The sequence below is a fragment of the Mycolicibacterium austroafricanum genome (genome assembly GCF_000612725.1).
Taxonomy (GTDB): domain Bacteria; phylum Actinomycetota; class Actinomycetes; order Mycobacteriales; family Mycobacteriaceae; genus Mycobacterium; species Mycobacterium austroafricanum.
Window position 1 is genome coordinate 374,636 of sequence record NZ_HG964454.1, and the last position, 55,437, is coordinate 430,072.

Genomic DNA, 55,437 nt, shown 5'->3' on the forward strand with positions numbered 1-55,437 from the left:
CCGGTCCGCGCCTGCGGTGCTGCTCGCCGCAGGCGTGGTGACCTTCGTGGCTTCGGTGTCGGTCGCCGTCGCGCTGGCGCTGACACCCGGACAACCGGCACCGCAGCCCAGGCCTGCGGCGGAATCCGCCGCTGCGCCGCCCGCAGCCGCACCGCCGAGGTCGCAGGTGCCCCCGCCGCCCGTCGCCGCGGTGGAGCCGGCGCCGGAGCCGGTGGCGGCGCTCGTGGCACCCGAGCCCGAAGCCCCGCCGCCCGTCGTCGACGAGGCACAGTCGGTGCCCGCACCGCTTCCCGAGCAGGCGCCGGTCGTCGAGGCCGCATCGCCCGACGCAGGCCTGCCCGCCGCGCCGCCGGTGATCCCGGCGCCCGAGGTGGTGCCGCCTGTTCCACAGGAGCGTCCGGGCATTCTGCAGAGGATCAGGGACCGGCTGTCGAACGTCGGTCCCGACGATCCGCAGCAGGCAGCGGTGCCGCCTCCGCCTGCGCCGGCTCCGCCGCTGCCGTAGCCGCCCGCATATCCTGGCTGGGGTGAGCCAACCCGTCGCCCCGGTGCAACCGACGTACCTGCGCATCGTGCTGCGCTCGGCGGTCATCGCCTGTGTCGTCGCGGCGCTGCTCCTGGTGGAGCTGACCTCCGGCCGCGGCGTGGGATGGCGGCTGATCACCTTCACCTACCAGGCCAATCTGCTGGCCGCGGCGTTCTATCTGTGGACCCTGATCTCGCCGAGGGCCGACGCCAGGGTCGGTCTGCGCGGTGCGGCGGTGTTGTACGTGGTGATGGCCGGGGTGATCTGGAATCTGTTCCTCACCGAGCACAGCATGGGCTACACGCCGGCGAACCTGCTGCTGCACGTCGTGGTCCCGGTGCTGGCGCTGAGCGACTGGCTGCTGGTCGGCCGCGGGGTGTGCCCGGTGGCGTGGTGGCAACCGGTGGCCTGGCTGGCCTACCCGGCGGCATACCTCGCGCTGGCCCTGCTGGTGCTCAACCATGCGGGTCGGCGTGCGCCCTACTACTTCCTCGACCCGGGCAGTGTCGGCGCGGCCACCGTCGCGGTCAACGTCGGCGCACTGTCGGCATGTGTGCTGGCCTTCGGATACACCTTGTTGGCGGTCCACCGGGGCGCAACAGCGGTTCGGGCGGACATTTCGTGAAACGTTCCGCGCCGCGACCCCGATAGCTCAACATGGGCACAACCGCACCACGAATTAGGATGGCAACGTGCTGAGAGCTCGCCTGCAGCAAACCCGATCCGCACGCGGGGGCACCCGCCGGATCGCGGCCGTTCTCGGCTGCGCTGCTGTGGTCACCGGGGTTTCGCTGGCGGGCCCGGTGCCCGTCGGCTCCGCCGGGTCCGCCGTCGGCGCGGCCGTCGCGAGCGTCTCACCCGCGCCCGGCGAGACCGTCGGCGTCGCACATCCAGTTACTGTCACCTTCGCCGGACAGGTGCCCGACAGGGCGGCTGCGGAACGCGCCGTCAACGTCGTCCCGGCAGGTGCATCCGCCCCAGCGGCCGGGTCCTTCACCTGGCTCGACGATCGCGTTGTGGAGTGGACGCCCGCGCAGCCGCTGCCCGCGCACACGGCGATCGGCGTGTCGGTGGGCGCCTTCGCGACCGGCTTCGAGACCGGAGCGTCGGTCGTCAGCGTCGCCGACATCGGCGAGCACACGTTCACGGTGAGCATCGACGGAGTGGTCGCCCGGCAGATGCCGGCATCGATGGGCAAGCCGAGGTACCCGACCCCGACCGGGCAGTTCACCGCGCTGGAGAAGCAGCGCTACGTCACCTTCGACTCCCGCACCATCGGCATCCCGCTCGACGACCCGGAGGGCTATCTCATCAAGGGGGAGTACGGCGTGCGCGTGACGTGGGGCGGCGTGTACGTGCATTCCGCGCCGTGGTCGGTCGGATCCCAGGGCTACGCCAACGTCAGCCACGGCTGCATCAACCTCAGCCCCGACAACGCGGCGTGGTATTTCGACACGGTGGGCGTCGGCGACCCGATCATTGTGCAGGCCTGACGGCCTGCCGCTCAGCAGTTGGCCTGGATCCGGAATTCGGCGGTGACGGCTTCGCTGGGCTTGCCGGCGAAGGTGCCGTCGGCTTTACCCGTGATCGTGTAGCTCCCGTCGCGGCCGGTCACCTCGGCGTCGCCGATGTTGTCGGCCCAGAACGACCCGGTGAACCCGCCGACGCCGCGGAAGTCGACGGATTCGGCGGTGACGTCGCCACCGGTCGACAGCACCGCGGTGAAACCGTTCTCCTTCTCCGGGGTGTCGATGTACCAGGACCAGCCGTTCTGGCGGCACCGCACGGCGTGCGCGCCGCCGGTGTCACTGCCGTCGATCGCGACGGTCGCGGTGGTGCCGCCGAGTGCGGCTTCTGGTGTCGAACAGCCGGCCACGCCGAGTACGGCGCCGCCGCCGATGAGGGCCGCCACGAAGTGCCGGGGCACACGAGTCTTCATGGCGCCAGACTCTATGCGGTGGTGTGTCCCCGTCCGGCCGGAATGCCGGTGTATTCCGGATTGGGCGGCACAGACAGCGCGATTCCGATGCGGTTGGTGGCGCCGATGAACGCGGCGATCGAGATACCTTCGAGGATCTCGTGGTCGTCGAGGCCCAGATCCCGCAGCCGCACGATGTCGCTGTCGCGGATCGACTGGGGGTCGCTGTTGACCGCCACCGCGAGGTCGGCCAGGGCACGTTCGCGTTCGGTCAGTTCGGCGACCTGGTGGTCGATGGCGACGCGCTGGCCGAACGACCAGTCACCTGCCACCTTGCCCAGCTTGTTGGCGTGGTTGGTGTGGCAGTACGCGCACCGGTTCTCGCCCGAGACAACGGTGGCGATCACCTCGCGCTCGCGGGCGCTGAGCCCGCCGCGGCCGTCGGTGCCCAGCAGCGGCAGCAGGTAGGCGTTGAGGCGTTCGAGGTCGCCTTCGTTGAGGGAGAGTGCCCGGAACCAGTTCGAGGTCAACCCCTCGTCGCGGAGCTGTCGGTTGAAGAAGCCCCGCACGCCGGGGGATCTCAGTTCGTCGAGCTCGGGCACGGCCAGCCGTGAGATCGTGGCGCGGGCCTGCACCGGAGCGTCTGCGGTTGCTGTCATGGCCCTGACCTTCCCGCGGATGCCGGTGCGGGCCAAGACTTCTGCACGCCCAGAGGCGAACTCTTGCGCTCCGGCTCGGCACCGTTTCGAGAGTCAGGCAGGGTCCAGCATCTGAAGCTCCCGCTCCGGCAGAGCCGGGTCAGTTTCAGCGGTTTCCCGGCGGATGTAATTCACGAGCGTCTCGTCTGCGTCGACGGGCCGGAATCCGGCGGACTCGATCTTCGTCAGGTCGAGGACACTGTTGCGCGGGCGCGGCGCGACCGGGGCTGTCGCGGTGCCGAAGTACGCGGCGGTGGACACGCCGCTCACCCGGTCCGGGTCGTGGCCTGCCAGGGAGAAGGTGCGTCGCGCAATGTCCGCCCAGGAGCAGACCGCCCCGGACCCGGTCGGCCGGTACCCCGGAAGGTCCTTGGCTCAGGACCGGCGATCTGGGCTTCTTCTCCGATGGACGACTCTTCATCGTCGGTCGCATCAAGGATCTCTTGATCGTGTACGGGCGAAACCACGCCCCCGACGACATCGAGGCGACGATTTCGGAGATCACCGGAGGCCGCGTCGCAGCGATCGCCGTGCCGCGCGACGGCGTGGAGCAGTTGGTCGCCGTCATCGAGTTCAAGAAGCGGGGCGACTCCGATGAAGAGGTGGCGAATCACTACACCGTGGTCAAGCGTGAGGTCACCTCGGCGATCTCGAAGTCGCACGGCCTGGCAATCGCCGATCTGGTTCTGGTAGCCCCGGGCTCGATTCCGATCACCACCAGCGGCAAAGTCCGCAGACAGTCCTGCGCCGAGGAGTATCGGGGAAATAGGTTCGCCCGCTTGGACGCCTGAGAGGGGACGGTGCGCGATCCTCTCACACCCCCGGACGTCGTGGCACCGAAGTTCCGGCGCAGCCTCAACGTAGTGACGCGGCGGTCTCGTCGTCGGCGGGCAGGAAGGCTTCGATGCTGAGCTCGGCCGCGGTCAGGTCCAGTGCGGTGCCGAACGTCGTGACCATGCTGAGGAATCGGAGCAGACGCCCATCCTCGGTCACCAGCTCCAGCGGCACGGCGACACTGCCCAGGTCGGGGGAGTCGTCGAAACCTCCAGGGTAGGAATCTATTTCGGCCAACAGGTCGGCCAGTTCGGCCGACCCGGCCGTGTCGACTTCGCGCCGCAGCCGCTCCACCAGGTGGGTTCGCCACTGTGCGAGGTTGCGGATGCGGGGGGCCAGCCCGTCCGGATGCAGCGCGATACGCAGGGCGTTGGGCCGGCCGAGAAGGTGCGGCGCAACCCCGTCGAGCAGTATCGAGGCACCCGGGTTGGCCTGCAGGATCCACCAGCCCCGATCGACCACCACACACGGATACGGGTCGTAGGCCGCCAGTACCATCTGCACACCGGCGCGCACCGCGGCCATGTCCGGCGCCTGCAGGGACCGTTCGCCGTACACCGGTGCCAGGCCGGCCGCGACGAACAGCCGATTCTGTTCGCGTTGCGGCACATCGAGCACCGTCGCCAGCCGCAGCACCATCGCCCTGCTGGGTGCCGACCGTCCGGTCTCGATGAAACTGACGTGCCGTGCCGACACGCCGGCGGCCAGGGCCAGGTCGAGTTGACTGAGCCTCCGGCGTCGGCGCCAGTCGCGCATCATGGCCCCGAATGTCATCGGTGGTCGTTGCACACTCGTCACCGTCCCAGTCTGACTCGCGCGCCCATGCGGGGCCATTACCTCTGAGGTAATTGCATCGCTTACCTCACGCGGCGCACCGTGGAGTGAGCCACCCGAGAAAGGCGACGACATGTGCCCCCGAGAACCGAGCGTTGACGTTCCGATCCCGAGATGGTTGCGGGTGGTCCTGATCTGCGACCGCGCAGGGTCGTCGTGGTACATCGGCGCCGGATTCTTCTTCGCGCCGGTGCTGGCGCTGGTATCCCCGTGGCCCGCGCTCACCGCGGCACTGTGGGTGTTCATCGCTCTCGCCGGCTTGTGGCTCGGCCTGCTCGGTGTCGCGATGGCCACCGGACTCGCCGTCGTGCTGCGGTCGAATACCGAGATCCCGGAGGACTATTGGCGTTCGATCCTGGAATATCCGCGTCTCACGCGATGAGTAGCTGCGGATGACACTGCTCTGCCACGCCGTGAGCAGCCGCGAGTGCGACCTCGTCGTCGCCGGGGTCTAGTGGGCGACCGGACAGCCCGACGGCCCGGTGTAGTCGACCTGCCAATGCTTGATGCCGTTGAGCCACCCGGAGCGAAGGCGGTCAGGGGTGCCCGCGGAGCTCAGATCGGGCAGGTGGTCGGCGATGGCGTTGAACATCAGGTCGATGGTCATTCTGGCCAGGTTGGCGCCGATGCAGTAGTGCGCACCGGTGCCGCCGAACCCAACGTGGGGGTTGGGGTCACGCATGATGTCGAACGTGAACGGGTCGTCGAACACCTCCTCGTCGAAGTTCGCCGACCGGTACGACATGACCACCCGCTGGCCCTTCTTGATCTGCACGCCGGAGAGTTCGTAATCCCGTAGCGCGGTGCGCTGAAACGACGTGACCGGCGTGGCCCACCGCACGATCTCGTCGACCGCGGTGGCCGGGCGCTCACGCTTGAACAGCTCCCACTGGTCAGGGTGCTCGGTGAACGCGATCATGCCGTGGGTGATGGAGTTGCGGGTGGTTTCGTTGCCTGCGACCGCCAGCAGCACCATGAAGAAGCCGAACTCGTCGTCGGTGAGCTTGTGGCCGTCAACGTCGGCCTCGATCAGCTTGGTGACGATGTCCTCGCCGGGCTGTTCGGCCCGAAGGGCTGCCAGCTGCATCGCGTACATGATGAGTTCGGTTGCCGCATTGCGATTGTCGTAGTGGGCGAACTCGGGATCGTCGTCGCTGACCATCTGGTTGGACCAGTCGAAGAGCTTCTTGCGGTCCTCCAGCGGCACCCCGAGCAGGCCGGCGATGGCCTGCAGCGGCAGTTCGCACGACACCTGTTCGACGAAGTCGCCCGCGCCTGCGGCAGCCGCCGACTTCGCAATGTTGTGAGCGCGTTGGGCGAGGTCCTCGCGCAACCGCTCGACCGCACGGGGGGTGAATCCTCGCGAGATTATCTTGCGCAGGTGGGTGTGCCGCGGTGCGTCCATGTTGAGCAGCACCAGACTTCCCGTCTCGACCTGCTCGGTGGTGGAACCCTCCGGATAGCGCGGCAGCGCGGTCTTCTGCTGACTGGAGAACACTTCGCTGTGTTTGGAGATCTCCTTGACGTCTCTGTGCTTGGTCACCACCCAGTAGCCGCCGTCGCCGAACGGGCCCGCGCCGCCGGAGGTCTGTTCGTTCCACCAGATCGGCGCACAGCGGCGCAGTTCGGCGAGCTCCTCGACCGGCAGACGCTCGAGGTTCAGATCGGGATCGGTGAAGTCGAATCCAGGGGGGAGCGTGGGAGTCGCCATACGTTGGCTCCTAAACGTCGAACGGCCGTATCGCATTGCTACACCACATGACGGTTTCCGGGTGAGAAGTTGGGCGAAGTACGCCGAATCTCTGCAGCCGCTGTAACGAAATCGGCGAGAATGCTGATTCATCCTGTGACCACAAAGGAACCGGGAGGGTGCAACGTGAAGTTCGGTTTCCGCGCAAGGATCGCGTCCGTCGCCGGTGCAGCCGCGTTCGCGACGCTCATCGCCGCCGCGCCGTCGGCATCGGCCGACCCGGCCGCGCCCGCTCCGGCGCCACTGCCTGTGCCCGGCCCGGCGGTGCCCGACTCCGCGCCGCTGCCCGCGCCTGTTGCGGCGCCGATGGCCTCACCGGTTCCGGCGCCGCTGGCCGCGCCCATCGCCGGTCCCGCATCCGTGCAGTCGCTCGCCGCCGGACCTGTCGAGCCGGTGGCCGAGGGGGTGCCGCACCTGGCCAGCCCGGAGAACCTGCCGCCGGGCACCAGCACCACCCCCACCCAGCAGTCGCGTCTGGGATATCTGCGCGACCTCTGGCATGCGATGCAGACCCAGGAGGTCAGCGGGAGCAACGCGCTGCTGCTGCTGACGCAGCGTCCGCTGAGCTCCTCGCCGTCGGCGGGAATGCCTGCGGGTCCGCAACCCGTGGCACCGCCCGCACCGGCGCCCGTGGCGCCTCCCGTCGTTCCCTAGCCGACTGCCCGGAGCCCGTCGTCGGCTGACACCTTCTCGATCCGGGCGGGCACGTGTTTGTGCCACGGCGTTCCGGCGTACGCGTCGCGCCATGCGCTCGACGTCAGCGCGTTCGGCGCGACCCCGGGCACCGCGGCCCCGCCCGCGCCGTCGGCGAAATCGACGCCGTACCCGTTGGGCAGTGAGGCGTGCCCCGGCAGCATCGATGCGCTGATCTCCACGGTGGCCTCGGCGCTGCCCGCCGCGGTGGTGATGCGGGCCCTGCCGCCGTCGCTGAGGCCGAGCGCGGCGGCATCCTCGACGCTGACCCGCAGCGCGCCGTCGCTGTCGCGCTTGCGCCACGCCGGGTCGCGCATGATGTCGTTGGCGGTGTAGGCGCGGCGTTCGCCTGCGGACAACACGATCGGGAAGTCGGCCGTGGTGCGGGCAGCCGGTGCGGCGGACAGCGCCGCGACTTCGGCGAGCATCTCCGGTATGTCCAGCGCGATCTTGCGGTCCGGGTGCGTGATCAGCGTGAAATCGTCCTCGTAATCGTGCACGGTGAACGTCACACCCGACCTGCCGTCGAGGATCGCGGAAAACAGCGCGTTGCCGTCCGCATGTCCGGCCCGCCGCACCGCGTCCGGATACGTCATCGCGGTCTTCTGCGCCAGTCCCCACAACGCTGCGGCGCCGGAGAGCCCCTCGGGCAGGGTCGGGCCCAACGTCTCGTACAACACGAACGGCAGCACCTTGCCGAGTCCGGGGTTGGCCCCGACCGCCGCGAGGAACGCCTCGGTGAACTCAGGTAGCCCCTGCGCTGCGGCTCGGCGCAGCGGCGCGAGCTCCGCACCGTCGACCACGTCGAGCTCTCGCATCAGGCGGGCCCAGATCTCCGGCTCGGGCAGCGTGCCGGGCAGCGGCTCCATCAGGCGGTGGCGCAGGTGGAAGGTGTTGTGCGGGAACTCGAGGTTGAAGAACGTCGCCTCGGCCTTCTCGAACTGGGTGGCGGCGGGGAGCACGTAGTGCGCCAGCCGCGCAGTCTCGGTCATCGCCACGTCGATCACCACCAGCAGCTCGAGGTCGGCGAAGGCGCGCCGGACGGCAGCTGAGTCCGCCAGTGAATGCGCCGGATTGCTGCTTTCGACGATCATGGCGCGGAAACGGTCGGGGTGATCGGTGTGGATCTCCTCGGGGATCACGCTGCTGGGCATCAGCCCGCCGATGATCGGGGCGCCCGTGACCGGGGTGCGCCCCACCCCGCCGGGCCGGAACAGCGGCGCGAACGACGAATGCAGGTGCTGGGCACCGCGTTTGGCGAAGTTGCCGGTCAGGATCCACAGCATCTTGTTCAGATACGAGCACAGCGTGCTGTTCGGCGACTGCTGGACGCCGAGATCCTCGAACACCGCGACACTGCCGGCGGCACCGATCCGGCGCGCGGCTGCCCGCAAAAGCTCCTCGTCGACGCCGCACCGCTGGGCGTAGTCGGCGACGGGCACCTCGGCCAGCACCGTACGCACGGCCTGCACGCCGGTGACGTGGTCAGCGAGAAACGTTTCATCGCACAGCTTCTCCTGTACCAGCACACCAGCCAGAGCGGCCAGACACCAGGCGTCGGTGCCGGGCCGCACCCGCAGGTGATAGTCGGCCATCTTTGCGGTATCGGTGAGGACGGGGTCGATCACGATCATCGACCGGGCCGGGTCCTTGGCGATCTCGTTGAGCACCACGCGGGCCCGCGGGAAGCTCTGCGACATCCACGGGTTCTTGCCGACGAAGACCGACACCTCGGCGTGCTCGAACTCTCCCCGGGTGTGACCGCCGTAGAAGTGGGCGTCGATCCAGTACTCGCCGGTCTTCTCCTGGGCCAGGGCGTTGGAGCGGTAGTGCGAGCCCAGTGCCTTGAGGAAGGCGCCGCTGTAGGCCCCGCCCAGGTGGTTACCCTGACCGCCGCCACCGTAGTAGAGGATCTTGTCGCCGCCGTGCGTGTCGGCGATGCCGCGAAAGCCTGCGGCGATCTCCGATATTGCGGTGTCCCAGTCGATTTCCTCGTAGCTGCCGTCGGGCTTGCGCCGCATCGGCGAGGTCAGGCGGTTGCGGTTGTTCTGATAGTGGTCCAACCGCAGCGCCTTGTTGCAGGTGTATCCGCGTGAGGCCGGGTGCAACTTGTCGCCCCGGATGCGCGCGAGGGCGCGACCTTCCACCTGCACCACGATGCCGCAGTTACATTCGCAGAGGATGCAGGCGGTGGGCTGCCACTGGCCGGTCTGCTCGGTCATCGGGGGGCTCGCTTTCTCGCGGCGGGGGAGGTCTGGCTGCGGATCAGTTCACGAAGCTGTTCCTGGACGAGATCCAGCGCCGCAGGGTTCCGGGATGCGCGGGCGACGACGATCGCGCCCTCGAAGGACGTCAACACCAGCATCGCCAAAGACGTGGCGGCCGGCCGGGCGAGTCCGTCGGCGATCAGCCGCTGCGCGAGCAGGTCGTGCCAGCGGGCGAAGGCGGCGGCAGCGCGCTCGATGACGGCGGCCGACTGCTCGGGCTTGTCCGGATCGCCCGCCTCCACGGTCACCGCCACCACCGGGCAGCCGGCGCGAAAGTCGCTGTCGCGCAGTTGCTTGCGGTATCCGTCGAACAGACCGTCCAGCGCCTCGAGGGTGGTGGACGCCTGCGCCAGCCGATCGGCGATGAACTCGCCGGCAAAATCGACCGCTTCGCAGAGCAACTGCGTCCGGCCGCCGGGAAAGTAGTGGTACGCGGACCCGCGCGGGGCGCCGCTGTGTGCGAGCACGTCGGCGATGGCCGTCGGGTGGGCGCCGCGCTCCCGGATCAGCAGTGCCGCGGAGATGACCATCCGCTCACGAGGACTTGTCACGGTGTGACCCCCTTCAGCGCCGACTATGTATACAACCCTACATATCCGCGCCGCGCAGGGGAACGGAACCGTAGAATCCGCGGCGTGCCCGGCGAATCAGTCTCCGCGCAACGCCTGCGCGACCTCGCGCTGTTGCGCCGTGTCAAGGACCGGATCGACCGCGAGTTCGCGCAGCCGCTCAACGTCGAAGCCCTTGCCCGCGGCGTCAACATGTCGGCCGGGCACCTGTCCCGCCAGTTCAAGTCCGCCTACGGCGAGTCCCCGTACACCTACCTGATGACCCGGCGCATCGAACGCGCCATGGCGCTGCTTCGACGCGGCGACATGAGCGTCACCGAAGTCTGCTTCGAAGTCGGCTGCGCCTCGCTGGGCACCTTCAGCACCCGGTTCACCGAACTGGTCGGCGTCCCACCCAGCGTGTACCGCAGGGATGCCGCCGAGGTGGCGCCGGGGATCCCGTCGTGCGTGGCCAAACAGGTCACCAGACCGATCAGGAATCGAGAAGCATCGGTCGCCGCGCTGCCGTTAGCGTGACCGACATGGACATCATGATCAACGCCAGCTTCCTTCCGCACACCGACCCGGAGGCGTCGCTGGCGTTCTACCGGGACGCCCTCGGTTTCGAGGTTCGCAAGGACGTGGGGCACCAGGACATGCGGTGGATCACGCTCGGCCCCGTCGGGCGGCCCGACACGAACATCGTGCTGACCCCGCCGGCCGCCGACCCCGGCGTCACCGACGAGGAGCGCCGCGTCATCGCCGAGATGATGGCCAAGGGCACCTACGCCAGCATCATGCTCGCCACTACCGATCTCGACGCAGTCTTCGAACGGGTGCAGGCCAGCGGAGCGGAGGTCATGCAGGAGCCGACCGACCAGCCGTGGGGTGCACGCGACTGCGCGTTCCGCGACCCCGCAGGGAGCACCGTCCGCATCCAGGAGCTGCCCTGAGCATGCCCCACGCCGCCGACAGCCATGACCTGATCCGCGTCACCGGCGCACGGGAGAACAACCTCAAGAACGTCAGCCTGGAGCTACCCAAGCGCAGGCTGACGGTGTTCACCGGCGTTTCGGGGTCGGGCAAGAGCTCGCTGGTGTTCGACACGATCGCCGCCGAATCGCAACGGTTGATCAACGAGACCTACAGCGCGTTCGTCCAGGGGTTCATGCCGTCGCCGGCACGGCCCGACGTCGACGTCCTCGAAGGACTGACCACCGCGATCATCGTCGACCAACAGCGTCTCGGCGCCGATCCGCGCTCCACGGTCGGAACCGCCACCGACACCGGGGCGATGCTGCGGATCCTGTTCAGCCGGCTCGGGAAACCGCACATCGGCTCACCGCAAGCGTTCTCGTTCAACGTCGCCTCGATGAGCGGCGCCGGCGCGGTGACGTTCGACAGGGGCGGCAAGACCGTCAAGGAGCGCCGGGATTTCGCGATCGTCGGCGGCATGTGCCCACGCTGCGAGGGCCGCGGCGCGATCAACGACATCGACCTGTCCGCGCTCTACGACGACACCAAGTCGCTCAACGACGGCGCACTGACGATCCCCGGCTTCTCGATGGAGGGCTGGTACGGCCGGATCTTCAACGGTTGCGGATTCTTCGACCCGGACAAACCCATCCGCGACTTCACCGCCAAGGAACTCGACGCGCTTCTGCACAAGGAAGCCACCAAGCTCAAGATCGACGGCGTCAATCTGACCTACCTGGGCCTGATTCCGCAGATCAAGAAGTCGTTCCTGGCCAAGGACGTCGAGGCGATGCAGCCGCACATCCGTGCGTTCGTCGAGCGGGCGGTCACGTTCACCACCTGCCCGGACTGCGACGGCACCCGGTTGTCGGAGACCGCGCGATCGTCGAAGATCAACGGTGTCAGCATCGCCGACGTGAGCGCCATGCAGATCACCGATCTGGCGCAGTGGATCGACGGGGTCAGCGAGACCACAGGAATCGAGGGAGTGGCGCCGCTGCTCACCGCGCTGCGTCACACGCTGGACTCGTTCGTCGAGATCGGGCTGGGCTACCTGTCCCTGGACCGGCCCGCGGGCACGCTGTCCGGGGGAGAAGCGCAGCGCGTCAAGATGATCCGGCACCTCGGCTCGGCGTTGACCGACGTCACCTACGTCTTCGACGAACCCACGATCGGGCTGCACCCGCACGACATCGACCGGATGAACACGTTGCTGGTGCAACTGCGGGACAAGGGCAACACCGTGCTGGTGGTCGAGCACAAACCCGAGACGATCGCGATCGCCGACCATGTCGTGGATCTCGGCCCCGGCGCCGGCACGGCAGGGGGTGACGTCGTCTTCGAGGGAACCGTCGACGGGCTGCGCCGCAGCGATACACTGACCGGCAGGCACCTGGGCGACCGGGCCTCGCTCAAGCAGGCGTTCCGGAAAGCCCACGGCGCGTTGAAGATTCGCGGCGCTAACACCCACAATCTGCAGAACGTCGACGTCGACATCCCGCTCGGGGTGCTTGTGGTGGTCACCGGTGTGGCCGGCTCGGGCAAGAGTTCGTTGATCGACGGTTCGGTCGCGGGCCGGGACGGGGTGGTGTCGGTCGACCAGAGCCCGATCCGCGGCTCACGGCGCAGCAACCCGGCGACGTACACCGGTGCGCTGGAGCCGATCCGCAAAGCCTTCGCCAAGGCCAACGGCGTCAAGCCTGCGCTGTTCAGTTCCAATTCCGAGGGCGCATGCCCGACGTGCAACGGTGTCGGCGTGGTCTTCACCGACCTCGGCGTGATGGCGACAGTGGAGTCGTTGTGTGAGGAGTGCGAGGGCCGACGGTTCCAGGCCGAGGTGCTGGGGTACACGCTCGGCGGGCGCGACATCGCCGAGGTGCTCGCGATGCCGGTCGCCGAAGCCGCGGCGTTCTTCTCCGAAGGCGATGCGAAAGTGGCTGCGGCGCAGAAGATCCTGGACCGGATGGCCGATGTCGGGCTGGGCTATCTCACCCTTGGTCAGCCGCTGACCACGCTGTCCGGCGGGGAACGCCAGCGGCTCAAGCTGGCCTCCCGGCTGAGCGACAGGGGAGCCGACGAGGGCAGTGTCTACATCCTCGATGAGCCCACCACCGGGCTGCACCTGGCCGACGTCGATCAGCTGCTGGGGTTGCTGGACCGCCTGGTGGACTCCGGCAGGTCGGTGATCGTCATCGAGCATCACCAGGCCGTGATGGCCCACGCCGACTGGATCATCGACCTGGGTCCCGGCGCGGGCCACGACGGCGGTCGCATCGTCTTCGAGGGCACACCGCGGCAACTGGTCGATTCGGCGACCACCCTCACCGCCAAGCACCTCGCCGATTACGTGCGCACCTAGTGATTTCGGTGTCGTTGGTCAATCTCAGGTTGACCAACGACACCGAAATCACCGCTATACGCTGGCGGCCTCGTTGAGCTCGTTGAGCGTGTTGGTCGCCTCCAGGTACTCCTGCACCCAGCGCTCGATGACGGTCGCGGTCTTCTCCACCTTGGTGAACTGTCCGACGACCTGGCCGATCGGGTTGAACGCGACGTCGACGGTCTCGTTGGGGTACTTGTGCGTCGCAGCCACGGCCATCCCGGAAACCATGTACTGCAGCGGCATTCCGAGCGGCTTGGGGTTCTCCGGGTTCTCCCAGGCCTCGGTCCAGTCGTTGCGCAGCATGCGTGCCGGCTTTCCGGTGAACGACCGGCTGCGCACGGTGTCGCGGCTGGTGGCCTTCGCGTAAGCGGCGTGCTGGACCGGGGTGTTCTCCGATTCCTCGACCATCACCCACTGGGAGCCCGTCCACGCGCCCTGCGCGCCGAGCGCGAGCGCCGCGGCGATCTGTTGACCGCTGCCGATGCCACCGGCGGCCAGCACCGGCACCGGCGCCACCTCCTTGACGACCTGCGGCCAGAGCACGATGGAACCGACCTCACCGCTGTGTCCACCGGCCTCACCGCCCTGGGCGATGATGATGTCCACCCCGGCGTCGGCGTGCTTGCGCGCCTGTGACGGCGAGCCACACAGCGCGGCGACCTTGCGCCCCTCGGCGTGGATGTGCTCGATCATGTCCTTGGGCGGGGTGCCGAGCGCGTTGGCGATCAGAGTCATCTTCGGGTGCCGCAACGCGACCTCGACCTGCGGGGTGGCGGTGGCCTCGGTCCAGCCGAGCAGCTGCAGCGCGTTGTCGTCGCTGTCGTCGGTGGGCACGCCGTGGTCGGCGAGGATCTTCTTCGCGAAGTCCAGGTGCTCCTGCGGAACGAGCGCGTTGAGCGTCGACTTGAGTTCGTCGGCCGACATGTTCGAGTCCATGCCCTCGTACTTGTTCGGGATCACGATGTCCACGCCGTAGGGGTGGTCGCCGATGTTCTCGTCGATCCAGTTCAGCTCGATCTCGAGCTGTTCAGGCGTGAACCCGACCGCGCCGAGCACGCCGAAACCACCCGCCTTGCTGACGGCGACGACCACGTCGCGGCAGTGGGTGAAAGCGAAGATAGGGAACTCGATGCCCAACTCGTCGCACAGGGGAGTATGCATAGTCCGCTCCTGGTATGGCCATGGCAACAAAAGATCAAAAACTGAAACGTGTTCTACTTTAGTACACCACGCAGGCCGCCGGATCCGCCTCTACCGGATCCACTCACTCGAAGCACCGGCCAGCCCTGCTCGGCCGCCGCCGCCGCCAACTCGCGGCGCGGGTTCACCGGACGCGGGCGCCCCACCAACGTCATCAGCGCGATGTCCTCGTTTCCGTCGGCGTAGAAGTAGCTGCGCCCCAGGTCGACGTCGTTGCCTGCGCAGAACTCCTGCACCGCCGCGGCCTTGCGCCTACCCCAGATCACCGGCCTGGCGATCCGGCCGGTGAGCCGCCTGTCATCTCCGACTTCGAAGTGGTTGCACAGGACGTGGTCGATCTCCAGATACCTGGCCACCGGTTCGGCATGGATGGTCAGCGCCGAGGAGCTCATCACGACCGTGTGCCCGCGCCGCTGGTGCGCCAGCACGATGTCGTGCATCACGGGGAAGAGACGTGATCTGACCCGTTCCCGGAACAGCCGTTCCCCGATCTCCTCGAGGTCGGTCAGCGATTCATCCCGCAGATACCCGGCGGCGCGCTCCAGCAGCTTGGCGAAGTTCACCCGGCCCATCCGGTAGCGCATGGCGGCCTCGATGACGCCGGTGATCTCACCGATGCGGGCCTGGCGGCGGCGGATGCGGTCGCCCGCGTGAGCGGTGGCGGTGAATCCGTCGACGAGCGTGCCGTCGAGGTCGAAGAACGCGCCGATCTGCGGCCCTGGCGGGCTGGCGTCGATGTCGGCGACCGGATCGACCGGGGTCGCGGCGTCCGCGGTCACAATTCCGCTCCTCATATCAGCGGGCAGGCACGGGGCTGACAAGCCATGCTACGGGCGTCACCGGCACTACTGGTTTAATCTGTGGCCTGGTCGCAGCAGACGGCCACGGTAGTTTGGTCTTGCCGGGTTCAGGATGCAGCCTGCGCGAGTCGCACTGATCGGTGCCCTCGCAGTATGCGATGAGCGGCCTTACACGGAAGGTGAACCTTGGACGAGCAAGCAGCCGAAGGCACGAACGTTGGGGGTGCGGCATCCTCTTCGACATGTGTCGTCACCGAGCGATGGGTCGAACGAACGGCCGTCGTCGCGGTGTCCGGTGTCGTCGACATGCTCACCTCACCCCAGCTGGAATCGGCGATCGACACCGCTTTGAGCCAGCAGCCCGCGGCGGTGGTTATCGATTTCACCGATGTCGAGTTCCTCGCCTCGGCAGGCATGGGGGTCTTGGTCGCCGCGCACGACAAGGCCGGTTCTGATGTCAAGATCAGCGTGGTGGCCGAGGGACCCGCCACCAGCCGTCCACTGAAACTGGTCGGCATCGCGGACATCGTCGCGCTGTACCCGAATCTCGAGGAAGCGCTTGCGGCGCGCGACACATAGCAAGCGCGCTTGAGAAGGTGCTTTGAGGGGTAGCCAGCGACTGCCATGATCGATTCCATGCCTCCGGCGCAGGTAGCCAATGCCGAACGTTTCGAACGCCTCGGCCTCGCCGCGGATGCAGGCGCCGTCGCCCGGGTGCGTCAGGAATTCGGCGAGTGGCTGAAACGGTTCTTCGTCATCGACGAGGTCCGCTTCAGCGACGTCGTTCTCGCGATCAACGAGGCCCTGGCCAACGCCGCCGAGTTCGCCTATGCGCTGGCCGACCGTCCGGGCACGATCGACATTCAGGCCACCTACGATCCGCGGGGGCAGACGCTGACGGTGTGCATCGAGGACCGCGGTGTCTGGCGTCAGCGGCAGACCGAACCCGCCCCGCGCACCCGCGGCCGCGGCATCCCGCTGATGGAGACGCTGTCGGACGGCGCGACGATCGAGCCGTCAACGAGTGGAACCACAGTCCAGCTGGTGTGGCACGGGGTCGACCGCCTCTGATCAGGGCGCCCGGTAGGTGCCCCGGCCCGTCCCGAACGGCAGGTCCAGTGTGCTGCGGATCCCCGGCTCGGCGGCTACGACGTCCGGAATGGCGTTGACGATCCGGCCCGCGGCGGCCAGGATCGCTGCGTAGTTGTGGTCGCCGTTGTTGCTCGTCGGGCAGATGTCCATCACGTAGGACGGCTCGCCGGTGATCTCGACCCGGTAGGAGCCACCCTCCTGCGCCGGCTGCGCCCAGTCCGGCCGCAGATCGCCGCGCAGCCGGGTGATGTGCTCGACGACGATGGCGGGTGCACCGTCGACCAGGCCTTCGATCAGGAACCGCACGGCCGCCACGGTGCCCTTCTTGATGGTTCCGACCGCGACGTCGAAATCCTCGGGTGCGGGCTCCTGTTCCACCGAGTCGCGGATCTCGTCCACCTCGACACCGAGGCCTGCCGCGAGCTGGCGGATACCCACGCCCCACGCCGCACTGAGCATGCCGGGCTGGTACAGGAACGGCAGGTCCCCGATCTCGTTACCGAAGCCCATCACGTCGAACATCACCGTCGCCCCGTCGTAGGTGGCGTAGTCCGCGATCTCCATGGTGCGGACCTGGCTGACGCTCTGGCAGGTGCTCGCCAATGCCAGGGGCAGCAGGTCGGTGACGAAACCCGGGTCGACACCGGTGATGAACAGGCTCGTATTACCCTGCCGGGCAGCGCTTTCCACGCGCTCGATGGCGCGATCGGGAATCACGCCCCACGGGTAGGCCAGAAACCCGGGGGAGGACCCGACGACGTTGATGCCTGCCTCGAGCAGCCCGCGGACGTCGGCCAGCGCCTCTTTGGGCCGCACGTCACCCATCGCGCAGTACACCGCGCAGTCAGGCTTGGCGTCGATGATCGCGGCCATGTCGTCGACCGCCGCGACACCGGTCGTCACATCGAGTCGGGCGAGTTCGCCGGCGTCCCGTCCGACCTTCTCCTGGGAGGACACCCACACGCCGGTCAGCGCGAACCGCGGATCTTCGATGAGCTGACGCAACGCCAGACTGCCGCAGTTGCCGGTCCCGATGAGCGCCACGCGAATAGCCATGCGCAGCAGTATGCGGGCTCAGAACAAATATTGGAACAGGTTCTAATTTGTGTCTACCCCGTGCGGTAGCCTGACGCCCCATGGGACGCGTGGACGGAAAAGTGGCACTCATCAGTGGCGGCGCGCAGGGAATGGGCGCCGCCGATGCCCGGGCGCTGATCGCCGAAGGCGCCAAGGTCGTCATCGGTGACATCCTCGACGACAAGGGCAAGGCGCTGGCGGACGAGATCAACGCCGAGACACCCGACTCGATCCGTTACGTGCATCTCGACGTCACCCAGGCCGACCAGTGGGAGGCCGCCGTGGCCACCGCTGTCGACGCGTTCGGCAAGCTCAACGTGCTTGTCAACAATGCGGGCACGGTGGCGCTGGGGCAGATCGGCCAGTTCGATATGGCCAAGTGGCAGAAGGTCATCGACGTCAACCTCACCGGCACGTTCCTCGGAATGCAGGCGTCCGTCGAGGCGATGAAGACCGCGGGCGGCGGGTCGATCATCAACATCTCCTCCATCGAGGGTCTGCGGGGTGCGGTCATGGTGCACCCGTACGTGGCGTCCAAGTGGGCGGTGCGCGGCCTCACGAAGTCCGCGGCCCTCGAGCTCGGGTCACACAACATCCGGGTCAACTCGGTGCACCCCGGCTTCATCCGCACCCCGATGACCAAGCACTTCCCGGACAACATGCTGCGCATCCCGCTGGGCCGCCCGGGTCAGCCCGAAGAGGTCGCCACCTTCGTGGTGTTCCTGGCCAGCGACGAGTCGCGGTACGCGACAGGCGCCGAATTCGTGATGGACGGCGGCCTGACCAACGACGTTCCGCACAAGTAGCACCCGCGAGCCTGTGTAAGGGCTTGCGTAAGGTCGTAACTCGTGAGCGCACGGGCGGGAATCGTGGTGACGGGGACCGAGGTCCTCACCGGACGCGTCCAGGACCAGAATGGTCCCTGGCTCGCCGACCGGCTTCTGGAACTCGGCGTCGAACTCGGACACATCACGCTGTGCGGCGACCGGCCGGCCGACATCGAGGCGCAGCTGCGTTTCCTCGCAGGCCAGGGCGTCGACCTCATCATCACCAGCGGCGGTCTCGGTCCGACCGCCGACGACATGACGGTGGAGATCGTGTCGCGTTTCTGCGGCCGCGAGCTCGTTCTCGACGCCGCGGTGGAAGCCAGGATCGGCGAGATCGTCAAGGGCATGATGGCCAGGTTCCCCGGAGTCGACGCGGACGCGGTGCTGGCGGCCAACCGCAAGCAGGCGCTGGTTCCGGCGGGAGCCGTCGTCCTCGACCCGGTGGGCACCGCGCCTGGGGTCGTCGTTGCCGGATCCCCGACGGTGGTGGTGCTGCCCGGCCCGCCTCGAGAGCTGCAGCCGATGTGGCACGCCGCCGTCGCCACCGACGCCGTGCAGACGGCCATCGCCGGGCGCACCCGCTATCAGCAGCAGACGATCCGCATGTTCGGCCTGCCCGAGTCCGGGCTGGCCGACACGCTGCGCGATGCCGAGAAGACCGTCGCCGACTTCGACCGGCTCGAGATCACCACCTGCCTGCGGCGCGGCGAGCTCGAGATCGTCACCCGCTTCGAGCCTCGCGACACGGCGACCTACGCCGCGCTGGAGGGTCTGCTGCGGGACCGCCATGCCCGCGAGATCTTCTCCACCGACGGTGCACTGGTCGACGACCAGATCGCCGAACTGCTGGCAGGACGCAGCATCGCCACCGCCGAATCCTGCACCGCGGGCATGCTGGCCGCCCGGTTGACCGAGCGAGCGGGATCATCGGCGTATGTGGCCGGTGGCGTGGTGGCCTACTCGAACGCCGCCAAGACCGAATTGCTCGGGGTCGACGCGGGGCTCATCGAACGGCACGGCGCGGTGTCCGAACCGGTGGCCGAGGCGATGGCGGCCGGGGCGTTGCAGCGCTTCGGGGCCGACACCGCGGTGGCGATCACCGGCATCGCCGGGCCAGGCGGCGGCACCCCGACCAAGCCCGTCGGCACCGTGTGCTTCTCGGTGGCGCTGGCCGGTGGCGCCTCGGTCACCCGGGCCACCAGGCTGCCGGGCAACAGGTCCGACATCCGGGAGCGCTCGACGACGGTGGCGATGCATCTGCTCCGAAGGGCACTGACCGGCGGAGGCTAGGGTGGTCGCGACAGTCTCGACACCCCGCACGCCCAGAACACATGGAGAACTCACCGATGGTTGACACCGACGAGCGGCAGGCGGTCTCGGCGCTCGCCGAGCAGACCGGTTGGCATCACCGCGTCGATGAACGCAGCGACTACTTCGACAAGGGCGTGGTGCGGATCCACGTCGTCTGGCAGGGTGACGCCGCGATCAGCGGCGGCACGCTGTACCACGACGACCTCATGCAGACTTACAGCAACGATCTGTCGACGGTGCGGGGCTGGCTGAAGCGCTGAGCTCGGCTCAGCGTGTCTTTTCGAAGGCGTCCCAGAGGTCGCTCATCGACTGCATGATGGCCTCCGCCTCGCCCAGCCCGCCGAGGTGGCTCTCGCCGGGGAGCGGATAGAACTGGGCGTCGGGCAACAGCGCGGCGACGTGCTTGCCGTGGGCGAACGGCACGATGTGGTCGCAGTCGCCGTGCCACCAGTGCACCGGGACCTTGACTTCGTCGAGCCGGAACCCCCAGTCACGAGCGAACACCACCACGTCGGCAAACGGTGCCGCCAGCTGTCGCCGGCTGCCGTTGAGCAGGTCGTCGAGGAACATCGCCTTGAACTCCGGGCGCACCAGCAGTCGGCGATCGCCCTCGGGGGAGATGCTGGCATACAGGTAGAGGGCAGGCTCGGCGACGGGCTTGATCAGCCGGATCAGCCCGGTGGCGACGAGGCTGAGCGGAGTGCCGACACGTTCGAGCACGGGCGCCACCGGAAGGCCGATGTTGCCCATGATGCCGCCGCCGATGGCGTCCGATCCGCGGGTGGGAGCCACACCACCGAGTACACCGACCGCAACCACCCGGTCCGGCATTGCCGCCGCGGCGCCCAGCGTGTACGGACCGCCGCCCGAGAGCCCGATGACCTGCATCTTGGAGATGCCGAGCGTGTCGGCGACGGTGCGCAGATCGTCGGCGAAGTCGATCACCTTCTCGTACTCGTGCGGCGTGGACGAGCCGATACCGGGCCGGTCGACCCCGATCAACCGGATGCTGTTCCGCTCGGCGAACACCCGCGCCTCGACCGGGATCTGCCTGCGGGCGCCGGGCGTGCCGTGCAGCCAGAAGATCGCGCGTCCCTGCGGGTCACCGAACTCGGCGAATCCGAGCTGACGGTCGGTATCGACGAGGACTTTGCCTTCGAGCTTGGGGCGAGCGATATCGACAGCCATGCGCGAAGTGTCCCACGCCTCAGTCGGCCGCTTGATCGGCTCCGGCGAACAGGTAGGAACCGACCGTGATGAGACGGTCGCCTGCGCCCTCGTCGTGCATGGTCACGCGCACCGCAATGCGGCCACCGGCGCCGGGCAGCGGCTCGGTCTCGACCCGGAACGGACCCACCTTGCCGCGCGCGACGAACATGACGTGGGAGGAGACGCCGTGCAAGTGGGTCGTGCTTGCCACCGCGGCGGCGCGGTGGATGGCCGCGGTCTCCAGTGCCACGAACTGCGGGCCGATGTGCAGCGCCGCGTCAGGGGAGGCGACGTCGACCGACAGTTCCGGCAACGCCCAGCGCCCGTCGGTGCGCAGCCGCGCGCCGAACACCTCCCACAGCGGCGGCAGCTCCGGGGAGTCCACGATGTCGAGCGGGTTGGCCGGCATCCGCTGAAGGCCGTCGGGCGGCACGCCGATGCTGATTCCCTGCCCCTCGGTCAGCGCGAGCACCCGAGCGGGATTGTCGGCGTCGACGATCTTGGACCGGCTGTATCCCATCTGTCTGCCGCGCTTGAGCTCTTCGGAGACGATCTCGATGCGGCTGACCCCTACGCCGGGGTCGACCACCTGGCAGGAGTGGATCACCGGGTTGGGCACTGCCTCCAGGTCGGACATGTGCCCGCCTTCCGGTGAGGCGATGCCGAGCACCGCCAGCAGCAGCCCACCGGCGCCGGCGCGCATGTCACGGCGGATCGCGACGGTGTTGTCCTCCGGGCCCAGATCCATCTGCGCGTAGCTGCGCCCGATGTAGCGGTAGCTGAGCAGGCCGCCCCATCGCCGCCGCAGTTCCTCGGCGTAGTCCTGTGGCGAATCCGCCAGTTCCCGAATGTCTCTCATCAGCTGACCGCCGCGGTATAGCCGACGCCGCCCAGCAACACCGCCGACACACACAGCACGAAGGTGCCGACCGCGAAGGGCCACGCGGTTTTTCGGCGCACGAGCTGGATCACGGTCACCACCAGGCCGGCCAGCCCGATTCCGGCTGCGGCGAGCAGCGCGGTGAACACGGCATTGACGGCGCCATCGACGCTGCAGGTCGCCGGAGGGCAGTGGTCAAGGAAGGCGAGCGAGAACACGCCGAGGAACGCCGCCACGGCACCGAAGAGCACCGTGAGCACCAGCACGACGATCGAGACCGCGATGTCGGCGCCCGAGCGTCGCGGCTGGGCGGGCAGCACGTGGCCGGGGTATCCCATGGCGTCAGTCTCTCCTGGACCGGGGCAGTCTGGCGGCCTTGTCGGCGATGTCGCGGTCTCTGCTCACCACCGAATCGGTGACGGCCAGCGCGATGAGGATGTCGGCGGCGGTGATGAGCAGGCCCCACCAGTACATCCATCGCAACGTGGGGTCGGGTTGGGCGGCGAAGTAGACGAACAGGAAGATCGGGCCGACGAGCCCGAAGAGCAGGGCCATGCCCTGGATGCGCGCGTACAGCCACAGTGTCGACATCGAGGCGAAGTTTCCCGCGTCGGCCCTCGGACGTCAACGGATGGACCGACCCGGTCCACGGCAGGGCCCGGGGTGAGAGGATTTGCGAATGCGCGCACGAATCGCCCTGGCCGCCGCCGCCGTCGCCGTATCCGGACTCGGGGTGGCACCGGGTGGCGCCGGAGTGGCGCTGGCCCAGCCGGATGTGTCGGCGGGAACTGTCACCGCACCGTTCAGCCAGACGTGGCGGCGTTGCGACTTCAGCAAGTTCGCCTACACCGGCCCCCGTGCCTACGGCAGGCTGGTCGGCCAGTTCCGAGTCGAGGCGGGCGAGTTGGTGGCCGATCTGCAGATGGCGACCGGGGTTCCGAACACGCCGTACGACGTCCGGGTGATCCAGCTGCCGCGCTCATCCGCGGAGAGCTGTCATGCCGGCGCTCCCGGCGTGTTGGCAGGGACGCTGTTCACCGACGCCGCGGGATCGGGCGCCGTGACGGTCCGCGGCCCGATCGCGTCCGGCGCCACCGGTGTGTGGGCCTCGGTCACGCGACCCAGCCCGTTCTCGCACACGCCGGCGGAGTTCTACACCACCGACTTCATTCTTTCTCTCTGATCCTGCGCCCCAAGGGTTTTCAAGCGGCCACCACGACGGTCAGGTGGTCGCCGCGCCGCTCGACGCGCATCCCGGCGCGTCTGGCCACCGCCGCCACGGCTGCGGCGTCGGCGGGCTCGGCGCGCGTGGTGGCCAGCGCGCGGGCCAGCCGCCCCTTGTGCGCCTTGTTGAAGTGGCTGACGGTGGTGCGCCGCCCGTCGGCATGCTCGGCCACGACGTCGACCGTCACCGCGTCGGGCACCTTGCCCAGCGCGGCATAGGAACCCGACCGCAGGTCGACGACCAACTCGTTCTCGGCGAGTTCGGCGAGTACCGGTTCGAGGGCCGGCTTCCACCGCGCCGCCAGCGTCGGGCGGCCCGGCAGTTTTGACCCGGCGGACAGCCGGTAGGCCGGGATGCGGTCGCCGGCCCGGATCAGACCGAACAGCGCGGACACGACGGCCAACCGAGACCGCGCACGACCGGCCGCCGTGCCGTGCAGGGATTCGACGTCCAACGCGTCGTAGAGCACGCCGGTGTACCGATGGATGGCCGGCAGCGTGGGCGCGGTGCGCAGGGCGGCGTTGCGGTCGATCTCTGCATCCTGGGACGCCGAGATGCCGAGGGCCTTACGGCTGGCGGGCCGATCGGCGGCGAGCTCGGCCAGTTCGCCGACCAGCTCCTCCCGGGTGTCCCGCAGGAGGGGAAAGCTCATCGCGTCCAACGCGAGGGCCGGTCCGTCGCCGCCGGGGCGCTTGGTCTCTGAGGGCGGCAGCAGCACGATCACCGCACAGACGGTAGTGCCCGCCGAATCGGGGCCGGCTCAGGGTGCCGGTGGAACGGGAGCCCCAGGCGCCGGTGGAACGGGAGCCCCGGGCGGCGGGGGAACCGGAGCCTGCTGACCCATCAGCACGACGGGACCCGCCGGAGGCGGGGGCGGCGGGGGAGGCACGGCACCCGGCGGAGGCGGGAACGGGCTCATCGGCGGCGCGAGCACAGGATCGGGGGCCGGCACAGCCTCAGCGGGTGCAGGCAGAAACATGTGGTTGGTGAACTGCTCCTGGTAGGCGCCACCACCGCCGATCTTCACCCCGCCGCCCTCGCCGGAGGAGACGGGGGTGCCGTCGGGCAGGGTGACCGCGGTGTGGCCACGGTTCCAGCCCACCACCAGCGCACCGGGCTGGGTTCCGTACTGGAAGCCGCGGGCCAGCAGCGCGCTCTCGATGTTGCCGGTGTGGAATCGGTCGCCGTAGACCGGCCTGCCGGTCGCTGCGTTGGTCACCCACGACACCAGACCCGAGCAGTCCGTACCGGCGGGGGAGTCACCGCCGGACACGTAGGGAGTGCCCGACACCTGGTTGACAAGCGTCAAGAGTGTTGCGAGAGCAAACATGCGGACGGACATTAACAGAGGGTCTCTAATACGGCCAAAATCTGTGACGGCAGGCACAATACGCGATTGCGAGGCGGGTATCTCACGAAATGCGTTGTGCGCATGCCCCGTTGGGGTGCATCCGCCGCAAGTACCTGTAGCTTAGTCAAAGCAGTTGTGCAGCAGCCGTTTTCGACGTCAGAGAGGCCACTTTCCGCGGCCCGGGCGACCGCAGCAGGCGGCCGCGGAATGTGTTTGCCGGGCTACGTTCCGGCCCCCGCTGTGCAGTCGCTCAGCGGTGGGCCAGCAGCAGCGGTATCCGCTGTTCCGCATCGGTCAGCGATCCGTGCTGGCCTACCAGCGAAGATTCGACCGGTTCGGTGGTGCGACGGAGCAGGCCCGTGGAGCCTCTCGCGGCTGCCACCACGTCGCCGATCCGCGGACGGACCTCGTCGGCGACGTGTTCGCCGAACCACCCCGCCGCCACCGCCTCCTCACCGGAGACGGTCCATGCGCGTTCACCGAGGACTTCCCGCCAGACAGCCAGCACGTCGGAGGCGGCTCCGGGCCTGGTGTAAATGTGACGGGCGCGAACCTCGCCGCCGATCGCCTCCGTGCCGTCGCGGAGCGCGCCGATGGCGTCGATGTCGATGACGTCGCCGTCCACCGCCACCATGCCGTGGTCGGCGACCACGGCGAGCAGGCCGCCGCTCGGCAGTCCCTCGACGATGGACTCCACCATCCTGTCGACCTGCCGGAGTTGCAACCGCCAGGCCTGCGAGCCGGGACCGTGCAGGTGGCCCACCAGATCGAGGTCGGCGTGGTAGCCGTAACAGAATCCGCCTCCGGCGATGGTGGCACCGATGGTGGCCGCGAGGTCTCCCAGTGCGTGCACCCCCACGTAGTCGCCGCCGCGCAGCACCGCGCGCGTCAGGCCTGAACCCGCGAACTGGGCACCGGAGATCACACTGACCGCGACACCGGCCGACACGGCACGCTCGAAGATCGTCGCTCGCGGTTGCACGACCTCCGGGACGGCCGTCTCGCGCAGGTCGTCGCCCCAGGGATGCGGGCGCCATCTCAGTGCATTGATGACGCCGACGTCCGGCAGGCGGAAGGACATGCCGACCATGCCGTGCTCGCCGGAGCGGCACCCGGTGCCGACGGCCGCCAGGCCGGCCGCCGTGGTGGCGGGGAAGCCGACCTGCAGGGTCATGCCGCGCAGGCCGGCCAGCACGGGTGCATCCTGCGCGTGAGCGTCCAACAATTCGGCACCCAGCCCGTCGATGAGCAGCACGCACGCGCCTGCCACGTCGTAGGGAAGCGGAATGCGCGGCGGGAAACCGGTGACGCCCATCGCCGCGAGCACCGACGGGGTCACGTCGGCCAGATGCGGCGCCGCCGGGTCCGGGCGGGGGAGTTCCACGTCAGAACTGGGGTAGCCGGACCACCTGCACGAAGAACTCGTCGATCTGCCGGACGGCGTTCATGAACTGGTCCAGATCGACCGGTTTGGTGACGTAGGCGTTGGCGTGCAGTTTGTAGCTGCGCAGAATGTCCTCTTCTGCCGACGAGGTCGTCAGCACGACCACCGGGATGTGGCTGAGATCCGGATCGGATTTGATCTGCTCGAGCAGTTGACGCCCGTCGTACTTGGGCAGGTTGAGGTCGAGCAGGACCAGGTCGGGCCGCGGCGCATCGGTGTACGCGCCACGCCGGTACAGGAAGTCCAGGCCTTCCTCGCCGTCGTGCGCGACGTGCAGCGTGTTTTTGATCTTGTTGTGTTCAAACGCTTCCCGCGTGATCAGCTCGTCTCCGGGATCGTCCTCGATGAGCAGGACGTCGATCGCGCGCTCGGCCGGTGTCATGGGGTCGATCCTTCCAGGAGGGGGGTCGCCGTGTCATCCACGGTCATCGGCAGCGTGAAGCGGAAGCGGGTGCCTTCGGTGTATGAGGAGTCGATCCAGATGGTGCCGCCGTGATGTTCGACGATCTTCTTGCACAGCGCCAGGCCGATGCCCGTCCCGCTGTACGCGTCACGACCGTGCAGGCGCTGGAAGATGACGAAGACCTTGTCGGTGAACTCGGCAGCGATGCCGATGCCGTTGTCCGCCAATGAGAAGGACCAACTCTGTGCGTCGTCGTCACCGCTCTGCGCGACGTCGATCACGATCCGGGGAGCCACCCCTTCCCTGCGGAACTTCACGGCGTTGCCGATCAGGTTCTGCCACAACATGGTCAGCAGCGTGGGATCACCCTTGACCGTCGGCAGGCCGCCGACCGGCCGCTCGATCACCGCGTCAGATTCCTCGACCGCCGTAGCGAGATTGCTCAGCGCATTGTCGAGCGCCTCGTCGAGGTCGACCTCGGTCTCGGTGGCGTTGAGCCGCCCGACCCGGGAGAAGGTGAGCAGATCATTGATGAGGATCTGCATGCGCTTGGCGCCGTCTACGGCGAAACCGATGTATTCGACCCCACGTTCGTCGAGTTGGTCCCCGTAGCGCTTCTCCAGCAGCTGACAGAACGACGCGACCTTGCGCAGCGGCTCCTGCAGGTCGTGCGAGGCCACATAGGCGAACTGCTCCAGCTCGGCGTTGGAACGCCGCAGCTCTTCGGCCTGTTCGTCGAGCGCTTCGGTGGCGGCGCGTGACGCCTCCAGCTCCTCGACGATCCGCTGACGCATGTGCTCCACGTCGAGGCTGATCAGGCGGATGTCGCGAGGCCCCTGCGGGACGATCCGCTCACCGAAGTTGCCTTCTGCGATCCGCCGGCACGACGCGGCCAACCGCGACAGCGGCCGTACCAGCGCGCGCCGCAGCAGCACCGCGAGCGCAACGACGGTCACCGCGAACGTCACCGCCATCGCCAGAAGGACCGCATTCCGGAGGGTTCGCATCCGCTCCAGCTCTGCGATGTCGGCGTCACGCGCCTGCGCGAGATTCTCGTTCTGGGTGTCGAAAAGAACCCGCAGCGCGTCGAAGTCGGCTTGGCCGATCGCAGTCAGCTCGGGGTCGACCGAGCCCGGGTCACCAGGGCGCACGTCGGCGACGACCGGTTCGGCGTAGTTCGTCCGCCACGATCCGGACGCCTGTTCGATGGCGTCGAGGTCATCGAGCAGATCGGGGCGGTCCTGCTCGAGTTGCCGGATGTCCGCGGACGCCTGCTGCTCGGCGGCGCGGCCCTCGTCGTAGGGTTTCAGGAACCGGAGGTCCGCTGTGATCAGATAGCCGCGCACCGCGGTCTCCTGGTCGCGTATCGCCGCCTGCATCTGGAGGGCCGCGACCCGCGCAGGCTGGATGCGTTCGATGAGTTGGCCGGACACCTGATCGGTGCGGTTGAGCAGGACGGCCACCATGATCCCGCCGGTCAGCACCACGAAGCCCATCACCGACAGCACCAGGTACTGCCAACCCTGCACCGTGAGTGCCCGCACTCCGCGCTGGTCAGGGCTCATGCGCGCGGGGTTCGTTCCACCCGGACGACCGCGATGTCGTCGCTGATCCCGCCGTGCGCCGCGGCGCGCTCCTCGACGGCGTTGATCAGCGCGTGGACGAACGCCCGACCGGGCAGTGCGGCCAGCGAGCGGGCCAACTCGAGCAGGCCCTCTTCGCCGAGTCGCTCGTTGCCGCTGCCGATATGCCCCTCGAAGAGACCGTCGGTGAGCAGCACCAGACCCTTGCCCTCGGGTAGCTCCACCTGCTGCGGGGTCCAGTCACTGCCGTGCAGGCCGAGCGCAGGGCCGCCGGCGGGCTCGACCCAGTCGACGGTGCCGCCGCCGTGTAGCAGCATGCCAGGATGCCCGGCGCGGATAGCGGTGATCATCGGCCCCTCCGGAGGGATGGCGAGGCTGAGCACCGTCGCGAAGATGCCGCGGCCACCCCTCTCGGCGCGCAGGATCCGCTCCAGCTGCCGCATGCGATCCGAGCCGCGCAGTCCCGCGAAAGTCAGTGCGCGCCAGGCGATGCGCAACGCCACCCCGAGTGCCGCCTCATCCGGGCCGTGGCCCGCCACGTCGCCGATCATCACATGCACGGTGCGGTCCGGCGTCTGCACGAAGTCGTAGAAGTCTCCGCCGAGCAGCGCGTTCTCGCGGCTGGGCTGATACTGGGCGACGATCTCCACACCGGGATCGTCGAGTAGCAGGGGCGAGGGCAGCAGCCCGCGCTCGAGTCGGGCGTTCTCGCGTGCCCGCAGCTGGCTGGCGTGCAGATCGACGGCGGTGAGCTCGGCGCGTTTGCGCTCGATGGCGTAGAGCACCGCGCGGCGCAGCACCTCGGGATCCACCCGGTCCTTGACGAGGTAGTCCTGAGCGCCTGCGGACACCGCCGACACACCGACATGTTCGTCGTTGAGGCCCGTCAGCACGACGATGGGAAGTGTCGCGTCGTATTTGGCGATCCGGTTGACGCCGTCGATTCCGTCGGTGTCGTGCAGATGGAGATCGAGCAGGATGCAGTCGGGGCGCGCGATCGCGATCTCCTGCTCGGCCCTGGCCATCGACTCGGCCCAGACCACCTGGATATCGCCTCCGGCGTCGGCGATCAGCTCTTCGACCAGGATCGCATCCCCGCGATCGTCCTCGACGAGGAGCAGTGACAACGAGTCCCCGTCATTCGGGGCAAGCATGTGACCCGACACCCCCGATGGCGCGCGCTGACCGCGCGGGCCGATTTGTTCGATTGACAACTTCTGGAGAATACCCGGACCCAGCACACGCTGTGGCCAACCCGCGCCGCGGCGTTGCGCGCCACCGGTACGCCGGGGCCGCTGGTAATCTGCGACCGGTCGCCGGGTTTCGATCACGGGGAGGCGGCCCTGCCGTATCGCCGTCTCCCGCGGGATCGGCCCGCGGCTGTCACCGACGACGCTGCCTGCAAACCGCCTGGAATGTTACGAAATGAGTCGTGTGCGCACCGGAGAGATCAGAGCCTTGTCTGGCTTGCGCATCGTCGCCGCTCTCTGGGTCGTCCTCTTCCACTTCCGTCCGCTTCTCGCCGAGGCCGCCCCCGGCTTCAACAGCGCGCTGGCGCCGATCCTCAACGCAGGCGCGCAGGGCGTCGATCTCTTCTTCATCCTGAGCGGGTTCGTCCTGACGTGGAACTACCTCGACCGGATGGGGGAGAGCTGGTCGACGAGATCGACGCTGCGCTTCCTCTGGTTGCGCCTGGCCCGGGTCTGGCCGGTGTACCTGGTGACGATGCACCTGGCCGCCGCGTTCGCGATCTTCACGCTCTACGTCGGTGGTCATCCGCTGCCGCCCCCGGTCATCGAGTCGCTGAACGCGATGAGCTGGCTCAAGCAGGTGTTGCTGACGCAGTTGTGGTTCCAGCCGTACTTCGACGGGTCGAGCTGGAACGGGCCCGCGTGGTCGATCAGCGCCGAATGGTTGGCCTACCTCCTGTTCGGGGGTCTGGTGCTCATCATCTTCCGGATCGCGTCGGCGACCAGAGCGCGCGGACTCATCTGGCTCGCGATTGCGGCGGCGCTGGCCCCGACCCTGCTGCTGCTGGCACACGGAGTGTTCTACACACCGTGGAGTTGGCTGCCGCGCATCGTCATGCAGTTCACGGCGGGAGCGCTGGCCTGTGCGGCCGTGCGCAAACTCGTGCTCACCGACCGCACGCAGAAAGCGGCGGGGGTCGCCTCGCTGCTGATGGGCGCCGCCATCGTCGGCGGACTGTACCTGCTCGACGCCAATCGCCCCGGCGACATGCTCGACGCGGGTGGGTTGGTCGACGTGCTCTTCGTCCCGCTGGTGATCACGCTGGCGATCGGCGCCGGCACCCTGCCCGCACTGCTGTCCACCCCGGTGATGGTGTACCTCGGCCACATCTCGTTCGGCCTCTACATGGTTCACGAGATCGTGCACACCGCGTGGAACTGGGCCGTCCTGCAGTTCGGCATCCAGCTGGCACCGAGCTGGTGGGCCAAGTTCGTGGTCCTCGGGCTGATCCTGTTCGCCGGCGTCGCGGCGGCACTGCTCTACCACGTGGTCGAAGAGCCGGCGCGGCGGTGGATGCGTCGCATGGTCGAGCCGAACCGCGCTCGGCCCGCACAACCCACCGAAACCGCCGCAGGACGACTGAAACCGGTCGCCGCGCGTGCGGGTTGACGGCGCGTCACCGGGCTCTCACGCATCCGCGAAACTAGGCTGATGCAGTGAGTCGTCTTCTGACAGTGGCGCTTTCCCTCGTGGTGCTGTTCGCCTCGGGGTTCGCCCAGGTTCCTGAACACCAGCACCGGGAGGTGCGCCACCTCGATTTCGCCGCAAACCGCATCGCGGTGGTCGGCGACTCCTACACCACCGGCAGCGATCAGGGCGGTAACGGTCTGAAAGGCTGGATGCCGCAGGTGTGGGAGTCGCTGACCGACGACGGGATCGCGGTGACGCCGACCGTGGCCGCCGAGGGCGGGGCCGGCTACTGCACACGAGGCAACCGTGGCAGCGTGTTCGAGGATCTGACGGTCAGGGCGGTCAAGCCCAGCGACCTGCTCGTGGTGTTCTTCGGATCCCGCAACGACATCAACGTCGACCCCACACGGCTGTCGATCGCGATGTACGGCACATTCAAGTTGGCCCGCCAGATCGCCCCTTCTGCCGATCTGCTCGTCATCGGGCCGCCATGGCCCACGGCGGATCCGCCCCCGGAGGTGCTGCGCATCCGCGACGTCCTGGGTTATCAGGCCGATCTGGCCGGTGCTTCATTCGTCGACCCGATCGCCGCCCGGTGGTTTGTCGGCAGGCCCGAGCTGATCGGCGCGGACGGTGTACATCCCACCGACGCCGGTCACACGTACATGGCGCAGAAGATCGCACCGCTGATCGGCGCGAAACTGCATCCCTTCTAGGCCGTACACAACCTTCCGGGCCGTACACAAAAGGGGCGCCCGGAAGTCCGGGCGCCCCTTTCGGTGTCAGGTGGGATCAGGCTCCCTTGCCGATGTCGTAACGGTCGGCATCCATGACGTTGACCCACGCGGCGACGAAATCCTTGACGAACTTGTCCCTGGAATCGTCTTCGGCGTAGACCTCGGCCAGCGCCCGCAGCTGCGAGTTCGAACCGAACAGCAGGTCGACGCGGCTGGCCGTGTACTTCACCTCACCGGTGTCCCGGTCGGTGCCGACGTAGGTGCCGTCGTCCGCGGGGGCCGGCGCCCACTTGACGCCCATGTCGGTGAGGTTGACGAAGTAGTCGTTCGTGAGCTGACCCGGCGTGTCGGTGAGTACGCCGAGCTTGCTGTCACCGTGGGTGATGCCGAGTGCCCGCAGGCCACCGATCAGCACGGTCATCTGCGGGGCCGACAGGTTGAGCAGGTTGGCCTGATCGATGAGCTGGTACTCGGCAGGCAGGTTCAGGCCCTTGCCGACGTAGTTACGGAAGCCGTCCGCCTTGGGTTCCAGGTAGGAGAACGCCTCGACGTCGGTCTGCTCCTGGGTGGCATCGCCACGGCCCGAGCTGAACGGCACCTCGATGTCGAATCCGGCCGCCTTGGCGGCAGTTTCGATTCCCACGTTGCCGCCGAGCACGACCAGGTCGGCGAACGACACGTCGATCCCGGACGACCCCTGGATCTCCTCCAGCTTGCTGATGACCTGCGCCAACTCGTCGGGTTCGTTGGACTCCCAGCCCAACTGGGGCTGCAGCCTGATCCGGCCACCGTTGGCACCACCACGCATGTCGCTGATGCGGAACGACGAGGCGGCCTTCCATGCGGTCGAAACCAGCTGTTGCACAGTCAGACCCGAATCGGCGATGGCTCCCTTGAGGGTGGCGACATCGGCGTCCGACAGCGGCTTGCCGGCCGGGACGATGTCCTGCCACAGCCAGGTCTGCGTGGGCACCAGCGGCCCGAGGTAGCGCTGGACCGGGCCCATGTCACGATGCAGCAGCTTGAACCAGGCCTTGGCGTATTCCTCGGCCAGTTCCTCGGGATGGTCCAGCCAGCGGCGGGTGATCTCGCCGTAGATCGGATCCATCCGCATCGACAGGTCGGTGGTCAGCATCGCCGGGTGGGTCTTGCCGGTGCCCTGCGCCATCGGTACCGAGTTGGCCCAGCCGTTGTCCTTCGGGCGCCACTGATTGGCGCCGGCCGGGCTCTTGAACAGTTCCCATTCGTTGCCGTAGAGGATCTCCAGGAACGAGTTGTCCCACTTGGTGGGGGTGTGGGTCCAGGTCACCTCGAGACCGCTGCTGACGGTGTCGTTGCCGACACCCGGGTTGCTCCAGCCGAGGCCCATCTGCTCCAGCGGCGCCGCCTCGGGCTCCGGACCGTTCACGATGTCGGTGGCGCCGTGGGTCTTGCCGAAGGTGTGCCCACCGACGATCAGCGCGGCGGTCTCGACATCGTTCATCGCCATCCGCCCGAACGTCTCGCGGATGTCGATGGCCGCGGCGATCGGATCCGGATTACCCTCGGGGCCTTCGGGGTTGACGTAGATCAGGCCCATATGGCTGGCGCCGAGCGGGTTCTCCAGCTTGGTCCGGTCACCGTTGGCGCCGGCGTATCGATCCTGCGAGCCGAGCCACTCGTGCTCGGCGCCCCAGTAGACGTCCTCCTCGGGCTCCCAGTAATCCGGGCGGCCGAACGCGAATCCGGCCGTCTTGAAGCCCATGTTCTCCATCGCCCGGTTTCCGGCGTAGACGATGAGGTCGGACCACGACAGCTTCTTGCCGTACTTCTTCTTCAGCGGCCACAGCAACCGGCGGGCCTTGTCCAGGCTGACGTTGTCGGGCCAGCTGTTCAGCGGCGCGAACCGTTGCATGCCCTTTCCGGCGCCGCCGCGGCCGTCCTGTACCCGGTAGGTGCCTGCAGCGTGCCACGACATCCGGATGAACAGCGGGCCGTAATGACCGAAGTCGGCGGGCCACCAGTCCTGGGAGTTGGTGCACAGCTCGTCGAAATCCCGGGCCAGCTGGTCGACGTCGAGCGTCTGCACGGCTTCGCGGTAGTCGTAGCCTTCGTCCATCGGGTCGATGACTTCGGGATCCTTCTGCAGCATCTTCAGGTTGACCGCATTGGGCCACCAGTCCCGGTTACTGCCACCCTCCACCGGCGGCTTGATGACCATCGGACAGCCGCTCTGGGCGGGCTCGGTCTGAGCTTCGCCAATCGGGGGATGTTCAGTTGCTTCTGGCACTGCAATTCCTTTCGGGAGTGGTGAATCGGACTGTGATCACTGGTGTGATCGTGAAATCTCCGCGGCCAGGCACCCGGGGCACAGCCCCCAGTACACGACCTCGGCTTCGTCGACGACGAAGCCGTCGAGGCTGCCGTCCGGATCGGACGGGACCAGACAGGGCGCCTCGCCGACCGCGCAGTCGACGTCGGTGATGACGCCGCAGGACCGGCACACGACGTGGTGGTGGTTGTCGCCGACCCGGGTCTCGTAGCGCGCGACCGATCCCGAGGGCTGAATCTTGCGTACGAGCCCCACCACCGTCAGCGCGGCGAGCACGTCGTAGACGGCCTGCCGGGACACCTCGGGCAGCGCCGTCCGGACGGCACCGAAAATCGTGTCGGTATCGGCGTGTGGATGCGCTTCGACGGCCTCAAGGACGGCTATTCTCGGACGCGTCACGCGCAGATCCGCGCCGCGGAGGAGTTCCGCGTAGTCCGAAGTCACATGAGAAGTTGTACGCCCTTTTCTGGACTGAGTCAAGAATAATTCTCGGTGAACGGATGACCCCTGTTAGGGTCTCTCCGTGATCCGACACGTGGTTCTGGCCAAGTTCAAGACGGGCTATGACGCCGCCGAGGTGCGGCGCCTCCAGGACGGTTTCCGTGCGCTGAACTGCCCGGGGACCGTGCGCTACACGGTGGGCAGTGACGCCGGCCTGCGCGAGGGCAACTGGGACTTCGCCATCGTCGCCGACTTCGAGGACGCCGACGCCTTCCGCGGATATGACGAGGATGCTGCCCACGGCGAATTGCGTTCCCGCCTTTCGCTTTTCGTTGAACAGGCCGCCCGTGTGCAATTCGAGGTCCCGCAGTCCTGACGGCAACTCACCTCGGCGGCGGGTCTGCGGTGAGAACAAGTTAACGCGTTCTCAAAACGGCACGGCGCCGGGCGTTACCGAGGGCGGCCACGCTCGGAGGATGAGCATCTTCGACCAGATCGGCGGCCCTGCGGCTGTCACGGCCGCCGTCGACGACTTCTACCGCAGGGTGATCGCCGACCCCGAACTGACCCCGTATTTCGACGGTGTCGACATGAAACGACTCAAAGGCCACCAGCGGTCGTTCATCGCCGCGGCGATCGGCGGACCAGAGCCCTACCTCGGGCGCTCCATGCGAGAAGCCCACTCGCACCTCGACATCGCGCCCGCACACTTCGACCGCGTCGTCGATCACCTGGCGGAGACGCTGGCCGATCTCGGGGTGAGCGTGGACATCATCGGTCAGATCGGCGCCAAGCTGGCACCGCTGAAAGACGAGATTGTCAGTCCGGGCGCGGCGGCACGCGCGAGCTGACCGGAAGCCCGGCCCCCCGGCCGTAGCGCTGCACGAATCCACGCAGCACCGCCATCGGGTGCGTCACCGTGCGTTGCCGCGCATCGTGCTTCAGCGATTCGGCCGTCTCGGGGGCGAAGTATCCGTGGTGCTTGTACACCTCGATCCGGGTGCACAGCCCGTCGACGTCGAGCTCCGGGTGGAACTGGGTGGCGTAGACGTTGGCGCCGACCCGGAACGCCTGGACGGGACAGTCAGCGGAGCTGGCCAGTGAAACGGCGCCCCCGGGCAGCGATGACACCGCCTCCTTGTGTCCACCGAAAGCGTCGAAGGTGTCCGGCAACACGCAGAACAGCGGATCCCGGCGACCTTGGTCGGTGAGATCCACGGTGACACCGCCGACCGGCTCGCTGTGGGAGCGGTCGATCACGGCACCGATCGCCGCGCCCACCGTTCCGATTCCGTAGCAGCAGCCGAGAAACGGGAAATCGCGGGCGATGACCTCGGCGAGGAGCCCGGCCATCTCTTCCTCGACACGCATCTGCGTCAGTGACTTCGACGCCGGGTCGTCGCTGACGTTGTACGGTCCACCGCCGAGGATGATGCCGGACCACTGCGTCAGGTCGATGTCGCCGAGCCCGCGGTGGGTCAGCCGGATTCGGCGCATACCGGATTCGTCGAGGCCTGCGAAGCGCATCATCGCCGCGTATTCGTCGTCCGCGGCCTCGTCCTCACCGCGGATCGACAACAGCAGAAATGCCGCGTCGGCCACGGCGTAAGCGTACGGCCACCGCGCTCACCGCGGCTTGCGGTACACCACCATCTCCCGCGACAACACCCGGCGAATGCGGGGATCGCGGCTGCACGCCACCGCGAACACCGTCAGCAGCAGCCAGCTCAGCACCGCGCTGGCGAGCACCATGGTGAACGCCGCCCAGGCACCACCGGCCAGCTCGGTGGACGCCTTGTACTTGGCCCACAGGCGCCAGTAGATCATCAGGTTCACCGTCAGCCCGACGCCATAGGAAATGGCGAACGAGAGCAGGAACGGCTTCCACGTCCCGTCGTGCAGACGTGCCGACACCGGCTCGTGCCGAAGCGGGAAGACAACCGAGAGCACGTTGCCCACGCCCAGCCAGATGAACACCATGGTCACGAGCTGATCGATCAGCTGCACCGGGTTGACGTCGCTGGTCACGGTGAGCAGCGCGATGACCGGTAGCCCAGCCAGCGTCACGAGCGCAGCCATTGCGAGGTTTTTCGCCAACAGGATCCGCCACAGGGGTACGCCGCGCTGCAGCATCGCGCGCACCCGCGCGGCCTCGAAGCACAGCGCATTGGTGCAGACCACGCTGCCGATCACCGCCGAGAACAGATAGAGGGTGAGCCGGCCGGCGTCGTCGTACCGGGCCAGTCCGGTCACGTGGTAGACGCTCACCAGCGACAGCGCCATCGCCAGCGTGATCACCACACGTGCGAGGACCGCACGCGGCCTGTCGGCCAGCAGGTGACGGATCTCGGCGGCGACGGGCCCGGAGAGGCTGCCCAGTCGCCGGAGCCAGCTGTGCAGCGCGGCGGCCCGCGTCGGCGTCCCGGTCGCCTCCGAGGTGGCGCGGCGGGCAGCGGCCACCGCGAGGACGGCCTCTGCGACCGCGGTCCGGGCGAGCCCGAGCGCCACAACGGCATTCGCACGCGCCTGCTCCGGCGACGACGGAGCACGATCGAGCAGCGCCGCTGCGCTGCCGCGATTCTGGGCCAGCGCCAGCCAGCCGGGGTCGGCCGCGGCCGCGGCGATGTCGGCACCGGCGGACGTGGCCGCGAGCTGGACTCGGGCCTGTGCCTCGGCGCGGGACAGGGCCGCGTCATCGTCCCAGTCCGCCGCGGCGGCCGCCGCCTCGAGTCGATGCAGCGATTCGGCGAGGTCGCGCAGCTCGTCTGTCGGCATGGCGCTCACTCAATCATGTGGCGGCCGGATAGCTTGTCGGGCAGTGAGAACATTCATCGATTTCGACGACGCCCCGGTGTTCGCCGTCCCGACCGCCACAGGTGTTCGGGAGGGAGCGCTGCTCGACGGACCGCAGGGCTGGGGGGAGTTCAGCCCGCCCGCCGATGCCGACGACGAGCTCGCGGCGCGTTGGTTGACCGCAGCCATGGAGCCGAGCACGGTCGGCTGGCCCGATGCCGTGCGGGGCAGGGTGCCGGTCACCGACGGTGCGGCGCGTGCCGTGATCGAGGTCGACAACGTCGACGCGGCCGTCGCCCGGATCACCCGATCAGATGCCGTCGAGTTGGTGGAACTGGTGTGCCGCAGCGCTGCCGACGCCGGGGCCGTCCGGCAGCGCGTCGACGTGCCCGTCGCCGTCGATGCGGAGTTGTTGGCCCAGGATCCTCGGTGCGCCGACATCGCGATCCTGCGCTGCGGTCCGCTCGGGGGAGTGCGCCGCGCGCTGCGGCGCGCCGAGAGGCTGGGCCTGCCGGCACTGGTGAACTTCACCGGCGCGACGAGCATCGGCCTGGCCGCCGACGTCGCCCTGGCCGCGGCGCTGCCCGATCTGCCATTCGCGTGCGGCCCGGTTCCGGAGTGGCTGACCCACGCCGACGTCGTCTCGGACTCGCGGACCCTGGTGCCCGTCGACGGTTTCCTGCCCGCGGCGCCGATGCCTGCGGGACCCGACCCCGGCCGCCTCGCGCGCTTCACGGTCACCGACGCCGCGACGGTCGGCCGGTGGCGCGACCTGCTGCACCGAGCCGCGGCACTGATCTAGGGATGACTCGCCGATCGCTGAGATCCGTTGTGCCAGAGGGCTGTCAGCGGCGCAGAGCTCAGTCCTGCTTGTTGATCAGCCGGATCAGCGCCTTGCGGTCCGGCGCCAGCAGCTCGTCGATCCGCGCCTGGTTGACGTCGGCGACGATGATCTCGCCGACCTCCTGGTAGACGTCGCTGAAGATGCCGTGCGACTTCATCTTCTCGGTCTGATAGATGTTGTCCTCGGTCGGCGTCACGTAGTAGACGATCTCGGCCTTGAACCGGTGGATCAACCACAGGTGGATGAGGTCCATCAACCGCTTCTGCCGCATCTGCTCGGCGAAGGTGTTCTGGTCGCGGACGGTCAGGATGCTGCGGCCGTGCCGGTCTTTGATCGGGTCGACGACGACGTTGGCCAGCGGCTCCTCGCTGTCACCGAGGATCTGCAGGTCGAGCACGTCGGAGCCGGCGCGCCGTGGCCGCAACTGCACATGCAGCCGTTCCGGCAGCTGGTAGTGCTCGCTCCACAGCCCGAGCCATTCCTCCAGCAGCTTCTTCGGCACCTCGGTCTGGACAAGATGCTGGTGCTGGGTCGAACCCTTGCCCATCGACTTCGTCGTCGCGGTCCGGCCGGACGATGCGGCCAGCGCTGCGTCGCTGCGGGGGCCGCCGACCAGGGTCTGCGGTGTGCGGTAGGGAGATTCCACGAGCCGCATCTTGCGTTGCAGCCGGGCCAGCGCCAGCATGCCCTCCTGGCGCAGCGACGTGGCGAACTCCTCGGACGCCACACCGTCGACCTGGTGCCCGCCATAGGTGATGAAGTTGAAGACGAATCCCATCTTGCCGATCTCTTCGGGGAACGTCCGCATCTCCTCGTCGGACATCCCGGTGGTGTCCCAGTTGAACGACGGCGACAGGTTGTAGGCGAGCATCTTGTCGGGGTAGACGGCGTGGATCGCGTCGGCGAACTGCTTGGCGTCCGCGAGATCGGCCGTCTTGGTCTCCATCCAGAGGATGTCGGCGAACGGTGCAGCCGCCAGCGACTTCGCGATCGCGTACGGAATGCCGCCGCGGACCTGGTAGTAGCCCTCCGGCGTCTTGACCCGCTCGCAGTCCCAGGCCACGTCGGCACCGAGTTCCTTGGCCTTCTCCCTGGCCGTGTACAGCGGCGCCCGTTCGGCGAACATCCGCCAGTCGGCGACGCTCATCGACGACGGCTCGCCTTCGCGCTCCCGGAATTCCAGCAGCTCGGCGACGGCCTCGCCGTAGGTGTTCAGACCGGCGTCGTCCTGCCACGCGTCGACGAACCGCGATTCCACTCTGTCGAATGCCGCGTCGACCGAGGATTCCGTGCCGGCCTGCCATGCCGACGCTGTCTCGTCGATCAGGTTCAGCACCCCTTGACGGTCCAGCCAGGCGGTCGCGGTGGCGTACTCACCCTCGGGCAGCGCGTACAGCAGATGCCCGTTGAGCTCGGTCATCCCCTTCTCGTAGAACCGGCGCACCATCGCCAGGAAACACGACTTGTACGACGGGATCTTGAGGTTCGTCGCCCCGAGTAGGAACGGCTGGTCGCGCTCGTCGGCGCGACTGTCGATCAGGTTCGCCGCCTCCGCGTCGGTGCGGGCGACGATGATGCCGGGCACCCGCATGATGTCGAGCTGGAAGCGCGCGGTGTTCAGGCGCTTGATCTGTTCGTCCGAGGGCACCAGCACCTTGCCACCCTGGTGGCCGCACTTCTTCGTCCCCGGACGCTGGTCTTCGATGTGATAACCGGGAACACCGGCCTCGACGAAGCGCCGGATCAGGTTGCGCACGTGCGGATCCCCGCCGTGGCCGGTGTCGGCGTCGGCGATGATGAACGGCCGGTAGTCGTATTCGGGCGCTGCCGCACGTTGTTCAGGGTCCATCTGCAGCCGCAGGTAGTGCTGGTTGCGGTCGGCGGTCAGCAGCGCCCGCACGATGCTCGCGGCTTCTTCGGGTACCTGGCTCAGCGGGTAGCTGGCCAGGTCGGGTCCGGGATCCTCGGAGATGGAGCCTTTCGCCGACGTCGCCCACCCGCCCAGGTAGACGCCCTCGATGCCCATCCGCTTCATCACCACGGCCTGGCCGGGGGAGTACGGGCCGAACGTCGTGATGCTCTTGCCTTTGGCGAACAGCTCGCGCAGGTGCGGGTAGAACGCGGTGGCCGCCTCGCGCGCGGTCGGATAGTCGGCGGGGATGGTGCCGCGCTGTTCGGCGACCTGCCGCGCCGTGTAGAGACGGGTGATCCCGTCGAAGCGGGGGCTGTCGAAGTAGCGCTGCGTCTCGGCGACATCCCGCTCGAACGGCTCGCCGGTTGCATGGGGCTGGAAGGCGTCAGCTTCGATGATGGCCATGCTTCACCCTACGGCGCGCGGTGGGCGGGTGGGACCGAGTCGATCATTTGGTGCCGAAGATCCGATCTGCGACATCGCCCAGGCCCGGCAGGATATAGCCGTGCTCGTCGAGCTCGCGGTCGACGGCCGCGGTGTAGATCGGTACGTCCGGATGCGCCTCGGCCATTGCGGCGATGCCCTCCGGGCAGGTCAGCAGGCAGACGAACTTGATCGATTTGGGGTGGTACTCCCGCAGCCGGTCGACGGCCGCGATCGCGGAGTTCCCGGTCGCCAGCAGGGGGTCGAGCACGACGACGTCACGTTCGTGCAGGTCGCCGGGCATCTTGAAGTAATACTCCACGGCAACAAGCGTTTTCGGGTCCCGGTACAGACCGATGTGACCCACCCGGGCCGACGGCACCACCTCGAGCAGACCTTCGAGGATGCCTGTGCCCGCCCGCAGGATCGATACGAACACCAGCTTCTTGCCGTCGACCACCTTGCCGGTGGTGGTCTCCATCGGGGTCTGCACCTCGACCTCCTGCAGGGCGGTGTCGCGCAGCACCTCGTACGCCATCAGTGCCGACACTTCGTGCGCGAGCCGCCGGAAACTGTTGGTGGAAGCCTCTTTCCGGCGCATCAGCGTGATTTTGTGCTGCACCAGCGGATGGTCGACGAGGTGCACCCCGCCCGTCGCCGTGGTCGTCATCAGAACACCGTCCCGTCACTGGTCACCGACAGTGGCGGCAGGCCGCCCCGCAGCCGCTGTGCCGACCCGCGGCCGGCCGCCCAGGTGCCACCCTCCAGCACACACGCCAGCGGCATCTGCTCCGCGTCCACCCCGAGACGGTCCCGCACCAGCGGCGCCAGCTCGTCGAGCAGCGCCACCGTCAGCGCCCGCCACTCGACCACAAGCTCGTCGCCCGGCCCCCAGGTCCGGGTGGCGGCCTCGGGGTCCCGCAATCTCAGTACACCGTGATCGAGAAGCAGACCACCGTTGCGGTACTCGGGAAGTCCGGTGAGCGCACCGACACCGGTCACCTCGACACCGGCCCAGTCGAAGGGCTCGAGCAACGAGTAGGTCAGCCACTGGGACAGTTTGTGCAGCGGCAGCCAGCCCGCGGTCAGACCCGGTCCGGTCACGGCGTCGTGCCGCCAGCAGTCACCGACTGAATCCTCACCGATGACGTTGCGGGACGGCCAGATCCGGGACAGCGACGCCAGCAGCTGGACCAGGATGTCGTGTGCGTGCACCGTTCCGTCGGCGGCCAACCGGTCGAAAAGGAACCCGGGACGACCGCGCTCACCGAACACCTCCGGTTGGGCGGCCAGCGCGTCGCCGAGACTTCGCATGAGCGCGACACGGCCGTCCAGACCGACCAGCGGGTTCCCCGGGCTGACCTGCAGCGCCGCGCCAAGCCGCTCCTTGTCGAGGGTGCTGAGCGCGTCGGCGTCGACCCGCAGCGGCCGCGCGGCGTCACCGGAGAACATCCCGGAGACGAACGCGTGCCAACTGGCGACCGCCAGCCCCTCCGACCGGGCGAACGTTCTCCGTGAATCGCCGTGCGTCTCGACATAGCGCCAGTCCGCGCCCGCCCCGGCGTCCAGCAGCACACTCACCACGGTCAGGTCGATCATGGCCCGCGCGCGTTCATCGCCTCCGGCATCACCGAGCAGACTGTCGAGCTCGGCGCGCCGGTCCACGCCGCCCGCCTCGAAGTGACGCCACCTGCTGTGCCACGGAATCCGCATGTCCGGGAACCGCTCCCTGGTGACGGTCGCGACGTCGTCGGCGGCGCCGTCCATCGCGTCGTGGTCGACGACGAACCAGCGGGACTCGCCGGAGCGCGCCCGCGCAAGCAACTGCGCCGAGCGTCTGCGCACGGCGTCGGTGGTTCGCAGCAGCGCGACGGCATCGGCGGGGCGGGTGGCGTCGAGTTCGGCGTGCGCCGGGACCGTCATCCGTGCAGCCCTCTGCCCTTGGGCTTCTTGAGCTCGTCGGCGCCGGGTACCTGCCCCGGGGTGTAGTAGCCGGCCGCCATCTTCGCGTCGATCTCGACCTGGGCGTCGGCGGGGATCAAGTCGTCGGGGATCGACACCCGCTCACCGATCTCGATGCCGGAACCGGTGATCGCGTCGTATTTCATGTTGCTCATCGACACGAACCGGTGGATCTTGCGGATACCCAGCCAGTGCAGCACGTCGGGCATGAGCTCCTGAAAACGCATGTCCTGCACGCCCGCCACGCACTCGGTGCGGGCGAAGTACTGGTCGGCGGTGTCCCCGCCCGCCTGCCGCTTGCGGGCGTTGTACACGAGGAACTTCGTCACCTCGCCGAGCGCACGACCCTCCTTGCGGAAGTAGGCCACCAAGCCGACGCCGCCGCGCTGGGCGCCCTGGATGCACTCCTCGATCGCATGGGTCAGGTACGGCCGGCAGGTGCAGATGTCCGAGCCGAACACGTCGGAGCCGTTGCACTCGTCGTGCACACGGGCGGTCAGCTCGACGCCGGGATCGGCCAGCGCACGGGGGTCGCCGAACACGTAGATCGTCTGCCCACCGATCGGAGGCAGGAACACGTCGAGGTCCGACCGCGTCACCAACTCCGGGTACATGCCGCCGGTCTCCTCGAAAAGCGCTCGGCGCAAATCGGTTTCGCTGCAACCGAACCGCCGGGCGACCCCGGGCAGATACCAGACCGGCTCGATCGCGGCCTTCGTGACCTGCGCTGCCCCGTTGCCGAGCAGCACCCGACCGTCGGGAATCAGCCGGGCTTTCCCGATGGCGTCGTGCACCTCGGGCAGGATCACCTGCGCCTTGGTCACCGCGATGGTCGGGCGGATGTCAACGCCGTCGGCGATCTCGCGGGCGAAGACGTCGGCGACCATCGCGCCCCACGGGTCGAGGCTGACAATCGTTTCCGGGTCGGCCCACTGCGGGTGGGGGCCGATGATGTCGGTCGGCGCGGTGTTGGTCAGATCCGCGCGGTGCTCACGGGAGAGCTTCCCGGCGGCGACGGCCAACGCCCGATACACGCCGTAGGCGCCGCTGTGGGTGCCGATGACGTTGCGGTGCGCCCGCTTCGTGGTGGTGCCGACGAGCGGGCCACGTTCGGCGGCGGTCGGTGCGCCCCAGCGCAGCGCCGGAGCGTCGCTGCCAGCGCTGTGCGAGGTCAGCCTGATGTGACCGCCGGGGGGCTTGGCGGGTGGCGGCACGGCGTCGGTGGACATCGGCCTCCTCGCGGAACTGCGCGCTCAACAGGAAAGCCGCCAGCATAGTCAGTGCGCGCCCGCCGCGCCGGTCTCGCGATCAGACCGGCCAGCGCTCCCGCCGGTGTGCGGAGTCGAAGAACATCCACTCGTACCGGGACGTGGTCACGAAATGCGCACGGGCGGCCGCCTCGTCGGCCGCGGTGAGCAGCGGCCCGGTTCGGTCGGCCAGCGTGAGCACCTCGGTGACGGTGGCGGCGAACTCGTCACCGCCGTAGCTGTCGATCCACCGTTGGTAGCGCGGATCCGTCGAGCCGCGCTGAAGCAACTCCGCCCCGACCTCGGCATAGATCCAGTAGCAGGGCAGCACCGCGGCCATCCCGTCGGCGAAAGCCCCGTCGTACACCGTGGCAAGCAGATAGCTGGTGTAGGCCTGAGTCGTGGGGGACACCGGCGCCGCGTCGACGCTGTCGGCGGACAGCCCGAGCGCGGGCAGCAGCTCGGCGTGCAGCGCGAGTTCGACGTCGAAGACCTCGGCGGCGTGCCTGGCGAACATCGCGGTGTCGGAGAGGGTGGGGGCCTTGCCGCCCACGATGGCGAGCGCCCGGGCGTAGGTGCGCAGGTAGTGCACGTCCTGGGCGACATAGCCGGCGAAGGCGTCGGGGTCCAGGCTGCCGTCGGTGAGCCCGGTGACGAACGGGTGGGCGATGATCGCGTCGAAGATCGGTGCGATTTCGGTCCACAGGCTCGTCGTCCAGGAGTCAGGATTGTTGGGACCGATGCGCGGGGCCACGGTCATACCGGTTTCCTTTCAGCGATGAGTTTCCGGCAGCCGCCCGGTCGATACGGATGTCCACACCGACCGATCTGCCGGAGGCCGACTGTAATGACCGAAACATCCGCCCTGCCGCCCGTGGTCGACTCCCGGACGTGGCGCGAGGCACTCGACGAGCTCCGCAAGCGTGAGAAGGCCGCCACCCGTGAGCTCGACGCGATCGCCGCGCAGCGCAGGCGTCTGCCGATGGTGCAGATGCCGGACTACACGTTGATCGGCGCCGACGGCCCGATCCGTCTCGCCGACATCTTCGCCGGCCGCTCCCAACTCATCGTCTACAACCACATGTGGTCCGACGGCGCCGAGTGGCAGTGCGGCGGGTGCACCGGCTACACGTCCCAGTTCACCAGGCTGGATTTCCTCGACAACTACGATGCACGGTTCGTCATCGTCACGTCCGGCCCGATCGAGGAGGCGTTGGCCTATCGGACGAAGGTGGGCAACACGATGGAGTGGTACTCGTCGGCTCAGAGTCCGTTCGCCGCCGACGTCGACGCCGCGCCGAACACCGGGTTCGCGGTCAACGTGTTCCTGCGTGACGGTGACACCGTCTACCGGACCTGGCACACCAACGGTCGGGGGACCGAGCAGCTCAGCTACACGTTCCCGTTGATCGATGTGCTGCCCTGGGGCCGGCAGGAGGAGTGGCAGGACTCGCCCGAAGGCTGGCCGCAGCGACCGACCTACTCGGGTTGGCTCGATTCCCCTGACATCGCCCGCGTCTACGGTCCCCGTTGACCCGCGAGCCAGGGTGCGGCTAACCCCGCCGCGACGGGCCGGGCCACGCTTGGCAGACTGTGCCCATGGCACAGATAACTTTGCGTGGAAACCCGATCAACACCGTTGGCGAACTGCCCTCCGTCGGATCTGCCGCACCCGGCTTCACACTCACCGGAACGGATCTCGGCACGGTCGGTGACGACCAGTTCCGCGGCAAACCGCTGCTGCTCAACATCTTCCCGTCGATCGACACCCCGGTGTGCGCCGCCAGCGTTCGCAGGTTCAACGAGAGCGCCGCATCCGCAGGGGTGTCGGTGCTGTGCGTGTCGAAGGATCTGCCGTTCGCGCAGAAGCGCTTCTGCGGCGCCGAGGGCATCGAGAACGTGACGACGGCATCGGCGTTCCGCGACGGCTTCGGCGACGACTTCGGCGTCACGATCACCGACGGACCGATGGCCGGACTGCTGGCGCGCGCTGTCGTGGTGGTCGGCGCTGACGGAAATGTCGCCTACACCGAGCTGGTGCCCGAGATCGGCCAGGAGCCGGATTACGACGCGGCCCTGGCGGCGCTGCGCTCCTGAGGCGCGAAACACCATAAGGGGCGACGCGCCGCGGTAGGTCACCGTTCGGTTCCGGTACCGCATCTCCTTGATTGACCGTCCTGCGACAACGTCAAAACACCACTTCGGGTGGTGTAGAAGTGGTCATAGTGACTGTTGTTAATCAATGGGTCCGGCACCGCTGAGGCGCCGGCGGCTGGAAAGCGGTGAAAGTGCAATGCGACGCCTCCTCGTCTTCGTGATCGGTCTCGCCCTGCTGCTGGCGACGCCGGGCTTGGCGACGGCTCAGCCCGCTCGGTCGGCCACCAACCAGAAAGCAGTCGAGGCCGTGATCGCGCGGGCCCTGTCGCAGCGCGGCGTCCCGTTCGCCTACGGCGGCGGCGGTGCGTCCGGACCGAGCAAGGGCACCGTCGCGGTGCCCGAAGCAGAGCCGGCGCTGCCGGACCAGGCCGAGGTCGACGCCCAGTCGCTGGACCTGGCACCCGGACTCAACGTGCCGAGCGTCACCCCGAACGTGGCCGCGCCCATTCCGGCGCCCACGCCGGCGCCGGCGCCGCGTATCGAGGTGGTCGGTTTCGACGCTTCAGGACTGATGGTCTACGCGTACGCCGGCGTCGGCGTGAAACTGCCGAGGTCGTCCGGCGAGATGTACAAGGTGGGCCAGAAAGTCCTTCCGGCCCAGGCACTGCCGGGCGACCTGATCTTCTACGGGCCCGAGGGAACGCAGAGCGTCGCACTGTTCATCGGCAACGGCCAGATGGTGGAGACCACCGACGCCGGCGTCGCCGTGTCGTCGGTGCGTACCAAGGACATGACGCCGTACCTGGTCCGCATCATCGCCTGACCGTTCCGGCTCAGGGTCTGATGTTCCGCCTCCGCCTCAGGGCGCAACCGATCCCGGCACCCGGTAGGCGAACGACTTCTTCTGCCGCTCCTTCATCTTCTCCAGGCACTCGTGGTGCTTGCGGGCGTGATACGCCAGCGGGAAGTAGGTCAGCCGGTCCGGGAGCACGCGGTAGGCGGTCCTGATCAGTGCATAGATGCGGACCAGTTGCCGCTGTTCCTCTGGACTCCACGTGACGCCCAGTTTGGCCCGCAAGCGGGGATCGAGCAGACCGACGATCGACAGGTAGTTCAGCCGCAGGCCGCGCCGCGCTGTGGCCCGCGCCAACGGGTGCAGCGCCCTGGGCAGTGCAGCTGGCAGCGTGACGTCGCCCGTCCGCATCTCGTCCACGAGCTTCAGTGCCTGTGGTGTGCCTTCGAGTTTGTCGATCATCTCCTCGAAGTAGCGGTCCATCTCCTCGCGCGTCTCCGGGTAGCCCCCCATCGGAACGTGGAGCAGCCGTGCGAGCCTGCGGTTGTCGCGCAGCAGTTCATCCTTTTCGACGTCGGTGAACTCCCGGCCGATCAGCAATGTTCCGGCCTGCGCCGTGACGATGTAACCGGTAGCGATGACCCATTGGTAGGCCTCGGGATTCAGCGCGCTGATCTGCTTACCTGTGGTATCGCTCTTCATCGTCAGCGGCTGGTGCATCGCACGGACGCGGTTCCCCTCTGCGACGGCCTCGGTCAGACCGTAGGTCCACCGCAGCACCGAGTCGATCGAGCGGATGGCCCGCCCGCCCTGATCGCCATGGAACGCCGCCGAGTAACGGCCGGTGATCTCGGCGATCACCGGATGCATCGCCTGCATCATGAACGCGGCACCGTCGAGGATCAGGAATGTCCACCGCCCGGTGTGCTCGGCGGTGAGCGAGTCCAGCGGCACCAGATCGGGCACCCCCGGATTCGCGAAGTCGGCGGAGAACTCAGTGTCCGGTTCAGAATTCCTGATGGCGGTCATGACTGCGGCAAACCTCCTGTAGCTGGGTTTGCCGCACGCTAATATGACCGAAAGGTCGCATTCAAGTCGCGTCAGGAGCCCTGATGAGCTCAAGTAAGCACATTTCAGAGCGCCGCAAGCTGCCGCAGCAGCAGAGGTCCCGCGAGATGGTCGCAAAAATAGTGGCATCCACGGCGAGCTTGCTGCTCAAGACCGACCCCGATCAGTTGACCACCAACCTAATTGCCGACAAGGCCGGCGTCAGCAAGGGTTCGATCTATCAGTACTTCGCCGACAAGGACGCGATCATCAACGCCGCGATCGAACAGCTGGCCGCCCAGCAGGCGCCGGTGATCGAGGAGATGCTCAGGTCGGTCACCCTCGTCCAGCCGGAGGCGGCGATGCAGTCCTCGATCGACATCCTCATCGACGTCACGATCGCCAATCGGCGCTTGATCCGCTACCTCGCCGAGCGACCTGACTACACAAGGACCTTCGAGAACATCTCGGGCCTCAACGCAACGCTGCTCGCGATGGCAACGCTGCATATGGGCCACTACCGCGACCAGTACCGCCACGAGCTGAGTCCGCGCGCGTTGGCATGGCTGTTTTTCAACATGGCGGTGTCCACCACCTTGCGCTACATCGAATCCGACGATCCGATCAGCCTGGAAGAGCTGCGCAGCGGCCTCAAGTTCGCCTCCGCGGGACTGTTGAGCGGCAGCAAGACCTAACAGCGCAGCGAAAACAATTGCGGTGCAACTGTTTCCGATGCACGGCGCGCGGTTCAGGCGACCCCGTCAGCACATGCGGATAGCAAACACATTTCCGAGAGGTTAAGTGTGCCGCACCTCACCGTGAACTTGTTCGCTATCCACAGGTGTGCGATCGCCGCTACACTCCCGCAGGACGCCGGCGACACGTCCTGTCCTGCCGATCCGGGTTGAGGTCGACTCAATCACGAATACCGCCCTCGGGGACGAGTTTTCTCTAAATATTGCGGGATTGACGGCCGTCGATTAATCTCGTCTCGCCGAACCAAGTCACCGTCCAGGGCTCCTGGACCACCCCCCGCAAAGGACCAAACGTGCGCGGACTCCTCGCCGCGGCCGGTGCCGCATCGGTTGCTGCACTGGGCGTCACCTGCCCCTCGCCGTACACCTTGGCAGCAAATGTCTTGACGGTGACCGGCTACACCGCGGGCGGGGCCCTCGAGTGGGACATGAGTGAGGTCTTCCAGGGCAGCTACTGCGATGCCGACTCCGGGAACACCTGCACCCCGGTCAAATACCTGTCAGGCGTGCCGCTGGTGGGGGAGTACGACGGACTGCGGGCGCTGCGGTCGGCCATCACATCGTCGACGGGCGAGACGGTGGTGCTGGCGTACTCCCAGGGCGCGCTGATCGCAGCGGACTGGATCGAGCAGAACGCGGGCACCTCAGGCAGCCCCAGTCCGGAGAATCTGTCGTTCGTGTTCCTCGGCAACTCGCTGCGCAAGTACGGTGGTGTGCGGCCGGCCTATGAGATCGATCCGCCCACACCGGAGAGCGACTACCACGTCACCGACATCGCCATCGAGTACGACGGCGCCGCGGACTTCCCGGACAATCCGTTCAACCTTCTCGCACTCGCGAACGCGTTCGCCGGATTCCAGTACGTGCACATCTACGGCTACGACGACGTGGATCTCGAAAACGACGAGAAACTGGTGTGGAACGACGGTAACACCACCTATGTTCTGATCCGGCGGGAGAACATCCCGCTGCTGGAGCCGTTGCGTCTGATGGGTCTCCACGAGCTGGCCGACCAACTCAACGGCCCGCTCAAGGAGATCATCGACTCCGCCTACAACCGCGACTATCCGGGGCTGGTCGATTCCACCCCGCAGCGCGCTGCCACACAGGACCTTTCCGCGCTGCAGGTCGACGAGGATGACGAGGTCGAGGAGGTCGGCGAAGTCACCGACGCCGCAGCCGACGATATCGACGCCGCGGCCGACAAGGCCTCCGACGACATCTCCGACATCGACGACGAAAGCGCCTCTTCCGCAGTCGATTCCGAGGAAGATGCCGGTGACGGCGCTGACACTGAGAGCGGTGACACCGACGGCGGCGATCTGCTCGACGACAGTTCCGAAGAGGACAGCGCAGACGACTCCACCGGCGGGTCCGCGCCCGACTCCGACGACTCGGCCTCAGAGCCGACATCGGGCGCCGGCGACGATTCCTCCGCGCCGTCCGCGTCGGAAGCGGATTCAGACTCCGGCTCCGACGCGGAGGGCTCGGCCGAGTAGCTCGGCACGCCCGTAGGGCAGATCACATGTCTTGCTGCGCAAGGTGATTGCCCGGTATCGCCGCGGCAGTGCCTACACTGCAGTCATGCATCGCGATACGGGTCGGGACGTCGTCGTCCCTGAAGGCCTGCTCCGGATCGAGGATTGCCTCGATGCCACAGGTGGCATCGCGTTGCCCCCCGGCGTGACGTTGATCTCGCTGATCGAACGCAACATCGCCAACGTGGGCGACACCGTCGCCTACCGCTATCTGGACTTCTCGGGGCCGACCGGAGGCCACGCCGTCGAGATGACGTGGAACGCGCTCGGTGTGCGGATGCGGGCGATCGGTGCGCACGTGCAACGGCACGCGGCCCGTGGGGACCGGGTGGCGGTCCTGGCACCGCAGGGTCTGGAGTACGTCGCCGGATTCTTCGCCGCGGTCAAGGCGGGAATGATCGCGGTGCCACTGTTCGCCCCCGAACTGCCCGGTCACGCCGAGCGCCTCGACGTCGCGTTGCGCGACGCGCGACCGGCCGCGGTGCTGACGACATCGGCTGCTCGCCAAGCGGTCGACGACTTCCTGGCGGCGATGAGTACCGCCGACCGCCCCGCGGTCATCGTCATCGACGACATCCCCGACACCGCCGCGCACGACTTCGATCCTGTGAACATCGACGTCGACGACGTCTCCCACCTGCAGTACACGGGCGGAGCGACGCGCGCGCCGGTCGGGGTGGAGATCACGCACCGCGCCGTGGGAACCAACCTGTTACAGATGATCTTGTCGATCGACCTCCTCGACCGGAACACTCACGGCGTCAGCTGGCTACCGCTCTATCACGACATGGGGTTGTCCATGATCGGGTTCCCCGCGGTGTACGGGGGGCATTCCACGCTGATGTCGCCGACGGCGTTCGTCCGCCGACCGTCGCGCTGGATCGAGGCGTTGTCGGCGGGTTCGCGCACCGGCCGCGTGGTGACCGCCGCGCCTAACTTCGCCTACGAGTGGACCGCTGCGCGGGGCGTTCCCGCCGACGGGTCCGGCATCGACCTGCGCAACGTGGTGATGATCATCGGCTCCGAGCCGGTCAGTATCGACGCCATCAGGTCCTTCAACGCCGCCTTCGCGCCATTCAACCTGCCGCGCACCGCCTTCAAGCCGTCCTACGGTCTGGCCGAGGCCACCCTGTTCGTCTCGACCATCGCGCCCGATGCCGAGGCCGGCGTTGTCCATCTCGATCGGCAGGGGCTCACCGACGGTCGCGCCACACCGGTTCCGGCCGATCATCCGCAGGCGGTCGCTCACGTGTCCTGCGGCCACGTCGCCCGCAGTCAGTGGTGCGTGATCGTCGACGAGAACGGCGACGAGCTGCCGGACGGCGGTGTCGGCGAGATCTGGCTGCAGGGCGACAACATCGGCCGCGGCTACTGGGGGCGGCCCGAGGAGACCGAAACCACTTTCCACGGTCGACTGGGCCGCACGTCGACCTCGGGCAGCCACGCCGCGGGCGCCGAGGCCGACCGAACCTGGCTGCGCACAGGTGATCTCGGGTTCTACCTGGACGGTGAGCTGTATGTCACCGGCCGCATCGCCGACCAGGTCTGCGTCGACGGGCGCTGTCACTATCCGCAGGACATCGAGGCCACCGTGGCCGACGCGTCAACGATCGTCCGGCGCGGGTACGTCGCGGCCTTCACCGTCGACGGTGACGCACGGGTGGTCGTCGTGGCCGAACGCGCGGCGGGAACCGCACGGGTGGACCGCGCTGCGGCGATCGAGGCGATCAAAGCCGCGGTGATGCGGCACCACACGATTGCCGTCGCCGACGTCCGGGTGGTCCCCGCAGGCGCCATTCCGCGCACCACCAGCGGCAAGCTGGCCCGGCGCGCATGCCGCGCCGACTACCTGCGAGGGACGTTCGGCTGATCCGTCAGGCGGCGGGGAGTGCTCCGGCGACGGTGTACATCAGTACCAGACCCGGCAGCAGGTTGGTCACCTGGTGGGCGACGATGCTCGCGGTGAGGTTCGCTGCATAGAGGCGCGCCAGCCCGATCGGGATCGCCACCACCAACAACAGCGGTACCCGGCTCCACTCGAGGTGGGCGATCGAGAACACCACGGTGGTGACCCCGAATGCGACCCACCGTCCCCACCGCTGTTCCACGGCGCCCCAGAGCAACCCGCGATAGACGATCTCCTCACAGATCGGCGCGATCACCGCGATGAGGACGAACACCGCGACGGCCCACCCCCAACTGGCACGCAGCCCGCTGAACACCTCACCGGCCGCGGAGTTCGCGTCCTCACCGATGATCTGGACCCACAACAGTGCAGCCGGAATCGTGACGAACAGGCCCAGGATGCCGAACAACAAGCCGATTCCGGCACTGCGCCAGGACCATTGCAGCCGTAGATCGAGCCGCGGACCGTTTCCCGCCAACAGGTGACGAGGATCGCCAGGCCGGCTGCCACCGCGCTCGGCACGCCGACGACCAGCACGATGGTCGAGATCTGCGGCTGTCCCGAACCCGCGATCGCCATAGCCAGCAGTAGCGAGGTCAGCAGGTAGGCCGACTCGACGAGCAGGAAGGCGCCCAGTCCCCAGCGGTGGCGAGGCACAGTCTGCTGTTCGACGACCACAGACGAACGCTAGTTCACGACTCAGCTGATGGCGATGAAGGGACTGATCACATCGCGCACGAACTGGGCGACGTTGATGGACGGGTTACCGTCGGGGAAGCTCACCGTGGCCAGCACGTTGCCGCCCGCGTCGGCGAAGTTGCCGTCCGCGCGATCCTGGTGGGACGACGAGGTCACCAGGATGATCCCCGTGGTGCCCGCCTGTTTGGCCAGCGGCACCGAGAACGCGGCGTTCTGCACCGTGCTGTTGGCCCTGTCCTCGACGATGATCCGCTCGTCGGGGATGCCGTAAAGCCGCAGCATGTTGCGCATCTGCCTGGCCTCGGTCTTGCCGTTGCGAGGGTTCCCACCGGTCACGATGATCGGGGACTGCGGAAACATGTGCCCGACCGCCATCCCCGCGAGCACCCGGGTGTGCAGGATCAGACGCATCGTGCCGTCGGGTTTGAGCCCGTAACCGAGAATGACGATCGCCGGCTTCGAGAAGTCCTTGACCACAAGCGGTGGCGCGGCCGTGGCGGTCCCCGCGGCAGGCCCGACGGCCAGCGGCGTGACCGCCAACGCCAGCGCGACGAGCAGCGCGCTGAACCGGGCCGCCAGTCCGCGGCGCATCACTGCAGAACCGTGAGTCATCATCGGGTTCATCGCCGCGACGCCCGAAGTCATTACGGTCCGGTCTCGAACCGCGAACGATGCGTGATCATCGGGCCCCGGTGTTCGCATGTTCGGCCCTGACGTGGTGTCGTGGAACGTGATGTCCTCGCACCGTTTGTCGCCTCCCCGCGCGGCTCTCGCCGCGGCCGCCGCGTTCGTCTCGGTCCCCGTGATGCTCGTCGCGGCGCCGAGCGCGTCGCCGGCGCCGCCGTACGACGATCAGGGCTACATCGACTCGACGGCCCGCTGCACTGCGCCGGACATCATGGTGTTGTTCGGGAGCACCGCAAGCTCGCGGGTGGCGATCTGTCAGGACGCCGACGGCGACTACGAATATCGCGGTGTGCGGGTCCGCGACGGGGCCAGGCTCATCACGCCGGCGACGCGATCCTCCGACGGCGCGTTCACCGCCACCACCGACGGGGTCGACTACATGGTGACCTCGAGCGCCTTGGTGGTCAGTGTGGGGGAGAAGGTGATCCGCGACGAGCCGATGGTGGACTTCCACCGGGCAGGCGGGTCGGGTAGCTCAACCCCGGCGCCGTCGTCCACTCCGAAGCCCACCCCGCTGCCGCCACCACTGCCCGCCGAGGTGGGTGGCGACGGAGGCTGATCCGTCCGTCCCGGGGTAAGAGGCCGGCCTTGGTCGACCGCCTCGCGCCACCGTTCACCCACACGCAGTAGGCCTGCCGCGCCCTAGGGGCGCCTCGATCCGAATTCCGACTGTCCGCACGGCGAATGCGCACGGAATTCGTCGCGAATGTCGATTTCATTCGCTGTATATCGTCACCCGCCATTTACTGACGCCCCCGTCAGCAAATTAGGAAATTGTGGGAATGTGCCCCATCTGAGTAGACATTGGGTCACATTCTGGATACGTTTCCTGCCGGGTCGGGGTCACGCACAGCAACATGGAGGGGGCGCGTCATGCCCACAGTCGCACGTACCTACGTCACCGCCGGAGTAGCACTGGTCGGAGCCGGTCTCATCTCCGCGGCACCGATCACGACCCCGCACCCGCTGCAACGCACAGCAAGCTTCGAAGTGGGCTTGGTGGCGGCCACCCAGAGCTGCCTGCCCGGCGACGCGAGTGCATTGTGCGGTACCCCGTCGGGGGTGCCGACGGCCACGCCGTTCACCACCACCGCGGACAGCACCAACGTCTTCAACATTCCGGCGAACTTGTTTATCGCGCTGGCGAATACCCCGTACAACTTCTTCACCGCCCTCGGCACGGGGAACGTCGCGCTGGGTTCCGAACCCGATGGCGGTCCCAGCTTCCAACCCGGGTATGAAGGCGTCACACTGACCCAGCCCGACGGCAACGTCGTCGGCCTCGGCGCAAACTTGCACTACGGCGGCAGCTGGTGGGTTTACAGCCCGACGAACATCCTCGGCACCGACGCCGCTGACGTCACCCGGTACCAGGCACTGGTCAATGTGCTGGTACCGTTCCCGGCTCTGTCGGTGCCGCTGGGAAACATGCTGGCCGCTGTCGCCGCCTCCCAGTTGCCGATGGACGAGGGTTGTACCGGGACCGGATCCGGCGCCTGCGAGAATCCTTCCGGGATCCTCAGCAAAATGTTTGATGTGCGTCACATCGCCGCACTGTTTTCGCCCGACGGATATACCTTCCCGGAATCGCGGGAAGGCATCACGTGCAGCGAGGACGGGCAGTGCTACGTCAAGGATCCCGACGGGCGGGAAGTTCCGTGGTCCGGACAGAACGTGAAGCTGGATCCCACCTCACCGTTCGCCAGCTTCTACGACAGCTTGACGGCCACACCTGACTTCTCGTCGATCAAGCCGGTGACGCTGGAACTGGTGCTGGCCAGCCTCGGCAGCCTCGCCCAGGGCCTGAACACCGCCTACAACCCGTTCGTGCTCGGCACGCAGTGCAACATCTGCGCACCGTTCGTCCCCAACCCCGACAACGAGCCGATACCCGGACCCGTCTTCGAGGACCCCGACACCGCCGAGACACTGACCACGTCGGTCGTCTCAGCGCAGACCGAGACCGCCGACGTCACCGAGACGACCGAAACGCCCGACACCGCAGCCGCACCCGTGACCCCCGAGACCGCAGCGGCACCCGTGACCACCGAGACCCCTGACGCCGCAGAGGCAGCCGAAGCACTCAGCGCTCCGGTCACCGCCGAAGAGGTCGAGGAGGTCGAGGAGGCTCCCGCCGGCCCGAAGCACCGCAAGCCGAGCGCCACCAGCGAGACGTTGAAGAACGTCCGGGATTCGATCAACTCGACGTTCTCCAAGCTCACCGACGGCCTCAAGAAGCCCAGCTCGACGACCGACGGAACGAAGGCCGAGTCGACTGCCTCCGAAGCGGATTCGAGCAATAGCGATTCGGGCTCTGATTCGGGCGGCTCCGAGGACTGAGCTGCGCGCGAGGCGCTCTCGTCGACCAGCCTGCTCACAGGTAGGGGTCGGCCCACGCACTGATGATGCGGGCCGCCCGTGCCGCCTGGTTCTTGCCGGTGAGCAGGTGGTCGGCGCCCTCGAGCGAGACGAAGCTACGAGGGTGCCGCGCACAGCGAAAGATGTCACTTGCGTTGGCGATACCCACGGTGTTGTCGGTCGGCGAGTGCATGACGAGCAGTGCGCGGCGCAGCGTCTTGATCCTTTCGCGCAGATCGGCGGCGCGGACGTCTTCGATGAAGTGGCGCCTCAGCGTGAGGGCCTTGCCGCCGATCAGGAACGGCGCCTCTCCGTCGGCCTCGATCCGGCTCACCAAAGCGTCGTAGATGCGCTCGACGTGGGCAGGCTGGAACGGGGCACCGATGCTGGCCAGCGCG

Annotated in this window: 59 protein-coding genes and 2 pseudogenes (2 of these 61 only partly in view); 28 read left to right on the plus strand and 33 right to left on the minus strand. The window is 67.8% G+C overall.

The features are described 5' to 3' along the window. From BN976_RS18745 to BN976_RS18755, 3 genes are all read left to right on the plus strand, one after another. Positions 1-505, plus strand: the 3' end of a protein-coding gene (locus BN976_RS18745; RefSeq protein ID WP_036372854.1) for a DUF7159 family protein. The gene continues 734 nt to the left of window position 1, outside the view; the window shows 505 of its 1,239 coding nt (coding positions 735-1,239); its start codon lies beyond the left edge, outside the window; its stop codon occupies positions 503-505. Positions 506-527: 22 nt separating this feature from the next. Next, positions 528-1,151, plus strand: a complete 624-nt coding sequence (locus tag BN976_RS18750; protein ID WP_011780228.1) for a Pr6Pr family membrane protein — start codon at positions 528-530, stop codon at positions 1,149-1,151. 67 nt (positions 1,152-1,218) lie between these two features. Further along, positions 1,219-2,019 carry a L,D-transpeptidase gene (locus BN976_RS18755; protein WP_036372856.1) on the plus strand — a complete coding sequence of 267 codons (801 nt, stop codon included), beginning with the start codon at positions 1,219-1,221 and terminating at the stop codon, positions 2,017-2,019. 11 nt (positions 2,020-2,030) lie between these two features. On the opposite strand, the gene BN976_RS18760 is transcribed toward BN976_RS18755, so the two are convergent. The 3 genes from BN976_RS18760 to BN976_RS18770 form a co-directional block, all read right to left on the minus strand. Next, positions 2,031-2,465, minus strand: a complete 435-nt coding sequence (locus tag BN976_RS18760) for a lipoprotein LpqH (RefSeq protein WP_051558495.1) — start codon at positions 2,463-2,465, stop codon at positions 2,031-2,033. 11 nt (positions 2,466-2,476) lie between these two features. Continuing rightward, positions 2,477-3,103, minus strand: coding sequence for a peroxidase-related enzyme (locus BN976_RS18765; protein ID WP_036372859.1), 627 nt, complete (start codon positions 3,101-3,103; stop codon positions 2,477-2,479). 93 nt (positions 3,104-3,196) lie between these two features. Next, complete coding sequence (locus tag BN976_RS18770) at positions 3,197-3,457, minus strand: SDR family oxidoreductase (RefSeq protein ID WP_109489620.1); 261 nt, start codon at positions 3,455-3,457, stop codon at positions 3,197-3,199. 32 nt (positions 3,458-3,489) lie between these two features. On the opposite strand from BN976_RS18770, the pseudogene BN976_RS18775 reads away from it, so the two are divergent. Next, positions 3,490-3,933: pseudogene (locus tag BN976_RS18775) on the plus strand (AMP-binding protein); the annotation flags it as partial. Positions 3,934-3,997: 64 nt separating this feature from the next. Here BN976_RS18775 and BN976_RS18780 read toward each other — a convergent pair. Further along, positions 3,998-4,750, minus strand: a complete 753-nt coding sequence (locus BN976_RS18780; protein WP_036372862.1) for a helix-turn-helix domain-containing protein — start codon at positions 4,748-4,750, stop codon at positions 3,998-4,000. A gap of 133 nt (positions 4,751-4,883) precedes the next feature. On the opposite strand from BN976_RS18780, the gene BN976_RS18785 reads away from it, so the two are divergent. Continuing rightward, complete coding sequence (locus BN976_RS18785) at positions 4,884-5,192, plus strand: hypothetical protein (RefSeq protein WP_036372865.1); 309 nt, start codon at positions 4,884-4,886, stop codon at positions 5,190-5,192. A 69-nt stretch (positions 5,193-5,261) separates the two neighbouring features. On the opposite strand, the gene BN976_RS18790 is transcribed toward BN976_RS18785, so the two are convergent. Continuing rightward, the gene (locus BN976_RS18790) at positions 5,262-6,521 is read right to left on the minus strand and encodes a cytochrome P450 (protein ID WP_011780222.1); all 1,260 of its coding nucleotides are present in this window, start codon (positions 6,519-6,521) and stop codon (positions 5,262-5,264) included. Between the two features lie 165 nt (positions 6,522-6,686). Between BN976_RS18790 and BN976_RS18795 the strand changes: the two genes are divergently transcribed. After that, positions 6,687-7,214 (plus strand): hypothetical protein, encoded by a 528-nt coding sequence (locus BN976_RS18795; RefSeq protein WP_011780221.1) that lies wholly within the window; start codon positions 6,687-6,689, stop codon positions 7,212-7,214. On the opposite strand, the gene BN976_RS18800 is transcribed toward BN976_RS18795, so the two are convergent. Continuing rightward, positions 7,211-9,475, minus strand: coding sequence for a molybdopterin-dependent oxidoreductase (locus BN976_RS18800; protein ID WP_036372867.1), 2,265 nt, complete (start codon positions 9,473-9,475; stop codon positions 7,211-7,213). The two genes, BN976_RS18795 and BN976_RS18800, sit on opposite strands and share 4 nt — an antisense overlap. Further along, positions 9,472-10,071, minus strand: a complete 600-nt coding sequence (locus BN976_RS18805; protein WP_036372868.1) for a TetR/AcrR family transcriptional regulator — start codon at positions 10,069-10,071, stop codon at positions 9,472-9,474. The genes BN976_RS18800 and BN976_RS18805 overlap by 4 nt, the downstream gene beginning before the upstream one ends. A gap of 84 nt (positions 10,072-10,155) precedes the next feature. On the opposite strand from BN976_RS18805, the gene BN976_RS18810 reads away from it, so the two are divergent. From BN976_RS18810 to BN976_RS18820, 3 genes are read left to right on the plus strand one after another with little or no spacing between them, the layout of a single operon-like run. Beyond that, positions 10,156-10,605, plus strand: coding sequence for a helix-turn-helix transcriptional regulator (locus BN976_RS18810; RefSeq protein WP_036372870.1), 450 nt, complete (start codon positions 10,156-10,158; stop codon positions 10,603-10,605). Between the two features lie 5 nt (positions 10,606-10,610). Beyond that, the gene (locus tag BN976_RS18815; RefSeq protein ID WP_011780217.1) at positions 10,611-11,021 is read left to right on the plus strand and encodes a VOC family protein; all 411 of its coding nucleotides are present in this window, start codon (positions 10,611-10,613) and stop codon (positions 11,019-11,021) included. Positions 11,022-11,023: 2 nt separating this feature from the next. Next, positions 11,024-13,402, plus strand: a complete 2,379-nt coding sequence (locus BN976_RS18820; RefSeq protein WP_036372873.1) for an ATP-binding cassette domain-containing protein — start codon at positions 11,024-11,026, stop codon at positions 13,400-13,402. 54 nt (positions 13,403-13,456) lie between these two features. Here the strand turns inward: BN976_RS18820 and BN976_RS18825 are convergent, their stop codons facing one another. Further along, positions 13,457-14,587: a nitronate monooxygenase gene (locus tag BN976_RS18825; RefSeq protein WP_011780215.1), complete on the minus strand. Its 1,131-nt coding sequence runs from the start codon at positions 14,585-14,587 to the stop codon at positions 13,457-13,459. Between the two features lie 53 nt (positions 14,588-14,640). Then, a complete protein-coding gene (locus BN976_RS18830) occupies positions 14,641-15,420 on the minus strand; it encodes an HAD family hydrolase (RefSeq protein WP_051558498.1) in 780 nt (259 codons plus the stop codon). Positions 15,421-15,612: 192 nt separating this feature from the next. On the opposite strand from BN976_RS18830, the gene BN976_RS18835 reads away from it, so the two are divergent. Both BN976_RS18835 and BN976_RS18840 read left to right on the plus strand, forming a co-directional pair. Continuing rightward, positions 15,613-16,005: an STAS domain-containing protein gene (locus BN976_RS18835; protein WP_011780213.1), complete on the plus strand. Its 393-nt coding sequence runs from the start codon at positions 15,613-15,615 to the stop codon at positions 16,003-16,005. Positions 16,006-16,050: 45 nt separating this feature from the next. Then, positions 16,051-16,497 (plus strand): ATP-binding protein, encoded by a 447-nt coding sequence (locus tag BN976_RS18840; RefSeq protein ID WP_011780212.1) that lies wholly within the window; start codon positions 16,051-16,053, stop codon positions 16,495-16,497. On the opposite strand, the gene BN976_RS18845 is transcribed toward BN976_RS18840, so the two are convergent. Beyond that, positions 16,498-17,574: an NAD(P)H-dependent amine dehydrogenase family protein gene (locus tag BN976_RS18845; RefSeq protein ID WP_036372877.1), complete on the minus strand. Its 1,077-nt coding sequence runs from the start codon at positions 17,572-17,574 to the stop codon at positions 16,498-16,500. Between the two features lie 80 nt (positions 17,575-17,654). Between BN976_RS18845 and BN976_RS18850 the strand changes: the two genes are divergently transcribed. Genes BN976_RS18850 through BN976_RS18860 form a run of 3 tightly spaced genes read left to right on the plus strand, consistent with a single transcriptional unit; the run spans position 17,655 to position 19,993 of the window. Next, a complete protein-coding gene (locus BN976_RS18850; protein WP_011780210.1) occupies positions 17,655-18,401 on the plus strand; it encodes a glucose 1-dehydrogenase in 747 nt (248 codons plus the stop codon). Between the two features lie 42 nt (positions 18,402-18,443). After that, a complete protein-coding gene (locus BN976_RS18855; RefSeq protein ID WP_011780209.1) occupies positions 18,444-19,712 on the plus strand; it encodes a competence/damage-inducible protein A in 1,269 nt (422 codons plus the stop codon). Positions 19,713-19,768: 56 nt separating this feature from the next. Continuing rightward, entirely contained in the window at positions 19,769-19,993 is a 225-nt protein-coding gene (locus BN976_RS18860) for a hypothetical protein (protein WP_011780208.1), read from the plus strand. A gap of 7 nt (positions 19,994-20,000) precedes the next feature. Here the strand turns inward: BN976_RS18860 and BN976_RS18865 are convergent, their stop codons facing one another. From BN976_RS18865 to BN976_RS18880, 4 genes are read right to left on the minus strand one after another with little or no spacing between them, the layout of a single operon-like run. After that, positions 20,001-20,921: an alpha/beta fold hydrolase gene (locus BN976_RS18865; protein ID WP_011780207.1), complete on the minus strand. Its 921-nt coding sequence runs from the start codon at positions 20,919-20,921 to the stop codon at positions 20,001-20,003. 19 nt (positions 20,922-20,940) lie between these two features. Next, on the minus strand, positions 20,941-21,804 hold the full coding sequence (locus tag BN976_RS18870; protein ID WP_036373234.1) for a hypothetical protein: 864 nt from the start codon (positions 21,802-21,804) through the stop codon (positions 20,941-20,943). After that, positions 21,801-22,160 carry a hypothetical protein gene (locus BN976_RS18875; protein ID WP_011780205.1) on the minus strand — a complete coding sequence of 120 codons (360 nt, stop codon included), beginning with the start codon at positions 22,158-22,160 and terminating at the stop codon, positions 21,801-21,803. The genes BN976_RS18870 and BN976_RS18875 overlap by 4 nt, the downstream gene beginning before the upstream one ends. Positions 22,161-22,164: 4 nt before the next feature. After that, a complete protein-coding gene (locus BN976_RS18880; RefSeq protein WP_011780204.1) occupies positions 22,165-22,413 on the minus strand; it encodes a hypothetical protein in 249 nt (82 codons plus the stop codon). A gap of 88 nt (positions 22,414-22,501) precedes the next feature. Here BN976_RS18880 and BN976_RS18885 point away from each other — a divergent pair, with 88 nt between their 5' ends. Next, a complete protein-coding gene (locus BN976_RS18885; protein WP_011780203.1) occupies positions 22,502-23,005 on the plus strand; it encodes a hypothetical protein in 504 nt (167 codons plus the stop codon). 19 nt (positions 23,006-23,024) lie between these two features. Here BN976_RS18885 and yaaA read toward each other — a convergent pair whose 3' ends face one another. The 6 genes from yaaA to BN976_RS18915 all read right to left on the minus strand — a co-directional run bounded on the left by yaaA (position 23,025) and on the right by BN976_RS18915 (position 28,982). Continuing rightward, entirely contained in the window at positions 23,025-23,771 is a 747-nt protein-coding gene (gene yaaA, locus BN976_RS18890) for a peroxide stress protein YaaA (protein WP_036372880.1), read from the minus strand. A 36-nt stretch (positions 23,772-23,807) separates the two neighbouring features. Then, positions 23,808-24,377 carry an NlpC/P60 family protein gene (locus tag BN976_RS18895; protein WP_036373237.1) on the minus strand — a complete coding sequence of 190 codons (570 nt, stop codon included), beginning with the start codon at positions 24,375-24,377 and terminating at the stop codon, positions 23,808-23,810. Between the two features lie 271 nt (positions 24,378-24,648). After that, positions 24,649-25,782 (minus strand): alkaline phosphatase family protein, encoded by a 1,134-nt coding sequence (locus BN976_RS18900; protein ID WP_036372881.1) that lies wholly within the window; start codon positions 25,780-25,782, stop codon positions 24,649-24,651. A 1-nt stretch (position 25,783) separates the two neighbouring features. Beyond that, the gene (locus BN976_RS18905; RefSeq protein ID WP_011780199.1) at positions 25,784-26,224 is read right to left on the minus strand and encodes a response regulator; all 441 of its coding nucleotides are present in this window, start codon (positions 26,222-26,224) and stop codon (positions 25,784-25,786) included. After that, positions 26,221-27,810 (minus strand): sensor histidine kinase, encoded by a 1,590-nt coding sequence (locus BN976_RS18910; protein ID WP_036372883.1) that lies wholly within the window; start codon positions 27,808-27,810, stop codon positions 26,221-26,223. Before BN976_RS18910 ends, BN976_RS18905 begins: the two co-directional genes overlap by 4 nt. Then, positions 27,807-28,982, minus strand: coding sequence for a PP2C family protein-serine/threonine phosphatase (locus BN976_RS18915; RefSeq protein ID WP_036373239.1), 1,176 nt, complete (start codon positions 28,980-28,982; stop codon positions 27,807-27,809). Before BN976_RS18915 ends, BN976_RS18910 begins: the two co-directional genes overlap by 4 nt. Positions 28,983-29,253: 271 nt before the next feature. Here BN976_RS18915 and BN976_RS18920 point away from each other — a divergent pair, with 271 nt between their 5' ends. Next, positions 29,254-30,468: an acyltransferase family protein gene (locus tag BN976_RS18920; protein WP_011780196.1), complete on the plus strand. Its 1,215-nt coding sequence runs from the start codon at positions 29,254-29,256 to the stop codon at positions 30,466-30,468. Positions 30,469-30,515: 47 nt separating this feature from the next. After that, on the plus strand, positions 30,516-31,205 hold the full coding sequence (locus tag BN976_RS18925) for an Rv0518 family GDSL lipase (protein ID WP_036372885.1): 690 nt from the start codon (positions 30,516-30,518) through the stop codon (positions 31,203-31,205). Between the two features lie 76 nt (positions 31,206-31,281). Here the strand turns inward: BN976_RS18925 and katG are convergent, their stop codons facing one another. Then, on the minus strand, positions 31,282-33,426 hold the full coding sequence (katG, locus tag BN976_RS18930; RefSeq protein WP_234935595.1) for a catalase/peroxidase HPI: 2,145 nt from the start codon (positions 33,424-33,426) through the stop codon (positions 31,282-31,284). A gap of 105 nt (positions 33,427-33,531) precedes the next feature. Next, complete coding sequence (locus BN976_RS18935; RefSeq protein WP_036372888.1) at positions 33,532-33,981, minus strand: Fur family transcriptional regulator; 450 nt, start codon at positions 33,979-33,981, stop codon at positions 33,532-33,534. Positions 33,982-34,060: 79 nt separating this feature from the next. On the opposite strand from BN976_RS18935, the gene BN976_RS18940 reads away from it, so the two are divergent. Together BN976_RS18940 and BN976_RS18945 are read left to right on the plus strand one after the other, a co-directional pair. Then, a complete protein-coding gene (locus BN976_RS18940) occupies positions 34,061-34,354 on the plus strand; it encodes a Dabb family protein (RefSeq protein WP_011780192.1) in 294 nt (97 codons plus the stop codon). Between the two features lie 100 nt (positions 34,355-34,454). Continuing rightward, entirely contained in the window at positions 34,455-34,829 is a 375-nt protein-coding gene (locus BN976_RS18945; protein ID WP_011780191.1) for a group I truncated hemoglobin, read from the plus strand. Here BN976_RS18945 and BN976_RS18950 read toward each other — a convergent pair. Together BN976_RS18950 and BN976_RS18955 are read right to left on the minus strand one after the other, a co-directional pair. Next, positions 34,798-35,580, minus strand: a complete 783-nt coding sequence (locus BN976_RS18950; protein WP_036372889.1) for a glutamine amidotransferase — start codon at positions 35,578-35,580, stop codon at positions 34,798-34,800. The two genes, BN976_RS18945 and BN976_RS18950, sit on opposite strands and share 32 nt — an antisense overlap. A gap of 24 nt (positions 35,581-35,604) precedes the next feature. Further along, a complete protein-coding gene (locus BN976_RS18955; protein WP_011780189.1) occupies positions 35,605-36,753 on the minus strand; it encodes a hypothetical protein in 1,149 nt (382 codons plus the stop codon). 43 nt (positions 36,754-36,796) lie between these two features. Between BN976_RS18955 and BN976_RS18960 the strand changes: the two genes are divergently transcribed. Further along, positions 36,797-37,573 (plus strand): O-succinylbenzoate-CoA synthase, encoded by a 777-nt coding sequence (locus tag BN976_RS18960; RefSeq protein WP_011780188.1) that lies wholly within the window; start codon positions 36,797-36,799, stop codon positions 37,571-37,573. Positions 37,574-37,631: 58 nt separating this feature from the next. On the opposite strand, the gene aceA is transcribed toward BN976_RS18960, so the two are convergent. From aceA to tenA, 5 genes are all read right to left on the minus strand, one after another. After that, a complete protein-coding gene (gene aceA, locus BN976_RS18965) occupies positions 37,632-39,932 on the minus strand; it encodes an isocitrate lyase ICL2 (protein ID WP_011780187.1) in 2,301 nt (766 codons plus the stop codon). 43 nt (positions 39,933-39,975) lie between these two features. Next, positions 39,976-40,620 (minus strand): uracil phosphoribosyltransferase, encoded by a 645-nt coding sequence (gene upp, locus BN976_RS18970; protein ID WP_011780186.1) that lies wholly within the window; start codon positions 40,618-40,620, stop codon positions 39,976-39,978. Further along, positions 40,620-41,873, minus strand: a complete 1,254-nt coding sequence (locus BN976_RS18975; protein WP_011780185.1) for a URC4/urg3 family protein — start codon at positions 41,871-41,873, stop codon at positions 40,620-40,622. Before BN976_RS18975 ends, upp begins: the two co-directional genes overlap by 1 nt. After that, positions 41,870-43,141 carry a GTP cyclohydrolase II gene (locus tag BN976_RS18980; protein ID WP_011780184.1) on the minus strand — a complete coding sequence of 424 codons (1,272 nt, stop codon included), beginning with the start codon at positions 43,139-43,141 and terminating at the stop codon, positions 41,870-41,872. The genes BN976_RS18975 and BN976_RS18980 overlap by 4 nt, the downstream gene beginning before the upstream one ends. Before the next feature lie 79 nt (positions 43,142-43,220). Further along, positions 43,221-43,919 (minus strand): thiaminase II, encoded by a 699-nt coding sequence (tenA, locus tag BN976_RS18985; protein WP_011780183.1) that lies wholly within the window; start codon positions 43,917-43,919, stop codon positions 43,221-43,223. An 87-nt stretch (positions 43,920-44,006) separates the two neighbouring features. Here tenA and BN976_RS18990 point away from each other — a divergent pair, with 87 nt between their 5' ends. The 3 genes from BN976_RS18990 (at position 44,007) to ripD (ending at position 46,079) form a co-directional block, all read left to right on the plus strand. Further along, a complete protein-coding gene (locus BN976_RS18990) occupies positions 44,007-44,693 on the plus strand; it encodes a DUF899 domain-containing protein (protein WP_011780182.1) in 687 nt (228 codons plus the stop codon). 65 nt (positions 44,694-44,758) lie between these two features. Then, positions 44,759-45,256 (plus strand): thiol peroxidase, encoded by a 498-nt coding sequence (gene tpx / locus BN976_RS18995; RefSeq protein WP_011780181.1) that lies wholly within the window; start codon positions 44,759-44,761, stop codon positions 45,254-45,256. Between the two features lie 196 nt (positions 45,257-45,452). Further along, complete coding sequence (gene ripD / locus BN976_RS19000) at positions 45,453-46,079, plus strand: NlpC/P60 family peptidoglycan-binding protein RipD (protein WP_011780180.1); 627 nt, start codon at positions 45,453-45,455, stop codon at positions 46,077-46,079. 36 nt (positions 46,080-46,115) lie between these two features. Here ripD and BN976_RS19005 read toward each other — a convergent pair whose 3' ends face one another. Further along, positions 46,116-47,078 carry an oxygenase MpaB family protein gene (locus BN976_RS19005; protein WP_011780179.1) on the minus strand — a complete coding sequence of 321 codons (963 nt, stop codon included), beginning with the start codon at positions 47,076-47,078 and terminating at the stop codon, positions 46,116-46,118. A 146-nt stretch (positions 47,079-47,224) separates the two neighbouring features. Between BN976_RS19005 and BN976_RS19010 the strand changes: the two genes are divergently transcribed. The 3 genes from BN976_RS19010 to BN976_RS19020 all read left to right on the plus strand — a co-directional run bounded on the left by BN976_RS19010 (position 47,225) and on the right by BN976_RS19020 (position 51,259). Beyond that, a complete protein-coding gene (locus tag BN976_RS19010; protein WP_036373243.1) occupies positions 47,225-47,791 on the plus strand; it encodes a TetR/AcrR family transcriptional regulator in 567 nt (188 codons plus the stop codon). Between the two features lie 353 nt (positions 47,792-48,144). Further along, entirely contained in the window at positions 48,145-49,350 is a 1,206-nt protein-coding gene (locus BN976_RS19015) for a PE-PPE domain-containing protein (RefSeq protein ID WP_011780177.1), read from the plus strand. A gap of 85 nt (positions 49,351-49,435) precedes the next feature. After that, positions 49,436-51,259: a fatty acyl-AMP ligase gene (locus BN976_RS19020; protein WP_036373245.1), complete on the plus strand. Its 1,824-nt coding sequence runs from the start codon at positions 49,436-49,438 to the stop codon at positions 51,257-51,259. A gap of 4 nt (positions 51,260-51,263) precedes the next feature. On the opposite strand, the pseudogene BN976_RS19025 reads toward BN976_RS19020, so the two are convergent. Continuing rightward, positions 51,264-51,973, minus strand: a pseudogene (locus tag BN976_RS19025) (CPBP family intramembrane glutamic endopeptidase). A 21-nt stretch (positions 51,974-51,994) separates the two neighbouring features. Beyond that, a complete protein-coding gene (locus BN976_RS19030; RefSeq protein WP_049778222.1) occupies positions 51,995-52,606 on the minus strand; it encodes a YdcF family protein in 612 nt (203 codons plus the stop codon). A gap of 121 nt (positions 52,607-52,727) precedes the next feature. On the opposite strand from BN976_RS19030, the gene BN976_RS19035 reads away from it, so the two are divergent. Continuing rightward, entirely contained in the window at positions 52,728-53,240 is a 513-nt protein-coding gene (locus BN976_RS19035; RefSeq protein ID WP_011780174.1) for a hypothetical protein, read from the plus strand. 314 nt (positions 53,241-53,554) lie between these two features. Then, a complete protein-coding gene (locus BN976_RS19040) occupies positions 53,555-55,021 on the plus strand; it encodes a hypothetical protein (protein WP_036372894.1) in 1,467 nt (488 codons plus the stop codon). 34 nt (positions 55,022-55,055) lie between these two features. Here BN976_RS19040 and BN976_RS19045 read toward each other — a convergent pair whose 3' ends face one another. Beyond that, positions 55,056-55,437, minus strand: partial view of an alpha/beta hydrolase family protein gene (locus BN976_RS19045; RefSeq protein WP_011780172.1) — the 3' portion only. It continues 371 nt past the right edge of the window; only the last 382 of its 753 coding nucleotides appear in the window; its start codon lies beyond the right edge, outside the window — the gene reads right to left on this strand; the stop codon is at positions 55,056-55,058.

Bases quoted from the DNA above. Each gene is read 5' to 3' on its own strand.
- BN976_RS18990 (WP_011780182.1), top strand. From the start codon at position 44,007: ATGACCGAAACATCCGCCCTGCCGCCCGTGGTCGACTCCCGGACGTGG.
- BN976_RS18830 (WP_051558498.1), bottom strand. From the start codon at position 15,420: ATGAGGAGCGGAATTGTGACCGCGGACGCCGCGACCCCGGTCGATCCG.
- BN976_RS18780 (WP_036372862.1), bottom strand. From the start codon at position 4,750: ATGACATTCGGGGCCATGATGCGCGACTGGCGCCGACGCCGGAGGCTC.
- BN976_RS18955 (WP_011780189.1), bottom strand. From the start codon at position 36,753: ATGCCGACAGACGAGCTGCGCGACCTCGCCGAATCGCTGCATCGACTC.
- BN976_RS18865 (WP_011780207.1), bottom strand. From the start codon at position 20,921: ATGGCTGTCGATATCGCTCGCCCCAAGCTCGAAGGCAAAGTCCTCGTC.
- BN976_RS18920 (WP_011780196.1), top strand. From the start codon at position 29,254: ATGAGTCGTGTGCGCACCGGAGAGATCAGAGCCTTGTCTGGCTTGCGC.
- katG (WP_234935595.1), bottom strand. From the start codon at position 33,426: ATGGTCATCAAGCCGCCGGTGGAGGGTGGCAGTAACCGGGACTGGTGG.
- BN976_RS19040 (WP_036372894.1), top strand. From the start codon at position 53,555: ATGCCCACAGTCGCACGTACCTACGTCACCGCCGGAGTAGCACTGGTC.
- BN976_RS18845 (WP_036372877.1), bottom strand. From the start codon at position 17,574: ATGGCTATTCGCGTGGCGCTCATCGGGACCGGCAACTGCGGCAGTCTG.
- BN976_RS18800 (WP_036372867.1), bottom strand. From the start codon at position 9,475: ATGACCGAGCAGACCGGCCAGTGGCAGCCCACCGCCTGCATCCTCTGC.
- BN976_RS19005 (WP_011780179.1), bottom strand. From the start codon at position 47,078: ATGACCGCCATCAGGAATTCTGAACCGGACACTGAGTTCTCCGCCGAC.
- tenA (WP_011780183.1), bottom strand. From the start codon at position 43,919: ATGACCGTGGCCCCGCGCATCGGTCCCAACAATCCTGACTCCTGGACG.
- BN976_RS18790 (WP_011780222.1), bottom strand. From the start codon at position 6,521: ATGGCGACTCCCACGCTCCCCCCTGGATTCGACTTCACCGATCCCGAT.
- ripD (WP_011780180.1), top strand. From the start codon at position 45,453: ATGCGACGCCTCCTCGTCTTCGTGATCGGTCTCGCCCTGCTGCTGGCG.
- BN976_RS19020 (WP_036373245.1), top strand. From the start codon at position 49,436: ATGCATCGCGATACGGGTCGGGACGTCGTCGTCCCTGAAGGCCTGCTC.
- tpx (WP_011780181.1), top strand. From the start codon at position 44,759: ATGGCACAGATAACTTTGCGTGGAAACCCGATCAACACCGTTGGCGAA.
- BN976_RS19030 (WP_049778222.1), bottom strand. From the start codon at position 52,606: ATGACTCACGGTTCTGCAGTGATGCGCCGCGGACTGGCGGCCCGGTTC.
- BN976_RS18815 (WP_011780217.1), top strand. From the start codon at position 10,611: ATGGACATCATGATCAACGCCAGCTTCCTTCCGCACACCGACCCGGAG.
- BN976_RS18915 (WP_036373239.1), bottom strand. From the start codon at position 28,982: ATGCTTGCCCCGAATGACGGGGACTCGTTGTCACTGCTCCTCGTCGAG.
- BN976_RS18885 (WP_011780203.1), top strand. From the start codon at position 22,502: ATGCGCGCACGAATCGCCCTGGCCGCCGCCGCCGTCGCCGTATCCGGA.
- BN976_RS18975 (WP_011780185.1), bottom strand. From the start codon at position 41,873: ATGACGGTCCCGGCGCACGCCGAACTCGACGCCACCCGCCCCGCCGAT.
- BN976_RS18785 (WP_036372865.1), top strand. From the start codon at position 4,884: ATGTGCCCCCGAGAACCGAGCGTTGACGTTCCGATCCCGAGATGGTTG.
- BN976_RS18825 (WP_011780215.1), bottom strand. From the start codon at position 14,587: ATGCATACTCCCCTGTGCGACGAGTTGGGCATCGAGTTCCCTATCTTC.
- BN976_RS18850 (WP_011780210.1), top strand. From the start codon at position 17,655: ATGGGACGCGTGGACGGAAAAGTGGCACTCATCAGTGGCGGCGCGCAG.
- BN976_RS18765 (WP_036372859.1), bottom strand. From the start codon at position 3,103: ATGACAGCAACCGCAGACGCTCCGGTGCAGGCCCGCGCCACGATCTCA.
- BN976_RS18905 (WP_011780199.1), bottom strand. From the start codon at position 26,224: ATGACACCGGCCGAGCGCGCGATCGACGTCCTGCTCATCGAGGACGAT.
- BN976_RS18980 (WP_011780184.1), bottom strand. From the start codon at position 43,141: ATGTCCACCGACGCCGTGCCGCCACCCGCCAAGCCCCCCGGCGGTCAC.
- BN976_RS18895 (WP_036373237.1), bottom strand. From the start codon at position 24,377: ATGTTTGCTCTCGCAACACTCTTGACGCTTGTCAACCAGGTGTCGGGC.
- aceA (WP_011780187.1), bottom strand. From the start codon at position 39,932: ATGGCCATCATCGAAGCTGACGCCTTCCAGCCCCATGCAACCGGCGAG.
- BN976_RS18880 (WP_011780204.1), bottom strand. From the start codon at position 22,413: ATGTCGACACTGTGGCTGTACGCGCGCATCCAGGGCATGGCCCTGCTC.
- BN976_RS18840 (WP_011780212.1), top strand. From the start codon at position 16,051: ATGATCGATTCCATGCCTCCGGCGCAGGTAGCCAATGCCGAACGTTTC.
- BN976_RS18760 (WP_051558495.1), bottom strand. From the start codon at position 2,465: ATGAAGACTCGTGTGCCCCGGCACTTCGTGGCGGCCCTCATCGGCGGC.
- BN976_RS18875 (WP_011780205.1), bottom strand. From the start codon at position 22,160: ATGGGATACCCCGGCCACGTGCTGCCCGCCCAGCCGCGACGCTCGGGC.
- BN976_RS18945 (WP_011780191.1), top strand. From the start codon at position 34,455: ATGAGCATCTTCGACCAGATCGGCGGCCCTGCGGCTGTCACGGCCGCC.
- upp (WP_011780186.1), bottom strand. From the start codon at position 40,620: ATGACGACCACGGCGACGGGCGGGGTGCACCTCGTCGACCATCCGCTG.
- BN976_RS18860 (WP_011780208.1), top strand. From the start codon at position 19,769: ATGGTTGACACCGACGAGCGGCAGGCGGTCTCGGCGCTCGCCGAGCAG.
- BN976_RS18820 (WP_036372873.1), top strand. From the start codon at position 11,024: ATGCCCCACGCCGCCGACAGCCATGACCTGATCCGCGTCACCGGCGCA.
- BN976_RS18910 (WP_036372883.1), bottom strand. From the start codon at position 27,810: ATGAGCCCTGACCAGCGCGGAGTGCGGGCACTCACGGTGCAGGGTTGG.
- BN976_RS19035 (WP_011780174.1), top strand. From the start codon at position 52,728: ATGTCCTCGCACCGTTTGTCGCCTCCCCGCGCGGCTCTCGCCGCGGCC.
- BN976_RS19010 (WP_036373243.1), top strand. From the start codon at position 47,225: ATGGTCGCAAAAATAGTGGCATCCACGGCGAGCTTGCTGCTCAAGACC.